Annotated in this window: 50 protein-coding genes and 2 pseudogenes (1 of these 52 cut by a window edge); 23 read left to right on the top strand and 29 right to left on the bottom strand. The window is 73.7% G+C overall.

Going from position 1 to position 56,098, the window contains the following annotated elements:
* Positions 1–66: 66 nt before the first annotated feature.
* Positions 67–252: a PspC domain-containing protein gene (locus tag ACFQ6N_RS22795; RefSeq protein ID WP_030241583.1), complete on the bottom strand. Its 186-nt coding sequence runs from the start codon at positions 250–252 to the stop codon at positions 67–69.
* Positions 253–625: 373 nt separating this feature from the next.
* Between ACFQ6N_RS22795 and ACFQ6N_RS22800 the strand changes: the two genes are divergently transcribed.
* A complete protein-coding gene (locus tag ACFQ6N_RS22800) occupies positions 626–1,996 on the top strand; it encodes a hypothetical protein (RefSeq protein WP_380651878.1) in 1,371 nt (456 codons plus the stop codon).
* A 97-nt stretch (positions 1,997–2,093) separates the two neighbouring features.
* Here the strand turns inward: ACFQ6N_RS22800 and ACFQ6N_RS22805 are convergent, their stop codons facing one another.
* Positions 2,094–2,570, bottom strand: coding sequence for a hypothetical protein (locus ACFQ6N_RS22805; RefSeq protein WP_380651881.1), 477 nt, complete (start codon positions 2,568–2,570; stop codon positions 2,094–2,096).
* Between the two features lie 145 nt (positions 2,571–2,715).
* On the opposite strand from ACFQ6N_RS22805, the pseudogene ACFQ6N_RS22810 reads away from it, so the two are divergent.
* A pseudogene (locus tag ACFQ6N_RS22810) lies at positions 2,716–3,389 on the top strand (PhzF family phenazine biosynthesis protein).
* Here the strand turns inward: ACFQ6N_RS22810 and ACFQ6N_RS22815 are convergent.
* The 4 genes from ACFQ6N_RS22815 to ACFQ6N_RS22830 all read right to left on the bottom strand — a co-directional run bounded on the left by ACFQ6N_RS22815 (position 3,359) and on the right by ACFQ6N_RS22830 (position 6,704).
* Positions 3,359–3,964 (bottom strand): VanZ family protein, encoded by a 606-nt coding sequence (locus ACFQ6N_RS22815; RefSeq protein WP_380651884.1) that lies wholly within the window; start codon positions 3,962–3,964, stop codon positions 3,359–3,361. The pseudogene ACFQ6N_RS22810 and the gene ACFQ6N_RS22815 overlap by 31 nt on opposite strands.
* A gap of 107 nt (positions 3,965–4,071) precedes the next feature.
* Complete coding sequence (locus tag ACFQ6N_RS22820) at positions 4,072–4,422, bottom strand: hypothetical protein (RefSeq protein WP_380651887.1); 351 nt, start codon at positions 4,420–4,422, stop codon at positions 4,072–4,074.
* Entirely contained in the window at positions 4,419–5,966 is a 1,548-nt protein-coding gene (locus ACFQ6N_RS22825) for an ATP-binding protein (RefSeq protein ID WP_380651891.1), read from the bottom strand. The genes ACFQ6N_RS22820 and ACFQ6N_RS22825 overlap by 4 nt, the downstream gene beginning before the upstream one ends.
* Positions 5,967–6,026: 60 nt before the next feature.
* Complete coding sequence (locus ACFQ6N_RS22830) at positions 6,027–6,704, bottom strand: response regulator transcription factor (protein ID WP_049654100.1); 678 nt, start codon at positions 6,702–6,704, stop codon at positions 6,027–6,029.
* 270 nt (positions 6,705–6,974) lie between these two features.
* Between ACFQ6N_RS22830 and ACFQ6N_RS22835 the strand changes: the two genes are divergently transcribed.
* Complete coding sequence (locus ACFQ6N_RS22835; protein ID WP_380651894.1) at positions 6,975–7,961, top strand: SigE family RNA polymerase sigma factor; 987 nt, start codon at positions 6,975–6,977, stop codon at positions 7,959–7,961.
* Between the two features lie 244 nt (positions 7,962–8,205).
* Here the strand turns inward: ACFQ6N_RS22835 and ACFQ6N_RS22840 are convergent, their stop codons facing one another.
* The 4 genes from ACFQ6N_RS22840 to deoC all read right to left on the bottom strand — a co-directional run bounded on the left by ACFQ6N_RS22840 (position 8,206) and on the right by deoC (position 12,482).
* Positions 8,206–8,844: an ATP-binding protein gene (locus ACFQ6N_RS22840; RefSeq protein ID WP_380651897.1), complete on the bottom strand. Its 639-nt coding sequence runs from the start codon at positions 8,842–8,844 to the stop codon at positions 8,206–8,208.
* Between the two features lie 254 nt (positions 8,845–9,098).
* Complete coding sequence (locus tag ACFQ6N_RS22845; protein WP_380651900.1) at positions 9,099–10,001, bottom strand: aldehyde dehydrogenase family protein; 903 nt, start codon at positions 9,999–10,001, stop codon at positions 9,099–9,101.
* Complete coding sequence (locus ACFQ6N_RS22850; RefSeq protein WP_380651902.1) at positions 9,994–11,490, bottom strand: aldehyde dehydrogenase family protein; 1,497 nt, start codon at positions 11,488–11,490, stop codon at positions 9,994–9,996. The genes ACFQ6N_RS22845 and ACFQ6N_RS22850 overlap by 8 nt, the downstream gene beginning before the upstream one ends.
* A 5-nt stretch (positions 11,491–11,495) precedes the next feature.
* On the bottom strand, positions 11,496–12,482 hold the full coding sequence (gene deoC, locus ACFQ6N_RS22855) for a deoxyribose-phosphate aldolase (protein WP_380651905.1): 987 nt from the start codon (positions 12,480–12,482) through the stop codon (positions 11,496–11,498).
* Between the two features lie 106 nt (positions 12,483–12,588).
* On the opposite strand from deoC, the gene ACFQ6N_RS22860 reads away from it, so the two are divergent.
* Positions 12,589–13,269, top strand: a complete 681-nt coding sequence (locus ACFQ6N_RS22860; protein WP_380651908.1) for a PH domain-containing protein — start codon at positions 12,589–12,591, stop codon at positions 13,267–13,269.
* Positions 13,270–13,378: 109 nt separating this feature from the next.
* Here the strand turns inward: ACFQ6N_RS22860 and ACFQ6N_RS22865 are convergent, their stop codons facing one another.
* From ACFQ6N_RS22865 to ACFQ6N_RS22890, 6 genes are all read right to left on the bottom strand, one after another.
* Positions 13,379–15,097, bottom strand: a complete 1,719-nt coding sequence (locus ACFQ6N_RS22865) for a phospho-sugar mutase (protein WP_380651911.1) — start codon at positions 15,095–15,097, stop codon at positions 13,379–13,381.
* A 178-nt stretch (positions 15,098–15,275) separates the two neighbouring features.
* On the bottom strand, positions 15,276–16,097 hold the full coding sequence (locus ACFQ6N_RS22870) for a purine-nucleoside phosphorylase (protein ID WP_380651914.1): 822 nt from the start codon (positions 16,095–16,097) through the stop codon (positions 15,276–15,278).
* A 144-nt stretch (positions 16,098–16,241) separates the two neighbouring features.
* Entirely contained in the window at positions 16,242–17,321 is a 1,080-nt protein-coding gene (locus ACFQ6N_RS22875) for a C40 family peptidase (RefSeq protein WP_380651917.1), read from the bottom strand.
* Between the two features lie 16 nt (positions 17,322–17,337).
* Positions 17,338–17,820 (bottom strand): poly-gamma-glutamate biosynthesis protein PgsC/CapC, encoded by a 483-nt coding sequence (locus ACFQ6N_RS22880; RefSeq protein WP_380651920.1) that lies wholly within the window; start codon positions 17,818–17,820, stop codon positions 17,338–17,340.
* Positions 17,817–19,241, bottom strand: coding sequence for a poly-gamma-glutamate synthase PgsB (gene pgsB, locus ACFQ6N_RS22885; protein WP_380651923.1), 1,425 nt, complete (start codon positions 19,239–19,241; stop codon positions 17,817–17,819). The genes ACFQ6N_RS22880 and pgsB overlap by 4 nt, the downstream gene beginning before the upstream one ends.
* Positions 19,242–19,263: 22 nt before the next feature.
* Positions 19,264–21,501: a HAMP domain-containing protein gene (locus ACFQ6N_RS22890; RefSeq protein ID WP_380651926.1), complete on the bottom strand. Its 2,238-nt coding sequence runs from the start codon at positions 21,499–21,501 to the stop codon at positions 19,264–19,266.
* Between the two features lie 229 nt (positions 21,502–21,730).
* Here ACFQ6N_RS22890 and ACFQ6N_RS22895 point away from each other — a divergent pair, with 229 nt between their 5' ends.
* Positions 21,731–22,693 carry a hypothetical protein gene (locus tag ACFQ6N_RS22895; protein ID WP_380651929.1) on the top strand — a complete coding sequence of 321 codons (963 nt, stop codon included), beginning with the start codon at positions 21,731–21,733 and terminating at the stop codon, positions 22,691–22,693.
* Between the two features lie 34 nt (positions 22,694–22,727).
* Here ACFQ6N_RS22895 and ACFQ6N_RS22900 read toward each other — a convergent pair whose 3' ends face one another.
* Entirely contained in the window at positions 22,728–23,165 is a 438-nt protein-coding gene (locus tag ACFQ6N_RS22900) for a gamma-glutamylcyclotransferase (RefSeq protein WP_380651933.1), read from the bottom strand.
* 98 nt (positions 23,166–23,263) lie between these two features.
* Here ACFQ6N_RS22900 and ACFQ6N_RS22905 point away from each other — a divergent pair, with 98 nt between their 5' ends.
* Positions 23,264–24,718 (top strand): NAD(P)H-quinone dehydrogenase, encoded by a 1,455-nt coding sequence (locus tag ACFQ6N_RS22905; protein ID WP_380651936.1) that lies wholly within the window; start codon positions 23,264–23,266, stop codon positions 24,716–24,718.
* A gap of 236 nt (positions 24,719–24,954) precedes the next feature.
* Positions 24,955–25,920, top strand: coding sequence for a DeoR/GlpR family DNA-binding transcription regulator (locus ACFQ6N_RS22910; protein ID WP_380652078.1), 966 nt, complete (start codon positions 24,955–24,957; stop codon positions 25,918–25,920).
* A gap of 153 nt (positions 25,921–26,073) precedes the next feature.
* Here ACFQ6N_RS22910 and ACFQ6N_RS22915 read toward each other — a convergent pair whose 3' ends face one another.
* The 6 genes from ACFQ6N_RS22915 to ACFQ6N_RS22940 form a co-directional block, all read right to left on the bottom strand.
* Positions 26,074–27,849, bottom strand: a complete 1,776-nt coding sequence (locus ACFQ6N_RS22915; RefSeq protein ID WP_380651939.1) for an acetyl/propionyl/methylcrotonyl-CoA carboxylase subunit alpha — start codon at positions 27,847–27,849, stop codon at positions 26,074–26,076.
* A gap of 236 nt (positions 27,850–28,085) precedes the next feature.
* A complete protein-coding gene (locus tag ACFQ6N_RS22920; protein WP_380651942.1) occupies positions 28,086–28,820 on the bottom strand; it encodes a hypothetical protein in 735 nt (244 codons plus the stop codon).
* 64 nt (positions 28,821–28,884) lie between these two features.
* Positions 28,885–29,487: a nucleoside triphosphate pyrophosphatase gene (locus ACFQ6N_RS22925; protein WP_380651945.1), complete on the bottom strand. Its 603-nt coding sequence runs from the start codon at positions 29,485–29,487 to the stop codon at positions 28,885–28,887.
* Between the two features lie 34 nt (positions 29,488–29,521).
* Positions 29,522–29,662 (bottom strand): morphogenic membrane protein MmpB, encoded by a 141-nt coding sequence (mmpB, locus tag ACFQ6N_RS22930; RefSeq protein WP_380651948.1) that lies wholly within the window; start codon positions 29,660–29,662, stop codon positions 29,522–29,524.
* 304 nt (positions 29,663–29,966) lie between these two features.
* Positions 29,967–30,188, bottom strand: coding sequence for an acyl-CoA carboxylase subunit epsilon (locus tag ACFQ6N_RS22935; protein WP_380651951.1), 222 nt, complete (start codon positions 30,186–30,188; stop codon positions 29,967–29,969).
* A 29-nt stretch (positions 30,189–30,217) separates the two neighbouring features.
* Entirely contained in the window at positions 30,218–31,807 is a 1,590-nt protein-coding gene (locus ACFQ6N_RS22940) for an acyl-CoA carboxylase subunit beta (protein WP_380651954.1), read from the bottom strand.
* 243 nt (positions 31,808–32,050) lie between these two features.
* Between ACFQ6N_RS22940 and ACFQ6N_RS22945 the strand changes: the two genes are divergently transcribed.
* The 4 genes and pseudogenes from ACFQ6N_RS22945 to ACFQ6N_RS22960 all read left to right on the top strand — a co-directional run bounded on the left by ACFQ6N_RS22945 (position 32,051) and on the right by ACFQ6N_RS22960 (position 36,834).
* Positions 32,051–32,944: a biotin--[acetyl-CoA-carboxylase] ligase gene (locus tag ACFQ6N_RS22945; protein ID WP_380651957.1), complete on the top strand. Its 894-nt coding sequence runs from the start codon at positions 32,051–32,053 to the stop codon at positions 32,942–32,944.
* A gap of 173 nt (positions 32,945–33,117) precedes the next feature.
* Entirely contained in the window at positions 33,118–34,242 is a 1,125-nt protein-coding gene (locus ACFQ6N_RS22950) for an adenylate/guanylate cyclase domain-containing protein (protein ID WP_380651960.1), read from the top strand.
* Between the two features lie 302 nt (positions 34,243–34,544).
* Positions 34,545–35,702: pseudogene (locus ACFQ6N_RS22955) on the top strand (diguanylate cyclase domain-containing protein); the annotation flags it as partial.
* Between the two features lie 694 nt (positions 35,703–36,396).
* Positions 36,397–36,834, top strand: coding sequence for a hypothetical protein (locus tag ACFQ6N_RS22960; protein WP_380651963.1), 438 nt, complete (start codon positions 36,397–36,399; stop codon positions 36,832–36,834).
* A gap of 9 nt (positions 36,835–36,843) precedes the next feature.
* Here the strand turns inward: ACFQ6N_RS22960 and ACFQ6N_RS22965 are convergent, their stop codons facing one another.
* On the bottom strand, positions 36,844–37,452 hold the full coding sequence (locus tag ACFQ6N_RS22965; protein ID WP_380651966.1) for a TetR/AcrR family transcriptional regulator: 609 nt from the start codon (positions 37,450–37,452) through the stop codon (positions 36,844–36,846).
* Positions 37,453–37,578: 126 nt separating this feature from the next.
* Between ACFQ6N_RS22965 and ACFQ6N_RS22970 the strand changes: the two genes are divergently transcribed.
* Entirely contained in the window at positions 37,579–38,748 is a 1,170-nt protein-coding gene (locus tag ACFQ6N_RS22970) for a macrolide family glycosyltransferase (protein ID WP_380652080.1), read from the top strand.
* 148 nt (positions 38,749–38,896) lie between these two features.
* The gene (hutH, locus tag ACFQ6N_RS22975; protein WP_380651969.1) at positions 38,897–40,474 is read left to right on the top strand and encodes a histidine ammonia-lyase; all 1,578 of its coding nucleotides are present in this window, start codon (positions 38,897–38,899) and stop codon (positions 40,472–40,474) included.
* Between the two features lie 37 nt (positions 40,475–40,511).
* Here hutH and ACFQ6N_RS22980 read toward each other — a convergent pair whose 3' ends face one another.
* The gene (locus ACFQ6N_RS22980) at positions 40,512–40,952 is read right to left on the bottom strand and encodes a hypothetical protein (protein ID WP_380651972.1); all 441 of its coding nucleotides are present in this window, start codon (positions 40,950–40,952) and stop codon (positions 40,512–40,514) included.
* 241 nt (positions 40,953–41,193) lie between these two features.
* Here ACFQ6N_RS22980 and ACFQ6N_RS22985 point away from each other — a divergent pair, with 241 nt between their 5' ends.
* Both ACFQ6N_RS22985 and ACFQ6N_RS22990 read left to right on the top strand, forming a co-directional pair.
* Positions 41,194–42,063, top strand: coding sequence for a MurR/RpiR family transcriptional regulator (locus ACFQ6N_RS22985; protein WP_380651975.1), 870 nt, complete (start codon positions 41,194–41,196; stop codon positions 42,061–42,063).
* A gap of 92 nt (positions 42,064–42,155) precedes the next feature.
* The gene (locus ACFQ6N_RS22990; RefSeq protein WP_380651978.1) at positions 42,156–42,476 is read left to right on the top strand and encodes a hypothetical protein; all 321 of its coding nucleotides are present in this window, start codon (positions 42,156–42,158) and stop codon (positions 42,474–42,476) included.
* Positions 42,477–42,482: 6 nt separating this feature from the next.
* Here the strand turns inward: ACFQ6N_RS22990 and ACFQ6N_RS22995 are convergent, their stop codons facing one another.
* Entirely contained in the window at positions 42,483–43,016 is a 534-nt protein-coding gene (locus ACFQ6N_RS22995) for a Uma2 family endonuclease (RefSeq protein ID WP_380651981.1), read from the bottom strand.
* Between the two features lie 188 nt (positions 43,017–43,204).
* On the opposite strand from ACFQ6N_RS22995, the gene hutU reads away from it, so the two are divergent.
* The 4 genes from hutU to hutI all read left to right on the top strand — a co-directional run bounded on the left by hutU (position 43,205) and on the right by hutI (position 48,751).
* Positions 43,205–44,908 (top strand): urocanate hydratase, encoded by a 1,704-nt coding sequence (gene hutU, locus ACFQ6N_RS23000; protein ID WP_380651984.1) that lies wholly within the window; start codon positions 43,205–43,207, stop codon positions 44,906–44,908.
* 85 nt (positions 44,909–44,993) lie between these two features.
* Positions 44,994–46,175, top strand: a complete 1,182-nt coding sequence (locus ACFQ6N_RS23005) for an allantoate amidohydrolase (protein ID WP_380652082.1) — start codon at positions 44,994–44,996, stop codon at positions 46,173–46,175.
* Entirely contained in the window at positions 46,172–47,524 is a 1,353-nt protein-coding gene (locus tag ACFQ6N_RS23010) for a formimidoylglutamate deiminase (RefSeq protein WP_380652085.1), read from the top strand. The genes ACFQ6N_RS23005 and ACFQ6N_RS23010 overlap by 4 nt, the downstream gene beginning before the upstream one ends.
* Before the next feature lie 51 nt (positions 47,525–47,575).
* Positions 47,576–48,751: an imidazolonepropionase gene (gene hutI, locus ACFQ6N_RS23015; protein ID WP_380651987.1), complete on the top strand. Its 1,176-nt coding sequence runs from the start codon at positions 47,576–47,578 to the stop codon at positions 48,749–48,751.
* 93 nt (positions 48,752–48,844) lie between these two features.
* On the opposite strand, the gene ACFQ6N_RS23020 is transcribed toward hutI, so the two are convergent.
* Positions 48,845–50,368 (bottom strand): peptide MFS transporter, encoded by a 1,524-nt coding sequence (locus tag ACFQ6N_RS23020; RefSeq protein WP_380651990.1) that lies wholly within the window; start codon positions 50,366–50,368, stop codon positions 48,845–48,847.
* 329 nt (positions 50,369–50,697) lie between these two features.
* Between ACFQ6N_RS23020 and ACFQ6N_RS23025 the strand changes: the two genes are divergently transcribed.
* Positions 50,698–51,372 carry a response regulator transcription factor gene (locus ACFQ6N_RS23025; protein ID WP_030290974.1) on the top strand — a complete coding sequence of 225 codons (675 nt, stop codon included), beginning with the start codon at positions 50,698–50,700 and terminating at the stop codon, positions 51,370–51,372.
* Between the two features lie 63 nt (positions 51,373–51,435).
* On the top strand, positions 51,436–52,683 hold the full coding sequence (locus ACFQ6N_RS23030) for an ATP-binding protein (RefSeq protein ID WP_380651993.1): 1,248 nt from the start codon (positions 51,436–51,438) through the stop codon (positions 52,681–52,683).
* Between the two features lie 55 nt (positions 52,684–52,738).
* Here the strand turns inward: ACFQ6N_RS23030 and ACFQ6N_RS23035 are convergent, their stop codons facing one another.
* Complete coding sequence (locus tag ACFQ6N_RS23035) at positions 52,739–53,434, bottom strand: ester cyclase (protein WP_380651996.1); 696 nt, start codon at positions 53,432–53,434, stop codon at positions 52,739–52,741.
* Positions 53,435–53,620: 186 nt separating this feature from the next.
* The gene (locus tag ACFQ6N_RS23040; protein WP_380651999.1) at positions 53,621–54,139 is read right to left on the bottom strand and encodes a GtrA family protein; all 519 of its coding nucleotides are present in this window, start codon (positions 54,137–54,139) and stop codon (positions 53,621–53,623) included.
* Between the two features lie 300 nt (positions 54,140–54,439).
* Between ACFQ6N_RS23040 and ACFQ6N_RS23045 the strand changes: the two genes are divergently transcribed.
* Together ACFQ6N_RS23045 and purE are read left to right on the top strand one after the other, a co-directional pair.
* On the top strand, positions 54,440–55,579 hold the full coding sequence (locus tag ACFQ6N_RS23045) for a 5-(carboxyamino)imidazole ribonucleotide synthase (protein WP_380652088.1): 1,140 nt from the start codon (positions 54,440–54,442) through the stop codon (positions 55,577–55,579).
* Positions 55,576–56,098 carry the 5' portion of a 5-(carboxyamino)imidazole ribonucleotide mutase gene (purE, locus tag ACFQ6N_RS23050; RefSeq protein ID WP_380652002.1) on the top strand. The gene runs 56 nt beyond the window's last position, so 523 of the gene's 579 nt are visible here — the first part of the coding sequence; its start codon is at positions 55,576–55,578; its stop codon lies off the right edge, out of view. Before ACFQ6N_RS23045 ends, purE begins: the two co-directional genes overlap by 4 nt.

Raw genomic sequence — 56,098 nt, forward strand, 5'->3', positions numbered from 1 at the left:
GCCCCCGGTGATCCCGGGGAGGGCGGCCCGTCGCCGTGCGCGCCGACCGCTCGCGGCGCCGACCGCTCACGGCTCCTGGGGGAGCAGCACCCAGAGCGCGAGGTACAGCAGGAACTGCGGGCCGGGCAGCAGACAGGAGAGCAGGAAGATCAGCCGGACCGTCCACGGGGTCAGGCCGAAGCGGTCGGCGATCCCGGCGCAGACGCCGGCGATGACGCGGTTGTGGCGAGGGCGGGCAAGACGCGCGCTCATGGTGTACTCCCCTGATCTGGTCCGCACGGCGGCGGCCCGGTCCGGCCGGTCCGGCGGGCATATCTCCATACTCCGCCGCCGCCGGCCCGATGACCTCCGCCCGGCAGGTGATTCACCACCCCGCCGAGTCACCGGCGAGGTGTAGCCGGACGTCGGGGTCGCCCTCAGGGTGACCCTGAGGACTTTGGTCATTGCCGTCCGGTACGGAGGCCGGTACCACCCGGCGCGGAGGCGCGGAAAGCGCTCGGTATGATGCCGACGTCGCTGTTGGTCGGGGGGCGGAACACCGGCATTCATTCGCCATGAATTGGTCTCTCACGCAAGCGATTTCACGTTCTGTTGGGTTCTGTCCGAATTCTCTCGTGAGGTTGAATTGCGCATCAGGCATCGCAGGTTCCTGGCCGCCGCCGCGGCTGTCACGCTCGCCTCCGGCCTGGCCGTCACGGCGGCCCCGGCGGCCTTCGCCGCTCCGGGTTCCGTCACGGTCGCCCAGGGTGCCCAGTCGGCGCCGGCCACCGTCACCTTCGGCGGCCTGCCCGGTACCGTCAAGGCGGGCAGCGCGCCGGTGGAGTTCACGGCGACGCTCAAGAACGCCGCCGACCACCCGCTGGACGTCCTGTCCTCCACCTTCGTCATCGGGGACACCGGGACGGGCACCAAGCAGGGCCAGTTCAAGCTGGAGTACCAGCTGCCCGGCGCCACCCAGTGGCAGGACGCCAAGGCGAACACCGCGAACACCGGCGGCCTCTGGGAGGTCGCCCCGCCCGCCGCGCCGCACCTGGCGCCGGGCGCCGAGCTGGTCTACCGGCTGCGGCTCACCGTCACCGCCGAGGCCCCGGCCGGCCGGGTGACGCCGGGCTTCAACACCAACGTCTCCGACCCGGGCCTGCCGCCGGAGCAGCGCGTCTCCCAGGCGATGAGCGGATACCCGGACCTGGTCATCACCCCGGCGGTCGCTCCGACCACCCCGGCGCCCACCCCCGCCGCCACGGCCGGGGTCAGGATCGACGGGGCGCCCGCCGTCTTCACGGCGGGCGGCGAGCCGAAGCCGTTCAAGCTGGTCTTCACCAACAGCAGCGGCAAGGACCTGCGGGTCATACCGGCGGTCGTGTTCCAGGTGGAGACCGAACTCCCCTTCGAGACGGTCACGTTCGAGTTCCAGGGGCCGGGCGGGAAGTGGCTGCCGGGCGGTCCGGGCGGAAACTCCGAGCACCCGGGCTGGCTCTACATGGACCTGCGGTCCGGCGACAAGAACTCCGACGTGATCACCCTGGCGAAGGGCGAGAGCCGCACCATCGACGTCCGGCTGTCCTTCACCAAGGACGCCCAGGCCCGTACCGGGTCCCTGGTGGCGTTGGCCGGCACCCTGCCCGGCAGCGGTGAGAGCGCGGCCGAGGCGTCCAGCCCGAAGGCCGGCTTCACGGTCGAGGCCGCGGGCGGATCCACCGCCACGCCGTCCCCCACGCCCTCGGCCACCACGGTGCCGACCGTGCCGCAGCCGTCCACGGCCCCGGTCGTCCCGGTCGCCGAGACCACGGCCGCCGCGCCGAGCCCGGCGGCGGTCGGCTCCCAGGTGGTCGCCGCCGCGGCCCCGGCCGTCCCGGACACCCGGCTGGCCTCCACCGGCGGCGGCTCCGGCGCGGAGCCGATGGCGATCACCGGGGCGGTCGCGATCGCCCTCGGCATCGGCACGGTGGTCGTGGCGCGGCGCCGCAACGCCGCCCAGGGCCGCGCCGGACGCTGACCCGGGGACCCCGGACAACGCCGGAAGGCCCGGCCGCCCCGCTGCTTTGAGTGGGGACGGCCGGGCCTTCCGGCGTTCGTACGGCGGTACGGCGCGATCAGCCCGCCGGGTGCTGCGGCGGCTGCGGCTGACCGGGCTGGGCCGCCGGCGCGGGCTGCGCGTACGGGTTGTCCGCCACCGGCTGCGGCGGGACACCCGGCTGGTACGGCGCGGCGGCCTGCGGCGCGACGGGCGCGCCCGCCTGCGGGGCGTTGGGGTCGAACGCGGCGGCCTGCGGGGCCGGCTGCTGCTTGGCGTTGCCGCGCTCGACGAGCGCCTTCACCGAGGAGGCGATCATCGCGACCGGCAGGATGAACGCCTGGAAGAAGATCCGGTAGCTGCCGCCCTCGAAGACGAACGCCAGGTAGTAGCCGTACCCCAGGAAGGCGAGGCCGGCCACGATGTTGAGGATCCGCATGCCGACCTTCAGGCCGCCGGCGACGGCCCCGAGGACCACCATGATGAGGCCGCTGAGCGCCAGCAGGACGACGTACCAGGAGAACAGCGGTTCGGCGCTGAAGTCGAGATTGTTCAAGGGGGGTTCCTGTGGGAGGAAGAAGAAAACGGCTGAACCGTTCGGGGACGAGAGCGCACAGTACTGGAGGCGGCTGACATCCGTCGTCGCCTTTTCATCACGGTGTCGTTGCGCCTCGCCGGAACGGCAATTGACGAGGTGGGAAATGACCGGACATGAGGTGTTGAGGGTCTTCTGCGGGCCCGACGGGCGGTACGGGAACGAACTCGGCGTCGTGCGCGACGGCGCCGCCGTGCCGGAGCGTGCGGACCGGCAGCGGATCGCGCGCGGGCTCGGCTTCAGCGAGACCGTGTTCGTCGACGACCCGGAGCGCGGGGAGATCGACATCTACGCCCCGTCGCTGCGCCTGCCCTTCGCCGGGCACCCGTGCGTGGGCGTCGCCTGGCTGCTCGGGGTGGACCGGCTGGTCACGGCCGCCGGGGTGGTGGGCGTACGGCGCGAGGGCGGGCTGACCCGGATCGAGGCCCGCCCGGAGTGGGCCCCGCCGCGGACGCTGCGGCAGTACGGTTCGGCGGCCGAGGTGGAGGCGCTGGAGGTGCCGCCGCCGGGGGAGTGGGTCTACGCCTGGGCCTGGCAGGACGAGGCGGCGGGCACCGTCCGGGCCCGGGCCTTCCCGGGGCGGGGTGACGGGATCGACGAGGACGAGGCGACCGGCGCGGCCGCCCTGCTGCTGGCCGCCCGGCTGGGCCGGAGCTGACCGTCACCCAGGGCCGGGGCTCGCAGCTGCTGGCCGGGCCCCGTCCGGGCGGGCTGGTGGAGGTCGGCGGCCGGGTGGTGCGGGGGCCGGCTCAGCGGACGGGCGGCGTCGGCTCCGCGTAGGCGCGCGGCCGGGGGGCGGCGACGGCCGCGACCTGGGTGACGGCGGTCACCGGCGGTGCGGCCAGGACGGCCACCCGGGGCGCCCGCGGCCGCCGGTCCCGCAGCAGGTGCCGCAGGCCGGGGACGAGGGCGAGGTGGGTGGCGGCCACGCCGATCACGGCGAACAGGATGTGGTCGACGTTGAGGACGTGCCCGGGGGTCCAGGAGGAGAGGAACTCCAGCCCGGTCGCCAGCAGCGCGGAGGCGCCGGTGGTGCGCAGGAAGGACGGCAGCCAGGGGGCCCGGAGGCGTCCGCCGGCCAGTGGCAGGAGGACGCCGAGCGGGGCCAGCAGCAGCAGCTCGCCGACGACCTGCCAGGCGGTGGAGGAGCGGAGCGAGGCCAGCGGGGTCAGGTTGGCGTCGTACACCCAGGCCACCGGCAGCGGTCTCAGTACCAGCCAGAGGACGAGTGTGAGGTGGCAGGCCAGGCCTGCCAGGCCGCTCTGTCGGAGGGGACGGTGGACGGCCGGCGCCGGCCCGTTCTCGGTCCGCGCGCCGGGACGCTCGTCGCGTGTCCTGGTGCCATCTCGCTGCACGGGGGGAAGGACGTGAGCCGGTGGCGCGACGGTTCCACGCCGGGCGTGAACATTCCAGGACGCGCCCCCGGCCCTCCCCGCTGCCCGGCTGGACCCGAATGAGAGGCCTAACGGCACGGGGCGGCCGTCGGCACCGCGCTGAACACGTTGTCCGGCGGCGGGCTGCCCGGCGCCACCGGGGTGGGCGACGGGCTCGGGCTCGCGGTGCCCTTGGCGGCGCCGCGGGCCGTGGTCACGGACGGCGCGGGGCCGGGCGGGGTGACCAGCGCGGTCGGTATGTGCTGGGTGGTCGGGCAGGCCGTCCGGCTGGCCGGGGCGCCGGCGTCGACCGGCACGGCGGTCGGCCGGATGCCGCAGCCGGATCCCAGCGCGAGCAGGAGCAGCACGCCGGCGGTGCGGCGAAGCGAGGTGCGGCGCGGGGTGGTGCGGCGCGGGGCGGTGGGGGTGGGGGCGGTCACGTGGCGTCCTTGTCCTGTGCGGCGTCGCCGGCGGGGCCGCCCAGGGCCTCGCCCGCGGACGGCGGAGGCGGTGGGGCCACCGGCAGTGTCAGGGTGAACACCGCGCCGACCTCCCCGTTCGCCGCCGTGATCGTCCCCCCGTGTATCTGTGCGTTGGCCATCGCGATCGACAGGCCCAGGCCGCTGCCCTCGGAGCGGGCCCGTCCCCGGTCCGCCTTGTAGAAGCGGTCGAAGACGTGCGGCAGCACGTCCTCCGGGATGCCCGGGCCGCTGTCGGAGACCTCGACCACGACCGAGCCCTCGGTCTGCCGGACCCGGACCCGTACCGGCGAGCCGCCGTGCTTGAGCGCGTTGCCGATCAGGTTGGCGAAGACCACGTCGAGCCGGCGCGGGTCGACCACGGCCAGGATGCCGCGCGGGGCGTCCAGCTCGACCGCGTCGTACCAGGCCCGCCCGTCGATGCAGGACATGATCAGGTCGGCGATGTCCACCTCGTCGGCGACCAGCCTGGCCGTGCCGGCGTCGAAGCGGGTCACCTCCATCAGGTTCTCCACCAGGTCCGACAGCCGCCGGGTCTCGCTGACCACGAGCCGTACGGCCGGCTCGATCATCGGGTCCAGCGACTCGGCCTCGTCCTCCAGGATGTCGGTGACGGCGGTCATCGCGGTCAGCGGGGTGCGCAGTTCGTGCGACATGTCGGCGACGAACCGCCGGCTCTGCGCCTCGCGCGCGCTCAGCTCCTCGACCTGCTCGTGCAGCGACTCCGCGGCCCGGTTGAACGTCCTCGCCAGGTCGGCGAGTTCGTCCGAGCCCTCGACTTCGAGCCGGGTGTCCAGGTGCCCCTGGCCGAGCCGTCGGGCCGCCTCGCCGAGCCGCTTGACCGGCCGCAGCACGGTGGCCGAGGCGGCCTGGGCGAGCAGCGCCGAGCCGATCAGCGCCAGCAGGGTGGCGATGGCCAGCGACCAGCCCAGGGTGTTGAGGTCGGCCCGCTCGTTCTCCAGCGACTTGAACATGTACGCCGTCGGGCCGTTCGGCACCACCTTGGTGCCGCCGATCAGGAACGGCCGGCCCTCCAGGTTCTGCCGCTGCCAGTACAGGTGGTACGGGTACGGGTTGTTCTCGGTGACCTCGCGCGGCTTGGCGACGGTGGACTGCAGCGCGGCGGGGACGTCGGCCAGTGTGTAGCGCGCGGGGTCGGAGGAGGCCGCGGGGCACTCCGGGTGCGCCGGGTCGACCACGACCACGTCGTAACTCAGGCCGGAGCTGGCCACGTTGGACGCCAGCGTGGCGAGCTCCGGGCAGCTGGCGTTCAGCGGCAGCTCGGAGACGTTGCGGCTGAGCGAGACCCGGAAGTCGTTCAGCGCGGTGTCCTGGGCGCGCTTGAGCACCGCGTCGCGGTTCAGCCAGTACGCGATGCCGGAGGCGGAGACCGCGGCGAGCAGCGCGACCGCGGCGAACACCGCGATCAGCCGCACCCGCAGGGAGCGCAGGGAACGCCACCGGATCGCCGGGAAGCGCCGGGCAGTCGTCTGATGGTCAGTCACAGGAGCCTGTCGTGGTGCGGGAGTTCAGGATTCGGAAGGGCCCGGGGCCGGGCCGGCGGGTCAGGCCGGCGGGTCCAGCCGGTAGCCCACCCCGCGCACGGTGCGGATCAGTGTCGGCGCGGACGGCACGTCCTCGACCTTGGCCCGCAGCCGCTGCACGCAGGCGTCCACCAGCCGCGAGTCGCCGAGGTAGTCGTGCTCCCAGACCAGCCGCAGCAGCTGCTGGCGGGAGAGCGCCTGCCCGGGGCGGCGGCTGAGTTCCAGCAGCAGCCGCAGCTCGGTCGGGGTGAGCTGGAGGTCGAGTCCGTCCTTGGTGACGGTCATCGCGGCCCGGTCGATCACCACGGTGCCGTAGGCGGAGGAGTCCGAACTCTCCCGTTCGCCCCGGCGCAGCACCGCCCGGATCCGGGCGTCGAGGACCCGCGGCTGCACCGGTTTCACGACGTAGTCGTCCGCGCCGGACTCCAGGCCGACCACCACGTCGATGTCGTCCGAGCGGGCGGTCAGCAGGATGATCGGCAGCTGGTCGGTGCGGCGGATCCGGCGGCACACCTCGAAGCCGTCGATGCCGGGCAGCATCACGTCCAGGACGATCAGGTCGGGCCGCTGCTCCTTGAAGAGCCTCAGACCGTCCTCGCCGGAGGCGGCGGTGGCCACGCGGTGGCCCTGGCGGGTGAGAGCGAGTTCGAGGCCGGTCCGGATGGCGTCGTCGTCCTCGATCAGTAGGAGGAAAGGCACGGCCCCATTTTGGCCCACCCGCAGCCCCGAATCACCCCCCGGATCGCTCACCTGCCGTACGGGAACCGGAAGGACCGCCACCGGCGTCCGGTACGGAGGGAGGCGGACCGGGACGAAAGCCCCCCGCCTGTGACACCCCTGTGACAGTCGGGGGACAGCGCCATCACAACCGGCGGGCAGGATTTTCCATGTCGCCGCAGGACAGCGGGCCGCAGAGGCCGGCTGGAGGGCGGCTACCGGAACCGCTCGTACCGACCCAGGGGGCGCACGATGAACGCCACGCTTCAGACCCGGACCAACCCGGCTGTCCGGACCGCGCGTTCGTCAGCGACCACCCACCGGACCAGGTACGAGGTCAGGACCGACGAGAGCTCCGGTGCCGTGACCGTGCGGGGGTGCGCGCACAGCACCGGTGGAAACCCTGTGGCCCGCCGGGTGAGCGGCGGCGCCAGGAGCGGGGAGCTGTACGGGATCGGCCGGCTGGGGAGTTCGGCCGACTCCGGCACCACCCTCACGCTGCGGGGGATCCTCCCCGTCCGCGTCGAGGGCAAGGACACCCCGGCGGGGAGCCGGGGCACCGGGGGGAACAGCGGTCTGCGGACGTTCGGCTCGGGGGAGCCGTCCGGTCGCGAGGCCGCCGGTGCGACGCTGCTGCGGCTGAACCCCGCCGCGGCCCGCACCACCGAGGCCGGGCAGGGAGGCGCGCAGGGGGAGCACTCGGCCGTCGCGGAGGACCACATCACGGAGTTCACCGCGTACGTTCGCGAGCGCCGCGCCTCCCTGTACGCCACGGCCTACCACCTGACCGGTGACCGCTACGAGGCCGAGGACCTGCTGCAGAGCGCGCTCTTCAGCACCTACCGGGCTTGGGGCCGGATCACCGACAAGGCCGCGGTCGGGGGCTACCTCCGCCGCACCATGACCAACCTGCACATCTCCGCCTGGCGGCGCCGCAAGGTCAACGAGTACCCGACCGAGGAGCTGCCGGAGACGGCCGGCGACACCGACGCGATGGGCGGCACCGAGCTGCGCGCCGTGCTCTGGCAGGCGCTGGCGAAGCTGCCGGAGAACCAGCGGACCATGCTGGTGCTGCGGTACTACGAGGGCAAGACCGACCCGGAGATCGCCGGCGTGCTGGGGATCAGCGTCGGCACGGTCAAGAGCAGCATCTGGCGCGCCCTGCGCCGGCTGCGCGAGGACGAGCACCTGAACAAGTCGGGCGACACCGCCCGGGCGTTCGGCGAGCTGGTCGCGTAGCGCGGCGGGCGGGCGAAGGACTCCCGTCGGGGGACGGGAAGCGGACGGCCACGGTCCGGGGGCAGCGGCTCGGGGGAGCGTGCCCGTGGGGGAGCCGAGGATCGTTCGGGAAGGCGACGGGCCCGGTGCGGGGGAGACGCACCGGGCCCGTCGTTCTGCTGTCCGCTCGTTCTGCCGTCCGTTCGTTCTGCCGCGCACTCGTGCCGCCGTCCGGGCCCGGGCCCTCGCGGCCGGGCGACCGGCCTCAGACCGCGGAGAGCTCCGTCGGTCGGGCCGTCGCGCGGATCCGCCGCTCGGCCTCCGGCCCGGCGCACGCGTACGAGCCGAGCGCCACCTGCCGTCCGACGATGGACCGCTCGGCCCGCATCAGCCGCAGCCCCCGGCGCAGCAGCACCGGCAGCGACTTGCGGCCCTCCCGGACGTCCCGGCGCAGCCGGCGCCAGGCCGTGGTGAGCGCGCCGTTGCGCAGGCACAGGGCGTCGCCCAGCACTCCCTCGGCGGCGCACTCGGCGGTGATCTCGGCGGCGAAGATGCCCTCCGCGATGAACGCGACGGCGCCGCCCAGGTCCAGCGGGCGGGTGTCGACCCTGCCGTTGTCCGGGATCGAGTACACCGGGACGTCCGTGCGGCCGTGCTCGTGCAGGGCGCGGATGGCGGCGACGGCCTGGTCGCGGTGCCAGGAGAGCGGGGAGTCCCAGTCGACGGCGCCGTCCGGCAGCCGCGGCAGGGTGGGGTCGTCCCCGTCCTTGTAGAAGTCGTCGAGCTGGAGCACCGGCAGGCCGCTGCGCTCGGCGAGTGAGGACTTCCCCGACCCGGAGGGTCCGGAGAGCAGGATCACCCGGGCATGCCCGGTCGGTTCGGGGTTCATGGGGGAGTCACTCACGGGACACCAGTCTGACGCATCCGGGCCCGTTGCCGAAACCGGTCGGACCGGACCTTCTCGCGGACTTTCCGCCGGGGCCGCGCGGCGGCGACGGAGACGGCGAGGGGAAGCGGCGGGACGGGGAGGGGCGGAACGCGACGGACCCGCGCCAGGGGGGAGAGGCGCGGGTCCGTCCAATGACCGTCCGGGCCCTGGGGGGGGGTGAGGGCACTGGGGACGGCCAGCTTGTGGGGTTGTGCCCGGAGGCGGGGCGGTCAGATACCCATCGGGTGCCAGACCGTCTTCGTCTCCAGGAACGAGAGTAGCCGGTCCGTACCGGGAGCATTGGTCCAGTCCTGGGCGAACGGGTCCAGCTCCGGACGGACCACCCTCTTCAGGGTATCCGCGGCGGCGGCTTCCAGCGCCTGCGGCGCGCCGGGACCGTCCTCGGCGATCGCCCCGGTGAGGTCGAGCGCGTTGACGTCCTGGTGCGAGGCCAGGGTGGGGGCGATGTCGGCGGTCCGGCCCGAGAGGATGTTGACCACGCCGCCGGGGACGTCCGAGGTGGCGAGCACCTCGCCCAGGGACAGCGCGGGCAGCGGGGCGTCCGCGGCCGCGGCGACCACGACGGTGTTGCCGGTGGCGATCGCCGGGGCGATCACCGAGACCAGGCCGAGCAGCGAGTGCCCGTAGCCGGCCTGCGGGGCGACGATCCCGACCACGCCGGTCGGCTCCGGGGTCGACAGGTTGAAGTACGGGCCGGCGACGGGGTTGGCGCCGCCCGCGATCTGGGCGACCTTGTCGGTCCAGCCCGCGTACCAGACCCAGCGGTCGATCGCCGCGTCGACCAGCGCGGCGGCCTTCTTCGGGCCGATGCCCTCGGAGAGCGACACCTCGGCGGCGAACTGCTCGCGCCGGCCCTGCAGCATCTCGGCCACCCGGTACAGCACCTGGCCGCGGTTGTACGCGGTGGTGCCGGCCCAGCCCTTGACCGCCGCGCGGGCGGCCAGGACGGCGTCCCGGGCGTCCTTGCGGGTGCCCAGCGGGGCGTTGGCGAGCCACTCGCCCTTCGAGTCGGTCACCTCGTACACCCGTCCGCTCTCGGAGCGCGGGAACTTCCCGCCGACGTACAGCTTGTAGGTCTTGAGGACGTCAAGACGCGTGGCGACATCAGACATCTCGGGCCTCGACATTCAGGTAGGGCTCCAGACCGTGGCGGCCACCCTCGCGGCCGTAACCCGACTCCTTGTAGCCGCCGAACGGCGAGGTCGGGTCGAACTTGTTGAAGGTGTTGGCCCAGACCACGCCGGCCTTGAGCCGGTTCGCGGTCCAGAGGATGCGCGAGCCCTTCTCCGTCCAGATGCCGGCGGAGAGGCCGAAGGGGGTGTTGTTGGCCTTCGCGACCGCCTCCTCCGGGGTGCGGAAGGTCAGCACGGACAGCACCGGGCCGAAGATCTCCTCCTGGGCGATCCGGTGGGCCTGGCTGACGCCGGTGAACAGGGTCGGCCTGAACCAGAAGCCGGTGCCGGGCAGTTCGCACTCCGGGGACCAGCGGTCAGCGCCCTCGGCCTCGCCGGCGTCGGTCAGCTCGGTGATCCGGGCCAGCTGCGCGGCCGAGTTGATGGCGCCGATGTCGGTGTTCTTGTCCAGCGGGTCGCCGACCCGCAGGGTGCCCATCCGGCGCTTCAGGGCGTCCAGCAGCTCGTCGTGGACGGACTCCTGGACGAGCAGGCGCGAGCCCGCGCAGCAGACGTGGCCCTGGTTGAAGAAGATGCCGTTGACGATGCCCTCGACGGCCTGGTCGATCGGGGCGTCGTCGAAGACGATGTTGGCGGCCTTGCCGCCCAGCTCCAGCGACAGCTTCTTGCGGGTGCCGGCCAGCTGCCTGGCGATCGACCGGCCGACCGGGGTGGAGCCGGTGAAGGCGACCTTGTTGACGTCCGGGTGCGCGGTCAGCGCGGCGCCGGTGCGGCCGTCGCCGGTGACGATGTTGACGACGCCCTTCGGCAGACCGGCCTGGCGGCAGATCTCGGCGAAGCGCAGCGCGGTCAGCGGGGTGGTCTCGGCCGGCTTCAGGACGACGGTGTTCCCGGTCGCCAGCGCGGGCGCGATCTTCCAGGCCAGCATCATCAGCGGGAAGTTCCACGGGATGACCTGGCCGGCCACGCCGAGCGGGCGCGGGTTGGCGCCGAAGCCCGCGTAGTCCAGCTTGTCCGCCCAGCCGGCGTAGTAGAAGAACCACGCGGCGACGGTCGGGATGTCGAAGTCGCGGGTCTCGCGGATCGGCTTGCCGTTGTCGATCGACTCCAGCACGGCCAGTTCGCGGCCGCGCTCCTGGATGATCCGGGCGATCCGGAACAGGTACTTGGCGCGCTCGCTGCCGGGCAGTGCCGACCAGTCGGCGAAGGCCTTGCGGGCGGCGGCGACCGCGCGGTCGACGTCCTCGTCGGTGCCCTGGGCGACCTCGGCGAGCACCTGCTCGGTGGCCGGGTTGACCGTCTTCAGGGACTCGCTGCCGGAGGAGTCGACGAACTCGCCGCCGATGAAGTGGCCGTAGGAGCCGGCGATGTCGCCCGCGGCGGCGGGGGACTCGGGGGCCGGGGCGTACGTGAAGAGGCCTCCGGCGGGCTTGGCCGCGGGCTCCTCGATGTTCTTCTTCTTGGCCATGGTGATCAGTCCACCGTCACGTAGTCGGGGCCGGAGTAGCGGCCGGTGGCCAGCTTCTGGCGCTGCATCAGCAGGTCGTTGAGCAGGCTGGAGGCGCCGAAGCGGAACCAGTGCGGGGACAGCCAGTCGTCGCCGAGGGTCTCGTTGACCATCACCAGGTACTTCATGGCGTCCTTGGTGGTCTTGATGCCACCGGCCGGCTTCACGCCGATCTGGACGCCGGTGGCCGCGCGGAAGTCGCGGACCGCCTCCAGCATCAGCAGGGTGACCGGCGGGGTCGCGTTGACGGTGACCTTGCCGGTGGAGGTCTTGATGAAGTCGGCGCCGGCCAGCATCGCCAGCCAGGAGACCCGGCGGACGTTGTCGTAGGTCTGCAGCTCGCCGGTCTCGAAGATCACCTTGAGGTGGGCGGAGCTGCTGTCGGGGCGCTTGCACGCCTCCTTGACGGCGACGATCTCGTTGAAGACGTCGAGGTAGCGGCCGGACAGGAAGGCGCCGCGGTCGATCACCATGTCGATCTCGTCGGCGCCCGCGGCCACCGCGTCGGCGGTGTCGGCGAGCTTGACCGGGAGGGCGGCGCGGCCGGCCGGGAAGGCGGTGGCCACCGAGGCGACCTGGATGTCGGTGCCCTTCAGGGCGTCCTTCGCGGTGGCGACCATGTCCGGGTAGACACAGATGGCGGCGACGCGGGGGGCGGTCGGGTCGGTCGGGTCGGGGTTCCTGCCCTTGGTGCACAGCGCGCGCACCTTGCCGACCGTGTCCGCGCCCTCCAGCGTGGTCAGGTCGATCATCGAGATCGCCAGGTCGATGGCATAGGCCTTCGCCGTGGTCTTGATCGAGCGGGTACCGAGGGTGGCGGCACGCGCCTCCAGGCCGACCTGGTCGACGCCGGGCAGGCCGTGCAGAAAGCGGCGGAGCGAGGCCTCGGACGCCGCAACGTCCTGAAGGCCGCTGCCCGCAACGCCGAGGGCATTGGCTGCAACAGTGGACATAGTCACCAGACCAGCATATCTACGCGCGTAGTCGTCCGCCAGAGCGGCGGCCTTTCGTGGCCGGACCGAGACCTCAGGGTGAAAGGCATGGGGCAGAATCGACGCCATGACCGATTCCGACGGCAAGCCCCACCCGGGCCCGGCCGCCCCCGACGGGGACCCCGAGTACGCGGACCGCGTGTACCGCTCCGTCCCCGGTGTCATCTCCGGCGTGCTCCTGCTCGCCGTCGCCGCCTGGCTGATCGGCGACGCGGCGGTGACCGGCTCCGGGAAGACCCCGTACGTCGCGCTCGCGGCGGTGCCGGTGTTCGCCTTCCCCGTGATCGCCTACACGCTGCGCCCGGTGGTGCGGGCCTCCGCCGCCCGGCTGGTGGTGCGCAACCCGTGGCGGACCGTCGTCGCGCCGTGGGCCTCGGTGGAGGCGCTGCGCGCCGGGTACTCGGTCGAACTGCTCGCGGGCGGCAAGAAGTACCAGGTGTGGGCCGTCCCGGTGTCGCTGCGCCAGCGCAAGCGGGCGAACCGCGCCCGCAGCCGCGGCAACGCCGAGCACGCCTCCCGGACCGGGCTCGGGCTGGGCCTCGCGGCCCGCACCAACCCGGTCGTCGAGGGCTCGTCCGACCCGACCCGCGCCTGGTCCGATCAGGTCACCGATGTCCTCCAGGAGATGGCCGAGCGCAACGCCGGCCGCCCCGGGGCGGTCGGGCCGGTCGAGGTGCGCTGGTGCTGGTGGGTGATCGCCCCGACCCTGGTCGGCCTGGCCGCGCTGGTCGCCGTCATCGCGGCCTGAGGCCGCCGCCCGTACCCCGGGAGCCCGTCGCGGGTGCCCGGTCCGTCCCTCTCCACCCGCCCGTACGCGAAGGGGCCCGCCGGTGACCGGCGGGCCCCTTCGCGGTGCGTCAGATGCCGGCGGCCGCGGCCAGGTCCTGCTTGACGGCGGCCAGCAGGTCGGCGGCGCGGGCCCGGGTGGCGGCGAGGTCGGCGGCGGTGGCGACCGGGAGGACGACCTCCAGGTAGCACTTGAGCTTGGGCTCGGTGCCGGAGGGGCGGACCACGATCCGGGCCGAGCGGACGGCCTCGCCGGCCAGGTAGTAGCGCAGGCCGTCGGTGGGCGGCAGCTCGGCCGAGCCGGCCGCGAGGTCGTCGGCGCGGGTGACCTTCAGGCCGGCCAGGACGGTCGGGGGCCGCTCGCGCAGCCGGCGCATGGCGTCGGCGATCAGCGAGAGGTCCTGGACCCGGACGGAGAGCTGGTCGGTGGCGTGCAGGCCGTGCTCCAGCGCCAGGTCGTCCAGCAGGTCCGACAGGGTGCGGCCGGACTTCTTGAGGGTGGCGGCCAGCTCGGCGACCAGCAGGGCGGCGGTGACGCCGTCCTTGTCCCGGACGCCCTGCGGGTCGACGCAGTAGCCGAGCGCCTCCTCGTAGCCGTAGCGCAGGTCCTCGGCGCGGGAGATCCACTTGAAGCCGGTCAGCGTCTCGGCGTAGCCCAGGCCCGCCGCCTCGGCGATCCGGCCGAGCAGGGTGGCGGAGACGATGGTGGTGGCGAAGGTGCCCTCGGCCTTCTTGGCGACCAGTGCCGAGCCCAGCAGCGCGCCGACCTCGTCGCCGCGCAGCATCCGCCAGCCGGAGGTGCCGTTGCCGCTGCCGGCCGCGTTGCCGTTGACCGGGACGGCCACCGCGCAGCGGTCGGCGTCCGGGTCGTTGGCGATCACGATGTCCGGGCCGACCGAGGCGGCGGTGCGGAAGGCGAGGTCCATCGCCCCCGGCTCCTCCGGGTTGGGGAACGCCACGGTCGGGAAGTCCGGGTCGGGCTCGGCCTGCTCGGCGACGACGGTGGGCGCGGGGAAGCCGGCCCGGCGGAAGGCGGCGACCAGGGTGTCGCGGCCGACGCCGTGCATCGGGGTGTAGACGACGTCCAGGTCGCGCGGGCTGTGCGGGTCCATGATGGACACGGCGCGGGCCAGGTACGCCTCGATCACGTCCTCGCCGAGCACCTCCCAGCCCTCCTCGGCGCGCGGGACGTCGTCCAGCGAGCCGATGGCGTCGATCTCGGCGGCGATCCCGGCGTCGGCCGGCGGGACGATCTGCGAGCCGTCGCCCAGGTAGACCTTGTAGCCGTTGTCCTGCGGCGGGTTGTGGCTGGCCGTGACGGTGACGCCGGCGGCGGCGCCCAGGTGGCGGACGGCGAAGGCGAGCACCGGGGTGGGCAGCGGGCGCGGCAGCAGCGCGGCGCGCAGGCCGGCGCCGACCACCACGGCGGCGGTGTCGCGGGCGAAGTCGTACGACTTGTGGCGGGCGTCGTAGCCGATGACGACCAGGTCGCCGAGGCCCTGCCGCTTGACGTACGCGACCAGGCCGGCGGCGGCCCGGATCACCACGGCGCGGTTCATCCGCATCGGGCCGGCGCCGAGTTCGCCGCGCAGGCCGGCGGTGCCGAACTGGAGGCGGTCGGAGAACCGCTCGGCCAGCTCCGACCAGGCGGTCTTGCTGTCCGACTCGGCGTCCGGGCCCTCGGCCAGGGCGAGCAGGGCGGCGAGCTCCTCGCGGGTCTGCGGGTCGGGGTCCTCGGCCAGCCAGGTCCGGGCCCGGGCGAGGAGGTCGGTGGTGGGTGCCTGCGTCATGGCTGCCAGCTCCATCGGGAAGTGCGTCGGTGTGTCGGCCGGAGGGTCTGCCGGTCGGCCGGGGTTCCGCAAGGAAAAGGAAGGGGTGCACATGCGGACGGGGCCCGCGGGACGGTGTGATCAGCGGATCACGCCGCCCCGTGGGCCCCGTCACTCATGATTCTGCGCCCGACGGGCGTCAGATCCGCTCAAGGACCTTCGCCAGGAGCTCGCCCATCCGCTCGGCGGAGGCCTTGCCGGCCTCCAGCACCTCTGCGTGGTTGAGCGGCTCGCCGGTCATGCCGGCGGCCAGGTTGGTGACCAGGGAGATGCCGAGCACCTCGGCGCCGGCCTCACGGGCGGCGATGGCCTCCAGGGTGGTGGACATGCCGACCAGCTCGCCGCCGATCACCCGGGCCATGTTGACCTCGGCCGGGGTCTCGTAGTGCGGGCCGCGGAACTGGACGTAGACGGCCTCGTCCAGGGACGGGTCGACCTCGCGGCAGAGCGCGCGCAGGCGCTTGGAGTAGAGGTCGGTGAGGTCGACGAAGTTGGCGCCGACGATCGGGGAGTCCGCGGTCAGGTTGATGTGGTCGCTGATCAGGACCGGCTGGCCGGGGGTCCAGCCCTGGCGCAGGCCGCCACAGCCGTTGGTCAGCACGATGATGCCGCAGCCGGCCGCGGCGGCGGTGCGCACGCCGTGGACGACGGTGGCCACGCCGTGGCCCTCGTAGTAGTGGTTGCGGCCGAGGAAGATCAGGGCGCGCTTGTCGCCGATCTTCACGGAGCGGATCGTGCCGGCGTGGCCGGCGACGGCGGGGGCGGGGAAGCCCGGGAGCTCGGTGACCGGGAACTCGGCCACGGTCTCGCCCAGGGCCTCGGCGGCCGGCACCCAGCCGGAGCCCATCACCAGGGCGACGTCGTGGCGCTCGGCACCGGTCAGCTCGCGCAGGCGCTCGGCGGCGGCCTGGGCGGCGGCGTAGGGGTCGGCGGAGAGGACCGACTGAGGAGTTGCGTTCACGGGTCCGAGGATAGACGGGAATCGACTACGCGCGTAGAAAATCCGTCGCGCCATGCCGGATCGTTACCCGGTTGACCCGAAAACACAGCTCGATGGCGCTTTCCGGGTGACGGGTCCGTGGCTTCCCACAGTCGCGTCCGCCGCTCACAGCCGCTTCGCGCTGCGCAGCCCCTTGGCGTACATGCCGTTGTCGTCGAGCCGCGCCGTGCCGCCCTTGTCGCCGAAGGTCGGGCCGTCCGCCTCCTCCCGGCTGGAGATGTACCGGGGATGGCCGTCGGTGTCCAGCCCCAGGTAGATGCCGGTGTGGTCGAGCCGGGCGCCGGTGCGGGCGTCGATCTCGAAGAACACCAGGTCACCGGGTTGCAGCGGGTCGATCGAGGCCGGGCGCAGCGTGGTGTCCGAGCCGGGGGCGGTGGTCAGCGGGATGACCGGGACGCCGGGGCCGACCCGGGCCAGGCCGTTCGCGGTGCGCGGCAGCCCGGGGCCGGCCGCGTCCTTGGAGAGCAGCGGGTAGCCGGAGCGGTAGCCGTACACCATCCGGACGTAGCCCGAGCAGTCGAAGGCGCCGTAGCGGGTCTTGTCGGGCTGCCGGGTCACCTTGTCGGCGAACGTGTAGGGCACGCCGAGGTAGTCGAAGAAGTCGGTCTGCTCCAGCCGTTCGTCGTTGCCGGGCGAGCCCTTCGGGTTGAGCGGGCCGAAGGAGGCGTCGCCCTTGAAGCGCACGCCCTTGGCGTCCTTCTCGGCCGGTGCCCCGGCGACGTACTGGGCGGCCGCTGCCAGGACGTCGTCGGCGGTGGAGCCGAGCGACTGCTGGAACCAGGTGCGGAACCAGCCCTCCTGCTCGGCGCCCGGCTTCCACGGCTGCGGCATCAGCCGCACCCAGGTGTCGGTCACCACGGTGGCGGTGGTGGTGCCCGGCTCGGCGAAGGTGCGGCTGGGGCCGGCCAGCACGGCGGTGCGGGCGCCGTCGGTCAGGGTGGCGGCCACGCCGCCGCGGGTGTCGCGGACCACCGTGCGGTCCGGGCCGGTCAGCCGTTCGTAGCGGTAGCGGTCGGGCGAGGCGGTGTCGGCCGGCCCCGGCGCGGGGGCGGTGATCAGCGGCGCGCCGCTGCCGGCCGCCGGCTGCCGGTCGCGGTCCCGCAACTGGACGGTGAGGTAGCCGCCGGCGGCCAGCAGGGTGACGGCGAGGCCGCCGCTGAGCAGGGAGTTGCGGGTGACTGGCATGGGGTTCCCGTCGGGATCAGGTGCCGGGCAGGGCGCCGAGCAGGACCCCGGCGGTGAGGACGACGTAGTTGGCGAGCGTCACCGTGCTGGTGGCCATCAGGGTGGCCGCCCGGGGCTGGCGGACCAGCTGGTAGGCGATCAGGCCGGGGACGATGAAGCCCAGCGTCTGGTTCGCGTACAGGGTCGGCAGCTCGCGCTGCAGGACCAGCATCACGGTGGCCTGGAGCAGCACGCCGGTCAGCACCACGGCGGCGAACAGCCGCTTGCCGTAGAGGATCACCAGCTTCTGGACCACCCGGGTGGCGAGGTAGGTCAGCGCCGTCACGCCGATCACGATGGCCACCCGCCGGAGGTCCTCGACCAGGGTGAGGGCCAGCCAGCCGGGGGTGATCATGCCGCCGGGGGAGAGGTTGGTGGTCAGGTAGCAGACCAGGGAGAAGACCAGGCCGAGGGCGATGCCGATGGCGGCGATCTCGGGGGTGAGATCGGTGGGGATCACTGCTGGTCTCCGTAGGGGGCGGCGGTGCGGTGGTCGGGGCGGTACCAGGGGTCGGGGACCGGTCCGGGGTGGTGGGCGGGGTCGGCGTACGGGTCCCGGGGGGCGTACGGATCGGCGTACGGTTCGGGGCCGGTGTACGGCTCGGGGTCGGCGTAGGGCGCGGGGTCGGCGTACGGCTCCGGGTAGAGCGGTTCGGGCTCGTGGTACGCGTACTCCGGTACCCCCGGCGCGTCCGGGCCCTCGTCGGCGTCGAGCCGGGCCAGCTCCTCCAGGAACAGCTCGCCCTGGCCGTGGATGTTGCCGACGGCCACCAGCGAGGAGTCGGGCCCCAGTTCGGCCAGCAGCTCGGCGGTGAGCCGGGCCGGGTCGCGCTTGTCGCCGCCGAGGTCGACCACGCGGCCCGACCAGTCGGCCGGGATGCCGTCGCGGGCGCTCCTGGTGGGGTGGCCGATCAGGAAGACCGTCTCCGGGTCGAGGTCGGGGACGATCTGGCCCATCTGGCCGTTGCGTTCGACCCGGTCCGGGCGGCAGTTGACCACCACGCTGAGCGGGCGGTGGATCGCGCCGAGGTCCTCCAGCTGGCGGACGTTCATCAGCGTGGACTCGGGGTCGTTGGCGGCGAAGACGTTGGCGAAGCGCAGCCGCTTGCCGTCCGCGGTGCGGTAGCGCTCGACCGACAGCACGCCCGGGTCCGGCGGGGCGGCCCACATGCCCAGCAGGGCGGTCCGCCGCTCCACGCCGAGGAGTTCGGCGACGGCGAGGGCGATCGCCACGTTCTCCTTGAAGGTGAACCAGCCGAACCCGCGCAGTTCCTCGTCGGTGACCGACTCCGGGTCGACCACGATCAGCCGGCAGTCCCGCCTGGCCGCCTCCTCGCGCAGGATGTCCACGCGGTCCTGCTCGGCGGTGACGCACACCCCGCCGACCGGCATCGAGCGCGACAGCGAGCGGGCGACGTCGTCCAGGGTCGGGCCCATCTCGGCCAGGTGGTCCTCGCGGACGTTGCACAGCACGCCGATGGTGGAGCGGATCAGCTTGGTCTGGTTGACCTCCTGGAGGGCCGGCATGACGGCCATGCACTCGATCACCAGGGCGTCCGGCCGGTAGGTGGCGGCACGGCGGACGATGCCGATCTGCTCCACCACGTTGGCGATGCCGAACTTGCGGTAGACCGGCTCCTCGGTGGCGTCCGGGTGGATGAACCGGGCCGCGGTGCCGGTGGTCTTGGCGACCGTCACCAGCCCGCCGCCGCGCAGCGCGCCCGCGCACAGCCGGGTGATCGAGCTCTTGCCGCGGATGCCGTTGACCAGCACGCGGGTCGGGATCTGCTCCAGTGCGGTGAAGTGCCGGCGCTGCTCGATGATGCCGGCCACCAGCAGCACGGCGCAGCACACCAGCAGCACGACGTAGAGGAAGAGCAACGGAAGGTCCTTCGGGCGGGGCTCAGCGGGCGGTTGCGGGGGTGCGGCGGTCGGCGCGACCGGCCTGGTCGGCGCGCACCAGTTCCTGGCGGATCAGCTCCAGGCTGCGGGCGATGGCGCCGACCTCGTCGTGGTGGACGGGGTAGAGCACGGTGCGGCGGTCGCCGGCGGCCAGTGCCTCGGCGCTCGCGGCGAGCCGGCGCAGCGGCAGGCCGACGGCGATGTACAGCCAGCCGAGGCAGAGCGCGGCGGCGGCCAGGCCGAGCATGCCCGCCAGGACCGCGCGCCGGTCGGCCCGGTTCTGGTCGAGGTGCAGCCAGGCCACGGGGTGGGCGGTGACCACGGACCAGCCGAGCTTGGCGACGCTGCCGTTGCCGCCGAGCGGCGCGGCGGCGAGCAGCGCCGGGTCGCCGCCGTCGCGGAGCACGTCGGCGGCCGCGTCCTTCCCGGCGGCGGCGAGGACCTTGCGGGCGCGGCCGTCCGGCAGCTCGCCGAAGGAGCTGTAGCCCTCGTTGGCGGCGAGCACCCGCTGGCGGCCGTCGACCAGCCACACCCGGCCGAGGCCGGGGCGGACCAGCAGTCCGCCGAGGAAGTCGGTCTTGAACTCGCCGACCAGGACCGGCCCCTTGGGCTCGGCGGCGCCCTCCGTCTCGGCGTCGGGCGGGGCGGCGGAGAGGGTGGCGCGGGCGGCGATCCGGGGCTCCTTGCCGGAGCTGTTGAGCAGCAGTACGCCGCTGGGGCCGAGCGCCTCCGGGCCGGTGCGGTGCGGGGGCTCGCCGGCCCGGGCGAGGACCGTGCCGTCGGCGCCGAGGACGTAGAGCGCCCGGTAGCGGTCGTGCTCGGCGAGGGTGGTGCGCAGCAGGTTCTCGGCCTTGCCGACGGAGGCCTCGGTGAGTGCGGGGGCGAGCGAACGCAGGTCGGCGTAGCCCTCGTTGAGCGCCTGGCGGATCCGGTCGGCGGCGGTGTCGGTGCGGTCGCGCTGGCCGGCCACGACCTGGGTGGGCACCCGTACGGTCGGGTCGTTGCCGCCGAGGAACAGCAGCGGGCCGGACCAGCCGAGCACCAGGACGGCGCAGAGCGCGAGCGGCAGCGCGGTGCCGGGGCGGCGCCCGCGGCCGGGGGCGGCGGCGGCGGGCGGGCGGGTCGGGTCGAGGAGTTGGAGCCGCAGCTCCTCCAGGGCGCGGGCGATCCGGCCGGCCTCGCCGCGCCCCGGTCCGCGCTTCGGGCCCCGCACCGGTTGTTCCGGGCGCTCGCCGCGGGTGAGCCGGCGGGACTCCAGGAACAGGGCGAGCAGCGGGCGCTGGAGGCTGCGGATCAGGTACCAGGCGAGCAGCAGGGCGAGGAGGAGCAGGGCGCCGGCGGCGGCCAGGCCGAGCAGGGGGTGGCGCAGGCTGCCGGGCTTGCCGTCGACGGTGCTGGTGGAGACCACGGTCAGGCCGAGCGGGGCGGCCTGGTCGGGTCCGCCGGCGGCGACGGCGGCCCAGCCGGCGACCCGGCGCACGCCCTTGTCGTCGGGGGTGCCGGCCAGGCTGCCGGAGGCCGTCCCGCCGGGGACGGGGCGCTGCCGGGCGGCGCGCTCGCGGGCGGTGGCGACCAGCTCGCGGTCGCCCCCGGCGGCGAGGGCGGCGCCGGTGGTGTCCAGGACGGCGCCGGTGCCGTCGAGGACCTGGATGGTCTGTTCCTTGCGGGTGGCGATGCCGGGCAGCCGCAGGTTGTCGGAGGCGACCAGCAGGGCGCGGCCGTCGTTCCTGGTGGCGACCAGCGCGAAGGTGAGCAGCCGGGTGCCGGCGGCGGAGGGCACCAGGACGGGCGCGGGCGCGGTGTCGGTGACCCGGGTGAGGTCCAGGCCGGCCAGCGGGACGGTCTCGCCGCGGGCGGCCAGCAGCCGGCCGGTGTCGGGGCGGACCACCACCGTGCCGCGCCACTTGTGGTACGCCTGGCCGAGCGCGGTCAGCACGGCGGCGGGCTCGGCGGGCGCGCCCTCGTAGCGGGCGGCGGCCCGGCGCAGGTCGGTGGCGCTCTCGTGCAGTCCGGCGCGCAGCGAGGCGGCGGTGTCCTCGGCGGCGTACTGGTGGGACTCGCGGACGGCCTGCGGGGTGTCGTCGACGCGCAGTCCGCCGACGGCCAGGGCGGTGATCGCGGCGACCGCGAGCAGCAGGACCAGCAGCAGGGCGATGGGCGGGCGGATCCCGCCGAGCAGCGGCATGTCGGCCCGGCGGCGGTAGCGGTGCTGCCGCGGCGGGGTGGGTGCCGTGCTCACGGGGGGCCTCGTTCTCCTCCGGGCGCTTCGGCGGGCCGGCTCCGGGAGGCCGGCCGCCGGCCTTCCCGGTCAAGCGTTGATCAAGAAATGGTCAAGCCGAAACAGCGTACGAAGAGGTTTCGCAAAAGTTGTCACATATTGATTGCCCTTTGGTGTCGGTTGGGTGGAGATGCCTACGGCACCGGCGTGGATCATGGTCACGGCCGGGGGCACGGTAGGTTCGACCGCCATGGAGACTCGGGGTTCACGACGCTCGCTGCTGCTGCCGGTGGCGGCGCTGCTGGTGCTGGCGGCACTGGCGGGGGCGCTGACCCTGGCGGCGCGCGGCCGGGCCGAGCGGCCGTCGGCGGCCCGCCCGACCCCGTCGGGACCGGCCCCGGTGGACCTGGCGGCCCGGGTGGACGGGTTCACCGCCGACTTCGCGCCCGGCGGCCCGTACACCGCGCCGGACGCGGCGCAGCGCCGGGCGGTGGCCGACGGCGTGCTCGGCGCGCTGGACGGACAGGCCGAGCAGGCGGGCCGCGCGCTGGCCCGGGCCGGCTACCGGCTCACCGAGTTCACCGAGGCCGCTACCGGGCGCCGGGTGGCGGAGATCGCCGACGGACCGGCGGCGGACGGTCGCGGCTGGGGCCGGGTCTACCTGGACCTCTCGGCCCGGCCGGCCTGGTCCGTGCAGGTGCCCCACCCGGTGTCGGACGCCCGGACGGAGGCGCTCGGCGTGGAGCTGTTCCGGGCCGCGCCGGGCGGTGTGCTGGTGCTCGCCGGGGCGCACCGCCGGGCCGGGGCGGACGGCTCCTCGGACGTCGCGCACCGCTCCGACACCGTCTTCGCCGCCGTGGTCGAGGCGCTCACCGGGCGCGGACTGCCCGGCATCCAGGTGCACGGCTTCGACGAGGGCAGCCTGCCCGGGCAGGACGCGGTGGTCTCCGCCGGCGCCGGCCAGGCCGGGCCGGCGGCCGAGTCTACCGCCGCCGGGCTGGGCCGGGCCGGCTACACGGTCTGCCGGGCCTGGCGGGAGAAGTGCGGGCAGTTGGAGGGCACCACCAACGTCGAGGGCCGGGTCGCGGCCGGCGCCGGGGTGCCGTGGCTGCACGTCGAACTGGGCAACGGGCTGCGCACCGAGCCGGACCGGCGCGCGGCGGTGGCCGGGGTGCTGGCGGACACCGCGCGCGGCTGGGCGGCCCGGCCCTGAGGCCGGTCGCCCCGGCCCCGGCCCGGTGCGGGGGTCAGCAGGGGCGGCGGCGCAGGTCCATGACGTAGTCGTGCGGGGCGCCGGCACTCTCGGCGGCGTCGGCGACCAGGCCGAGGTAGCGGGCCGCGGGCAGGCCGCCCTCGTAGTCGTTGAGCACGTACGTCCAGACCGGGATGGAGCCGTCCAGGGTCTGGGCGCGCAGCTTGATCTTGCGGTAGATGCCGAGCTGGACGCCCTCCCAGCGGTCCAGGCCCTCCTCGTCCATCGGCGCGACGTCGTACAGCGAGACGAAGACCTGGTCCTTCTCGTCCTCGACGACGGTGGCCAGCGAGCCCTCCCAGCCGAGCTGTTCACCGCCGAAGGTGAGCCGCCAGCCGTCCAGCCACCCCGTGCCGCGCAGCGGGGAGTGCGGGGCTCGGCGGGTCATCTGCCGGGCATCGAGGTTGGTGGCATACGCGGCGTAAAGGGGCATGGGGGCCAGGGTAGCCCGGGCGGCGGGCGGTCAGGGGCGACCGGGCATTCGCACCGAGCCCCGACCCCGGCGTGGCGGCGCTTCCGGCGTGCGGGACAATGGGGAACGTGACTCGGATCGTGATCATCGGTGGCGGACCCGGCGGCTACGAGGCGGCCCTGGTCGCCGCACAGCTCGGCGCGGAGGTGACCGTCGTCGACCGCGACGGTCTGGGCGGATCGGCGGTGCTCACGGACTGCGTTCCGTCGAAGACCCTGATCGCGACCGCGGAGGTGATGACCACCTTCGACAGCTCGTACGAGGAACTGGGCATCCTCGTCGCGGACGACACTCCGCCGAACGAGCAGGCGGCCCGGGTGATCGGCGTGGACCTGGGCAAGGTGAACCGCCGTGTGAAGCGGCTGGCCATCGCGCAGTCCCACGACATCACCCAGTCCGTCACCCGGGCCGGCGTCACCGTGCTGCGCGGCCGCGGCCGGCTCGGCACCGGCGGGCAGGCCGCCGACGGCTCCCGCGAGGTCCTGGTGGACGCGCCCGACGGCACCGTGCACGCGCTGCGCGCCGACGCGGTGCTGATCGCCACCGGCGCCCACCCGCGCGAGCTGCCGGACGCCCAGCCGGACGGCGAGCGGATCCTGACCTGGACCCAGGTGTACGACCTGGAGGAGCTGCCCCGCGAGCTGATCGTGGTCGGCTCCGGCGTGACCGGCGCCGAGTTCGCCGGCGCGTACCAGGCGGTCGGCTCCAAGGTCACCCTGGTCTCCAGCCGCGACCGGGTGCTGCCGGGCGAGGACCCGGACGCCGCCGAGGTGCTGGAGGACGTCTTCCGCCGCCGCGGCATGAACGTGATGGGCCGTTCGCGCGCCGAGAGCGTCAAGCGGATCGGCGACCGGGTCGAGGTGACCCTGGCCGACGGCAAGGTGATCGAGGGCACGCACTGCCTGATGGCGGTCGGCTCGATCCCCAACACCTCCGACATGGGTCTGGAGGAGGCCGGGATCAAGCTCAACGACTGGGGCCAGATCCAGGTCGACCGGGTCTCCCGCACCACCGCCCCCGGCGTGTACGCGGCCGGCGACTGCACCGGCGTCTTCATGCTCGCCTCGGTGGCGGCCATGCAGGGCCGGATCGCGATGTACCACGCGCTCGGCGACGCGGTGCAGCCGCTGAACCTCAAGACCGTGGCCTCCAACGTCTTCACCGACCCGGAGATCGCCACCGTCGGCTACACCGCGGCCGACGTGGAGTGCGGCAAGATGGACGCCGTCGTGGTCAAGCTCCCGCTGCGGGGCAACCCGCGGGCGAAGATGCAGGGCATCCGGGACGGCTTCGTGAAGCTGTTCTGTCGTCCCGGCACCGGCATCGTGGTCGGCGGCGTGGTCGTCGCCCCGCGCGCCAGCGAGCTGATCCACCCGATCTCGCTCGCGGTGGACGCGAATCTGACGGTCGAACAGGTGGCCAGCGCCTTCACCGTCTACCCGTCCGTCTCCGGCTCGACCGCCGAGGCCGCCCGGCAGCTGCACATCCGCAAGCGGGCCGACGGCGAATCCTGAGCGTCCGGCGCACAGTTGAGGGCGGCTGCCGATCGGCGGCCGCCCTTCGCGCATGATCGCCCGTCACTCGGACGGCGGGCGCAGTTCCGGGCTATTGACGGCGCGTATTGTACGGTCACGCGCCGCTCGTGCGTGAGCAATTCCCGCTACCAGCTGCAAACGCCTGAAAGCAGACGGTCACGCAGGTTACCGTCGGTTCTGTGTTTGCTGCAGAACGTCGCCAGTTGATCCTCGAAATGGTGCGCGCCAACGGAGCCGTCTCGCTCCGGGAGTTGGCCCGCGTCGTCCAGACCTCCGAAGTGACCGTGCGCCGGGACGTGCGGGCTCTGGAGGCAGAAGGGCTCCTCGACCGCCGCCACGGCGGCGCGGTGCTCCCCGGCGGCTTCAGCCGCGAACCCGGTTACCCGCAGAAGACCCACCTGTCCGCGGCGGAGAAGAGCGCCATCGCGGACCTCGCCGCCGGACTGGTGGAGGAGGGCGACGCGGTGGTGGTCGGCGCCGGCACCACCACCCAGGAGCTGGCCCGCCGGCTGGCCCGGGTGCCCGGTCTGACGGTGGTCACCAACTCGCTGCTGGTCGCCCAGGCGCTGGCGCACGCCAACCGGGTCGAGGTGGTGATGACCGGCGGCACCCTGCGCGGCTCCAACTACGCCCTGGTGGGCAGCGGCGCCGAACAGTCGCTGCAGGGGCTGCGGGTCACCAAGGCCTTCATCTCCGGCAGCGGGCTGAGCGCCGAGCGCGGACTGTCGACCGCGAACATGCTGTCCGCGAGCGTGGACCGGGCACTGGTGCAGTCGGCCGCCGAGGTCATCGTCCTCGCCGACCACACCAAGCTCGGCACGGACAGCATGTTCCCGACCGTCGCCACCGAGACGATCACCCGCCTGGTCACCGACGAGCAGGCCACCGCGGACGACGCCACCGCCCGGGAGCTGGACGCGATCGCCGACTGCGGGGTCCAGATCGACCTGGCGCCGATCGGGGCGGCCCCGAGCGGCGACGCCCCGGTGCACGGAACCGGCAGCGGGCCGGTCCACCAGACCCAGCCCGGCCCGATGGCCCGCCGCGCCGGCCCGCCCCCCGGCGGCGCCCCGCTGCCCGGCCAGCGCCGCCCCGGGGCCCACGGCGGGCCGGGCGGCCCGGCCGGGCACGGCGGGATGCCGGCCCGGCTGGCCGAGCTGGGACTGCCGCGCGGGCGCTGAACGGGCACCGGACGGGCACCTACGGCTGCTGGACGGCCGTAGGGCGCCCCGCCCGGAACGCCGACCGGCCCGCACACCCCGAGGGGCGTACGGGCCGGTCGGCGGCCGCCGGAGCGGCCGGGCCCTTCGAGCGGGCCCGGTCGTCGGACCGGGTCAGTCCTTGATCTCGCAGAGCGCGGCGCCGCTGCTGACGCTCGCGCCCACCTCGGCCTTGAGGCCGGAGACGGTGCCCGCCTTGTGGGCGTTCAGCGGCTGCTCCATCTTCATCGCCTCCAGGACCACGATCAGCTCGCCCTCGGCGACGACCTGGCCCTCCTCCACGGCGACCTTGACGATGGTGCCCTGCATCGGCGAGGCCAGGGTGTCGCCGCTGACGGCCGAACCGGCCTTCTTGGCGCCCACCCGGCGCTTGGCCTTGGCCGCGCCCGTGGCCCCGGCCGCAGGGGCGCTCGCGACGCCCAGCGAGGACGGCAGCGAGACCTCGATCCGCTTGCCGCCGACCTCGACGACCACGGTCTCCCGGCCCTCGGCCTCCTCGCCGTCACCGGCCGCGCCGGCGAACGGCGGGATGGTGTTGTCGAACTCGGTCTCGATCCAGCGGGTGAAGATCGTGAACGGGCCGTCGTTGCCGTGCACCTCGGGCGCGAACGCCGGGTCGGTGACGACCGCCTGGTGGAACGGGATGGCGGTGGCCATGCCCTCCACCTTGAACTCGGTCAGCGCGCGGCGGGCCCGCTCCAGGGCCTGCTTGCGGTCGCGGCCGGTGACGACCAGCTTGGCCAGCAGCGAGTCCCAGGCCGGGCCGATGACCGAGCCGCTCTCCACGCCGGAGTCCAGCCGCACGCCCGGGCCGGACGGCGGGGCGAACAGCGTCACGGTGCCGGGCGCGGGCAGGAAGTTGCGGCCCGGGTCCTCGCCGTTGATGCGGAACTCGAAGGAGTGGCCGCGCACCTCGGGGTCGCCGTAGCCGAGCTCCTCGCCGTCGGCGATCCGGAACATCTCGCGGACCAGGTCGAGGCCGGTGACCTCCTCGGTGACCGGGTGCTCCACCTGGAGGCGGGTGTTGACCTCCAGGAAGGAGATCGTGCCGTCCAGCGCGACCAGGAACTCGCAGGTCCCGGCGCCCTCGTAGCCGGCCTCCTTCAGGATGGCCTTGGACGCCCGGTACAGCTCGGCGTTCTGCTCGGGGGTCAGGAACGGCGCGGGCGCCTCCTCGACCAGCTTCTGGTGCCGGCGCTGCAGCGAGCAGTCACGGGTGGAGACGACCACCACGTTGCCGTGCTTGTCGGCGAGGCACTGGGTCTCCACGTGGCGCGGATTGTCCAGGTAGCGCTCGACGAAGCACTCGCCGCGACCGAAGGCGGCGACCGCCTCGCGCACCGCGGACTCGTACAGCTCCGGGATCTCCTCCAGGGTGCGGGCGACCTTGAGGCCGCGCCCGCCACCGCCGAAGGCGGCCTTGATGGCGACCGGCAGGCCGTGCTCCCGGGCGAAGACGACGACCTCGTCGGCGCCCGAGACCGGGTCCGGCGTACCGGCGACCAGCGGGGCACCGGCGCGCTGCGCCACGTGCCGGGCGGTCACCTTGTCGCCGAGGTCGCGGATGGCCTGCGGGGGCGGGCCGATCCAGATCAGACCCGCGTCGAGGACGGCCTGGGCGAAGTCGGCGTTCTCCGACAGGAACCCGTAGCCGGGGTGGACGGCGTCCGCGCCGGAGTCGGCGGCCGCCTTCAGGACCTTGGCGATGTCCAGGTAGCTGGTGGCGGGCGTGTCACCACCCAGCGCGTAAGCCTCGTCGGCCGCGCGGACGTGCAGCGCATCCCGGTCCGGCTCGGCGTAGACGGCGACGCTGGCGATACCGGCGTCCGAGCAGGCCCGGGCGACGCGGACGGCGATTTCCCCGCGGTTGGCGATGAGCACCTTGCGCACTGTGGCTCCCTTCTTGAACCTCGTTGAGTTTATGGATTCCTGGGCAGTACCGGCGAGTAGCCCCCGGTTGTGAACTATCCCACACGCTCGGTGATGGATTCCGCGGCCCCGGAACCGGCCCGTACGGCGACTCCGCAGGTCGTGCCGGGTGGGGTCGAGGCCGTGGGTGCCACGGGCGGTGACGGATCGGCGGCGTGGCGGGACGGTGGCATGGGCCACACTCTCGCGCGGACCGCTCAAGCGGCGCCGGAGTTCGCGGTGGGCCGCCGCAGCGCCTCGGCCGTCACGTCGGCCGCCAGCTCCACCATGTCCGGCCCGTACGCCTCCGGGTTGACCACCCGCAGGACCAGCGCGAAGGTGCCGTTGCGGCCGTGCGCCCGGGCGAGTTCGCGGTGGTGGGCGACCAGGTAGCGCACCCCGGCCTGGTTGGCGGTGCCGGTCTGGCCGGAGACCAGGAACACCGGGCGGCCGTCGTCCGGGGTGGCGATCCGGGCCAGCAGGGTGTGCGCCTGGTCCCGGTCGGCGGTGTAGTCGCGGTCGCCGACCACGAGGACGTTGCTCCCCGGTCCGGGGCCGGAGGTGATCAGCACCCCCGGCAGGCCCCAGGCCAGGTGGGCGGCCATCCGCTCGTTGCTGACCGGACCGCCGAGGCACAGCTCGGTCTTGGCGCCCAGGCCGCGCTGCGCGGCGTCGTGCGCGACCAGTTCGGGCCGTGCCCCGCACTCCTCGACCAGCCCGGCCAGCCACATCAGCGCGTAGGCGTCCCGGCGGGTCACGGTGTGGGCGTGCGAGCCGGTGCCGACGCTGCGCGGCACCACGATCAGGCACTCGCTGTCGGCCGGCAGCCCGAAGAACTCCCGCACCCGCTCGACCCGGCGGCGCCGCCGCAGGGCCTGGGCGAGCCACCCCAGGCCGGCGCTGATGGCACTGGCCACCAGGCCGAGCACCACGTTGAGCACGCTGTCGGTCATGGCCGCGATCCCTCCCCGTTCGGACGGCGGCCAGCTTAGAGCGGGAACAGTCCGATCCGGCAGGTCAGTTGGCCCACAGATCGACGATGCGGACGTCCAGGTCGGCGAGCAGGCGGCGCAGCAGCGGCAGGGAGAGGCCGATGACGTTCCCCGGGTCGCCGTCGATGCCGTCGACGAACGGCGCCGAGCGGCCGTCCAGGGTGAACGCCCCGGCCACGTGCAGCGGTTCGCCGGAGGCCACGTACGCGGCGATCTCCTCGTCGTCCGGGGTGCCGAAGCGGACGGTGGTGGAGGCGGCGGCCGAGGACTGCCGGCCGGTCACGGTGTCGATCACGCAGTGGCCGGTGCGCAGCACCCCGGCCCGGCCGCGCATCGACTGCCAGCGGGCCAGCGCCTCGGTGGCGTCGGCCGGCTTGCCGAGCGCCTGCCCGTCCAGCTCCAGGACGGAGTCGCAGCCGATCACCAGCTCGCCGCCGGTGAGTTCGGCGGCGACGGCCTTCGCCTTGGCCTCGGCCAGCACGAGCGCCAGCTCGGCGGGGGTGGCGGCGCTGATCGCGTCCTCGTCGACGCCGCTGACCACCACGCGCGGGTCGAGGCCCGCCTGGCGCAGCAGTCCGAGGCGGGCGGGGGAGGCGGAGGCGAGGACGAGGGAGCGCTGGTCGGTCATGCCCACCAGCGTAGGGGGTGGCGGTGTCCGCCGTTCAGGTGAAAGCGCGGGAGACCATGATCAGGACGGAGCCCACCAGCAGCAGGACGGCGAGCACCCGGCCGGCCCGCTGCATCCGCTCCTGCATCCGACGGGCCTCGGGCGAGGGCTCGTCGCGGGGATCTGACCAGAGCACCCGTCCAGAGTGCGCCGTGGCCGGGGGCGGGCGCCTGAGTATCCGTACTCAGGTTTCGGGCAATCCGGGCGCCGGAACCGCGAACCGGCCCCGGCCGCCCCCGCCCCCGCCTCGCGCCCGCCCCGCCCCGAGCCGAAGGGGCGCGCCGGTGCCGAAAGGGTGGGCCCCTCCTGTCCGAGGGCGGGCAAGGAGGGCAAGCGAGGGAGCGAGATGGGGGTCCCCCCGGCCGGAGGCTGGGGGAGAGCGAGGGAGCGCCGACCGTCGGCACCGGGCCAGAGCGCCCCGGAGGCGAGCGGCGCGAGTCTCAGCGCGCCCAGCCTGAGGTCCGCCAGGCGTGCGCACCAGGGTGGACGGCGGGGCGGAGCAGGCGGGAGCGGTCGTTCCAGGGGGAGGCCGGGCCGGCGCCGGACCGGCGCGCCGCCTCGGCGGCGGCCTGTGCGGCGGCGGCCCGGGCCTGGACCACCGCCAGGACGGTGGCCAGCTCCTCGGGGGTCGGCTGCCCGTGCAGCACGTGGATCGGGGACATGGCTGGTTCTCTCCCGACAGGGGTGGGGCCTACAGGGGGATGTTGCCGTGCTTCTTCGGCGGCAGCACCTCGCGCTTGCCGCGCAGCGCCCGCAGGCCCCGGACGATGTGCCGGCGGGTGTCGCTCGGCGCGATGACCGCGTCGACGTAGCCGCGCTCGGCCGCCAGGTACGGGTTCAGCAGGGTGTCCTCGTACGAGGCGATCAGCTCGGCCCGCTTCTCCTCGGCCTGGCCGGCCGCCTCGGCCTCGGCGATCTCCCGGCGGTGCAGGATGTTGACCGCGCCCTGCGCGCCCATGACGGCGATCTGGGCGGTCGGCCAGGCCAGGTTGAGGTCCGCGCCCAGGTGCTTGGAGCCCATGACGTCGTACGCGCCGCCGAAGGCCTTGCGGGTGATCACGGTGATCAGCGGGACGGTGGCCTCGGCGTAGGCGTAGATCAGCTTGGCGCCGCGCCGGATGATGCCGTCCCACTCCTGCTCGGTGCCGGGCAGGAAGCCGGGCACGTCCACGAAGGTCAGCACCGGGATGTTGAAGGAGTCGCAGGTCCGGATGAAGCGGGCGGCCTTCTCGCTGGCGTTGATGTCCAGGCAGCCGGCCAGGTCCATCGGCTGGTTGCCGACGATGCCCACCGACTGGCCCTCGACCCGCCCGAAGCCGGTGATGATGTTGCCGGCGTACAGCGGCTGGGTCTCCAGGAACTCGCCGTCGTCGACGATGTGCTCGATCACCCGGCGCATGTCGTACGGCTGGTTCGCCGAGTCCGGCACGATGGTGTCGAGTTCGAGGTCCTCGTCGCTCACCGTGAGGTCGGCCTGCTCCGGGTAGGAGGGCGGGTCGCTCAGGTTGTTGGAGGGCAGGTACGAGAGCAGGCTCTTGACGTACTCGACGGCCTCCTTCTCGTCCGCGGCCAGGTAGTGCGCGTTGCCGGACTTGGTGTTGTGGGTGCGGGCGCCGCCCAGCTCCTCCATGCCGACGTCCTCGCCGGTGACGGTCTTGATCACGTCCGGTCCGGTGATGAACATGTGCGAGGTCCGGTCCGCCATGACCACGAAGTCGGTGATCGCGGGGGAGTAGACCGCGCCGCCCGCGCAGGGGCCCATGATCAGCGAGATCTGCGGGATCACGCCCGAGGCGTGCACGTTGCGGCGGAAGATCTCGCCGTACAGGCCGAGCGAGACCACGCCCTCCTGGATCCGGGCGCCGCCGGAGTCGTTGATGCCGATGACCGGGCAGCCGGTCTTCAGCGCGAAGTCCATCACCTTGACGATCTTCTCGCCGAAGACCTCGCCGAGGGAGCCGCCGAAGACGGTGAAGTCCTGGGCGAAGACCGCGACCTGACGGCCGTCGACGGTGCCGTAGCCGGTCACCACGCCGTCGCCGTAGGGGCGGTTCCGCTCCTGGCCGAAGTTGGTCGAGCGGTGCCGGGCGAACTCGTCGAACTCCACGAAGGAGTCCTCGTCCAGCAGCTCGACGACCCGCTCGCGGGCGGTCAGCTTGCCCTTGGCGTGCTGCTTCTCCACCGCCTTGGCGGAGCCGGAGTGCACCGCCTCGTCCAGCCTGCGCCGCAGGTCGGCGAGCTTGCCGGCGGTGGTGTGGGGGTCGTACGGCGCCTCGGTCATCCGGTGGCTCTCCCTGATCCATGGCCGCGACCTGTTCGAGTGCGCGCGGACCGGGTGGTGGGGCCCGCGCAGAAGGGCAGGGCGGCGCTGCGAACTACCGCTGGGTAGCGTAGCCAGCGCGGAGGGCGATCCGGCACGTCCTGGCGTTATGGCCATCGACACAGTGTGTTGCCGCGCGTTCTGGGGGACGATGGGGCGGCCTAGGCCGCGCCCCGGGGGCGTCGGCTGGCTAGGGTCTACCCCATGAGCGCACCCGACACCCCTCGCCGCAGCGGACTGCGCGGCTTCGGCCACAGCGGACCGTCGCCCTGGACCGACCTGGACCGTCCGCCGCTCGACGAGGGGGCGCTGCGCCACGACCTGATCGTCCCGGGCGGGCTCTGGACCTCCCTGGACGTCGTCGCCGAGACCGGCTCCACCAACAGTGACCTCGCCGACCGGGCCCGGGCCGGAGCGGCCCAGGGCGCGGTGCTGGTGGCCGAGTCGCAGAGCGCCGCGCGCGGCCGGATGGACCGGCAGTGGACCGCCCCGGCCCGGTCCGGGCTGTTCCTGTCCGTCCTGCTGCGCCCCGAGGAGGTGCCGGTCGAGCGCTACGGCTGGCTGCCGGTCCTGGTCGGGGTGGCGGCGGCGGGCACGCTCGGCCGGATCGCCGAGGTCGAGGTCGGGCTGAAGTGGCCCAACGACCTCCAGGTGGCGATCGACGGTGCGGAGCGCAAGCTCGGCGGCATCCTCACCGAGCTGTCCGGCGGCGCGGTGGTCGTCGGCCTCGGCCTGAACGTCTCGCTGCGGGAGCCGGAGCTGCCCGTCCCCACCGCCGCCTCGCTGGCGCTGGCCGGGGCCGCCACCACCGACCGGGGCACCCTGCTGCGGGCCCTGCTGCGCGATTTCGCCGACCTGTACCGCACCTGGACGGCCGCCGCCGGCGACCCGCACGCGAGCGACCTGCTGCGCGCCTACGTGGACCGCTGCACGACGCTCGGGCGCCGGGTGAAGGTCCACCTGCCCGGCGGCGACGAACTGGTCGGCGAGGCGGTGGCGGTGGACGGCGACGGCCGGCTGGTGGTCCGCACCGCCGACGGCGCACGCCGGGCGGTCGGCGCGGGCGACGTCGTCCACGTACGCCCCGAACCCCGCTGAACGGCAGGCTTCACTTCTCCTTGACCCGGGCGGATGCCCCGGATCCGGGGATTCCGTGCGAACATTCCACCTGGCAAAGGTGTGAGGCGCGCCACTGCCCGCCCGGGTGGCGGACGGCGTGCCCGGACAGGTAGGACACGAGGCGAGTGCGGCGACCGCACGGGGACGGACCGGTGGCAGAGGACGGCAGCAGCGGCGCGACGCCGGGTACCCACGACCCCACGGTCGCGCTCGAACTGGAACGCCTGATCCTCGACGCGCCACGCCGTTACACCCCGTACCAGGCCGCGCGCGCCGCCGACGTCCCGATGGAGCTGGCCACCCGCTTCTGGCGCGCCATGGGCTTCCCCGACATCGGCCAGTCCCGCGCCCTCACCGACGGCGACGTCATCGCGCTGCGGCGGCTGGCCGGACTGGTCGAGTCCGGGCTGCTCAGCGAGTCGATGGCGATCCAGGTCGCCCGCTCCACCGGCCAGACCACGGCCCGGCTGGCCGGCTGGCAGATGGACACCTTCCTGGAGAACCTCACCCAGGCCGTCGAGCCCGGGCTGACCCGCGCCGACGTCGCCTACCCGCTGGTCGAGCTGCTGCTGCCGGAGCTGGAGCAGTTCCTGGTGTACGTCTGGCGGCGCCAGCTGGCCGCCGTCACCGGCCGGGTGGTGCAGGCCGCCGAGGACAACGAGATCACCAGCGGGCGGCTCGCCGTCGGCTTCGCCGACCTGGTCGGGTTCACCCGGCTGTCCCGGCGGCTGGAGGAGGAGGAGCTCGGCGAGCTCGTCGAGACCTTCGAGAACACCTGCTCCGACCTGATCGTCGGCCAGGGCGGCCGGGTGATCAAGACCCTCGGCGACGAGATCCTCTACGTCTCCGAGGACCCGGCGACCGCCGCCGAGATCGCGCTCAGCCTGGTCGAGGCCCTGGCCGGGGACGACAGCATCCCGCCGCTGCGGGTCGGCATGGCCTTCGGCACGGTCACCTCGCGGATGGGCGACGTCTTCGGCACCACCGTGAACCTGGCCAGCCGGCTCACCTCGATCGCGCCCAAGGACGCGGTGCTGATCGACGGCGAGTTCGCCGCCGCGCTGGAGGCGAACGGCAGTGTCGCCCCGGCCGACTCGGAGGGGCCGGGCCTGGCCGAGGCGCTGTCGGCCGCCGCCGGGATGCCCGCCTCCGGGCTGCCGATGCCGGCGCCGGACGCGGGGGCGCGGTTCCACCTCCAGCCGATGTGGCGGCGGCCGGTGCGGGGGCTCGGACTGGTCGAGCCGTGGCTGCTCAGCCGGCGGCTGAAGGCGGAGTAGCGCGGCGGCGCCCGCCGCGGGCGGGGCCTTCGGGTGCCGAACGGTTGAAACCCGTACGGTCCGGCGTGCGTCCCTCCGGGCAAACGGGGCATAACCGAATGAAACCGCCATAGTCTTGGTGCAAGCGGCCGGTCGGGTGTGACCGGCCGACGGGGGTCTGGCAGGCCCGAGCACGGGAGCGAGGCGAGCCGGTGAGCAGTGAGGCGATCATGACGGACCGCGGCCGCGGCCGCGGTGGCTCGCGGCACGCCGACCCGCTGCCCGACCTGAGACTCCGGTCCGTGGTCGAGCTGGCCCAGGACATGGCCGGCGCGCTCACCCCCCTGGACGCGGTCCGCGCCGCCGCCGCCCGGGCCACCGAGGCACTCGGCGCCACCATGGCCGCCGTCTCGGTCTGGGACCGCGAGTCCGGCCGGCTGCGGGTCCTGGTCAACCACGGCGACCTCGCCCCCGGCGAGGAGGAGCTGCCCGAGGACGAGTCGTACCCCGTCGCGGACTTCCCCGAGATCGTCACGTACCTGGAGGAGCGCTGGACCACCGGGCGGCTGCCGCGCGCCTGGCTGCAGAGCGCTGAGAACAGCGAACCGCACGCCGGGCACGCGCACCCGACCGCCGGCGCGTACTGCCAGGAGCGCGCCGCGGCGCTGCGCCGGCGCGGACGGGCCTGCTGCGTGGTCGCCCCGATCGTGCTGCACGGGCAGGCCTGGGGCGAGCTGTACCTCGCCCGGTCGGTCGGGATGCCCGAGTTCACCGAGGCCGACGCCGACTACGCGACCCTGCTCGCCGCCCAGGTCTCGGCCGGGCTCGCCCAGACCGAGCGCCTCGCCGACCTGCGCAGGCTCGCCTTCTCCGACCCGCTCACCGGCCTCGCCAACCGGCGCGCGGTCGACGCCCGGCTGGAGAGCGCCCTGGAGGCGCACAACCGCGACAACACCGTGGTCTCGCTGGTCGTCTGCGACGTCAACGGGCTCAAGCGGGTCAACGACCAGCTCGGCCACGAGATGGGCGACCGGCTGCTCGAACGGTTCGCCCACCAGCTCTCGCTGGCCGCCGCCAAGCTCCCCGGCAGCCTCGCCGCCCGGCTCGGCGGCGACGAGTTCTGCCTGCTGGCGGAGGGGCAGAAGGCCGACGAGGTGGTCGCCGTCGCCGAGGAGCTGTGCGCCCGGGCCCTCGCGCTCTCCGAGGGCGAGGGCGTGGCCTGCGGCGTCGCCTCCACCGGCGACTCGATCGGTCCCGTCACCACCCCCGACCGGCTCTTCCGGCTCGCCGACGCCGCCCAGTACCGGGCCAAGGCGGCCCGCGCCGCCCACCCCGTGGTCGCCGGGCGCAGCCACGGCCCCGGGTTCTCCCCCGACCCCACCGTGCTGCTCGCCGACGCCGCCGACCCCCACCACCGGGCGGACGGGCGGCGCGGACCGAACGGCCGGGCCGGGGCGGGCGACCGGCGGCGGTTCCGCGGCGCCGCCCACAGCGCCGACCCGGGCCAGCTGCTCACCGCGGTCCTCTCCGCCCTCGACCGGGCCGCCGCCGCCCGGTCCGTCCACCCGGCCGACACCCTCGGCAAGCTCGTGGTCGTCGCCGAGACCTCCGCCCGGCTGCTCGACACCGTCGGCTGGTGGGTCTCCTACGTCCCGCCCGGCTCCCACCTGATGCGCACCGCCCGGCACGCCGTCTACCGGATGACCAGCGGCCCCAGCAGCACCCGCGCGGAGACCCAGCGGGCCCAGATCGAGGCCCCCGACGCGGTCTTCGACCTGCGCCACTACCCGATGACCCGGCGCGCCGTCCGCGGCGGAGCCTTCGCCCTGCGGGCCGGCGCGGCCGGCAACGACCCGGCGGAGGAGGCCATGCTCGTCGTCTCGGGCTACCGCGGCATGGTCGCGGCCGGCGGGCAGAACCCGGCCGGCGGCTGGCTGGTCGAGCTCTTCGCCGACGACGCGACCCTGCCGCTGGGCCAGGCCGCCTGCGCCATGCGCGCCCTGGTCGCGGTGGCCCTGTCGGGGGCGGCTTCGCCACCGGTGGTGTGAGCCGGTGGTCCGTCCGGACGGGCGGCCCCCGGGCGGGGCCGTCGTGTCCCGGTTCGGTGACCGGCGGGTCGCGGCTGGGTCGCGGTCGTGGACGCGGGGTGCCGCGGGCGCGGCGGGCGGTGGGACAGTGGGGCCGGTCGAGCGGGTGGAGCGGGTGGAACGGGGGCGGGTCGTGGGCGGACGGGCGGTGGGTGCGGTGGTGGCCGCGGTGCTGGTGCTCGGCGGCGGGGTGGCCGTGGCCGCTCCGGCGTCGGCGGCCTCGGCGGTGCCGGCGGTGCGGACGGCCGGGACGGTGCGGTCGGGCCCCGAGCGGCCCGGTCCGGTGCGGCCCGGTCCGGAACGGGTGCCGCGGGCGCGGGGCGAGGCCGGGGCGCACCGGATCACCCGGGTCGCCGGGCTGGCGTCGAAGTCGAAGTCGAGGTCGAAGGTGGCGAAGAAGGCGCGGCACGGCCTGTTCCACTGGCTGTTCGGCGGCTTCCTCGGGTGGGTGGCCATGACCCTGGTGGTCGGCCTGCTGGCCACCGTCCTGGCCGTCCTCTGGGTCAGGCGGCAGAAGGCCGGGTAGCGCCCGCCGTCAGGCCCGGTCCGCGGGCGGGTCCAGGGTGCGCATCACGGCGTCGACCAGGCGGTCGGCGTGGGCGTGGGTGAGCGGGCCGAGCCGGTACTGCCACCGGTAGTGCAGCGGGCCGTAGAAGAGTTCGACGGCCAGGTCGAGGTCGGCGTCGGGGGCGATCCGGCCGGCCTCGCGGGCGCTGCGCAGGCGGTCGCGGGTGACCTCCAGCAGCGGGTCCAGCAGGCGGGTGCGGTACTCGGCGTACAGCGCGGGGTCGTTGAGGATCTCGGCGCAGAGGGCGCGGTAGGTGCGGTCGGCGGCCGGGTCGGAGAGCTCGTCGGAGGAGGCGCGCAGGACGGTCCTGAGGTCGGCGGCGAGGTCGCCGGTGTCGGGGAGGGCCAGGCTGCCGTCGTGCTTCCCGGCGTCGAGGAAGGCGTCGAAGACGACGGCCCCCTTGGAGGGCCACCACCGGTAGATGGTCTGCTTGCCGACTCCGGCGCGGGCGGCGATCGCCTCGACGGTGAGCCGGCCGTAGCCGAGTTCGGTGACGAGTTCGGCGGCGGCGGTGAGGACGGCGGTGCGCGAGCGCTCGCTGCGGCGGGCGGGGTCCGGGGCCGTTTTCGATGTCATGCGGAAAATTCTATGCGGAATGACGAGACGAGACGTATTGTCTCTCCATGAGACGTCACGAGACGGGACGTCTCGTCTCAATCGCTGTCCCCGGAGGTGCCCGTGAACCGCCCTGCCCACATCCTGATGGTCTCCGTCCCCGCCCATGGCCACGTCAACCCGAGCCTCGCCGTGATCGCCGAGCTGGTCGCCCGGGGCCACCGGGTCAGCTACGTCAACGACGCCTCCTTCCGGGGCACCGTCGAGGCCACCGGCGCCGCCTTCGTCCCGTACCCGACGAAGCTGCCGCTCGCCGACGACCCGGACGGCTGGGCGGCGGACCCGGTGGGGATCCAGGAGCTGTTCCTGGACGACGCGCTGGCGATGTGGCCGGTCCTGCTGGAGGCCTTCGCCGACGACCGGCCGGACCTGGTGCTCTGCGACATCGCGGGCTTCGCCGGCCGGGCGCTCGGCGAGCGGCTCGGGGTGCCGGTCGTGCAGCTGTCGCCCGCCTTCGTCGGCTGGGAGGGCATCGAGCAGGACCTCGCGGAGGTGTTCGACGCGGTCCGCGCCGGGCCGGGCGGAGCCGAGCACTACCGCCGGTTCGCCGACTGGCTGGCCGAAGCCGGTGCCGTGCAGCGCGACGTGGACGCCTTCAAGGGCCGCCCGGAGCGCGCGCTCGCCCTGATCCCGCGCGCCCTGCAGCCCAACGCCGACCGGGTCGACGAGCGGCGGATCAGCTTCGTCGGGCCCTGCTTCGGCGACCGCGCCCACCAGGGGGAGTGGCGGCGCCCGGCCGGCGCCGGAAAGGTGCTGCTGGTCTCGCTGGGCTCGGCGTTCACCCACCAGCCGGCGTTCTACCGGGCCTGCGTCCGGGCCTTCGGCGACCTCCCGGGCTGGCACACGGTGCTGCAGATCGGCGCGCACACCGACCCGGCCGAGCTCGGCGAGGTGCCGGACACGGTCGAGGTGCACCGGTGGGTGCCGCAGCTGTCGGTACTCGCCCAGGCGGACGCGTTCGTCACCCACGCGGGTATGGGAGGCTCCGCCGAGGGGCTGTTCCACGCGGTGCCGATGATCGCGGTGCCGCAGGCCGCCGACCAGTTCGCCAACGCGGACGCGCTGGTGGGCCTCGGCGTGGCCCGCCGGCTGGACACCGACTCGGCCACCCCGGAGGCGCTGCGCGCCGCCCTGCTGGAGCTGGTCGGCGACCCGGCGGTGGCCGGGCGGCTGCGGGAGCTGTCCGCCGCCGCGCGGGCCGAGGGCGGCACCGCCCGGGCGGCCGACCTGGTCGAGGCGGAGCTCGGGCGGTCGTGAGGCCGTGACGGCGCGGCGGTGGTCCTGACGTGGGGCGCGGGGCGGGGGCGGGCCCCGGTGTGCGGCGAGGATCCGGGCGGCGGAGAATCCGGATGGCGAACACCTGTTGTCATATCTTCATTCACCTGATGTGATGGTGTATATGGATATGCACAGTGCTGTGGCCCCCGACGCTCCGCTGGTCCTGGTCGGCAAGGCCGACGTCAGCGCCGAGGACGTGCTGGCCGTCGCCCGGGGCAACGCCCGGGTCGAGATCGGTCCCGACGCGCTCGCCGAGATGGCGGCCGCCCGCGCGCGGATCGACGCCCTCGCGGCCGAGCCGCGCCCCGTCTACGGCGTGTCGACCGGCTTCGGCGCGCTCGCCGTCCGGCACATCAGCCCCGAGCTGCGCGCCCAGCTCCAGCGGTCGCTGGTGCGCTCGCACGCCGCCGGCATGGGACCGGCCGTCGAGCGCGAGGTGGTCCGCGCGCTGGTCTTCCTGCGGATGAAGACGCTGGCCTCCGGCCGCACCGGCGTCCGTCCGCTGGTCGCGCAGACCATGGCCGCCCTGCTCAACGCGGGCATCACCCCGGTCGTCCGCGAATTCGGCTCGCTCGGCTGCTCCGGCGACCTCGCGCCGCTCTCGCACTGCGCGCTCGTCCTCATGGGCGAGGGCACCGCGACCGGCCCGGACGGCATCGAGAAGCCCGCCGCCGAACTGCTCGCCGCCGCCGGGATCGAGCCCGTCGAGCTGCTGGAGAAGGAGGGCCTGGCCCTCATCAACGGCACCGACGGCATGCTCGGCATGCTGGTGATGGCCATCGCCGACCTCCAGCGGCTGTTCACCACCGCCGACATCACCGCCGCGATGACCCTGGAGGCACTGCTCGGCAGCGACAAGGTGCTCGCCCCCGAGCTGCACGCCCCGATCCGCCCGCACCCGGGCCAGGCGCTGAGCGCCGCCAACATGCTCGCCGTCCTCCAGGACTCCGGCCTCACCGGCCACCACCAGGACGACGCGCCGCGGGTCCAGGACGCGTACTCGATCCGCTGCGCCCCGCAGGTCGCCGGCGCCGGCCGGGACACCCTGACCCACGCCCAGCTGGTCGCCTCCCGCGAGCTGGCCGCCTCGGTGGACAACCCGGTGGTCCTGCCGGACGGCCGGGTCGAGTCCAACGGCAACTTCCACGGCGCCCCCGTCGCGTACGTCCTGGACTTCCTCGCCATCGCCGCCGCCGACCTCGGCTCGATCTCCGAGCGCCGCACCGACCGGCTGCTCGACAAGGCCCGCTCGCACGGCCTGCCGGCCTTCCTGGCCGACGACCCGGGCGTGGACTCCGGCCTGATGATCGCCCAGTACACCCAGGCGGCGCTGGTCAGTGAGAACAAGCGGCTCGCCGTCCCGGCCTCGGTCGACTCCATCCCGTCCTCCGCGATGCAGGAGGACCACGTGTCGATGGGCTGGTCGGCCGCGCGCAAGCTGCGCCAGGCCGTCGACAACCTCGGCCGGATCCTGGCCGTCGAACTCACCGCCGCCGCCCGCGCGCTGGAGATCCGTCAGCAGGCCGACTCGGCCGGCCGGATCGCCCCGGCCACCGCGGCGGCGATGGCCGCCGCCCGCGAAGCCGGGGTCGGCGGCGCCGGCCGCGACCGCTTCCTCTCGCCGGACCTGGAGGCCGCCGCCGCGCTGGTCGCCTCCGGTGACCTGGTGCGGGCCGTCGAGCAGGTCACCGGCCCGCTGGCCTGACGGTCACTGCGGCCCCGCGCCGCGGGGCGGCCGGGACTCAGTCCCAGTCGCCCCGCGGCCGGCGCTCCTCGCGGTCGCGGTCGTCGCGGCCGCGGCGCTCGCCGAACGCGGCGGCGAAGTTGACCCCGACGATGCCCGCCCAGCAGATCAGCAGACCGGCGAAGCCGCCGTGCGTGGGATCGGCGGCGATCGCGGTCAACGGGATGCCGAAGACCAGCGAGGCCACCGCCAGCCCGGTGCCGGGGCGCTTGCCGTTCCAGCCCTGGCGGCGCGAGCGGTGGTGGCGGTCGCGGTACGGGTGCGACTCGTCGTCGTCCAAGCGCCGGGCCACGGAGCGTTCGACCCGCGCGTCCAGGCGGGCGTCGAGACGCTTCATGAAGGAGTCGACGAGCTCGTCCTCGTACTCCTTGCCGAGCTCCTTGCGGGCCTGGAGGGTGGCGTCGAGGTCGCGCCGCAGATCGTCCTGGCGAGTGTCCATGGGGTACAGCCTGGCCCCGGCGCGGCGCCCGGTCCATCCGTTCGCGGGGGAAACCGGGCAGGCTCAGGGAGAAATCAGGGTTACCCCGAGCCGGACCGGGTCCGCGGACCCGGTCCCGTCCCGTTCCGTCCGACCCTCGGGACGTCCCACCGGGCGTCCCGCCGTACGAGACGTCTTTGCCAGGCGCGGCGCGCTGCTGCACAGTCGTCGTCCGAACCGCTCGCATCCGGAGGTACCGCTGATGACCGCCACCGACGAGACCGGCAGCGTAGGCCCCTCCGCCCGACTGCTCCAGCTGTTCGAGGGGCACCGGCTGACGCCGACCCAGCGCCGGATCGCGCACTCGCTGGTGCGGCATGCCACCGAGGCGCCGTTCCTGTCCAGCGTGGAGGTCGCCGAACTCGCCGGCGTCAGCCAGCCGTCCGTCACCCGCTTCGCGGTCGCGCTCGGCTACGACGGCTACCCGGCGCTGCGCAAGCAGCTCCGCGAACTCGGCGGAGGAGAGCCCACCGCGCCCGAGACCCCGGACGACGCGGTCCGCAACGAGCACCAGCAGGCCGTACTCGCCGAGATCGCCCACCTGCGCCACCTCGCCGAACTCCTCGCCGACCCGGAACCGATCACCCGGGCCGCCCGACTGCTCGCGGCCTCCCGCCCGCTGCCGGTGCTCGGCCTGCGGGCCGCCTCGGCGCAGGCCCGCGGCTTCGCCTACTTCGCCGCCAAGGTCCACCCCGACATCCGGCTGCTGGACGAGGGCGGCAGCATGCTCGCCGACCGGCTGGAACAGGCCGCCGCGGCCGGGGCGACCGCGCTGCTCTGCTTCGCGCTGCCGCGCTACCCGCGCGAGCTGATGGACGCGCTGGCGGTGGCCCGCGACTGCAGGCTGACGGTGCTCACCGTCGCCGACAGCGCCTTCGCGCCGGTCGCCAAGCTGTCCGACCTGATGCTGCCGGCCGCCGTCGGCACCGGACTGGTCTTCGACACCGCGTGCGCGCCGATGATGCTCGGCCGGGTGCTGCTCCAGAGCATGTGCGACGAACTCCCGGGAGCGGAAGCCCGGTTGGAGGCGATCGAGCAGTCGGCGACGGCGCGCGGCCTCTTCCTGGAGTAACCGCGGCCGGCCGGGAGAGCCGCGGTTCGCGGCGGCCGCGGGGGAGTAGCCGTCACGAACCCGGGCATCCCCTCCTACAGGGGGTGCCGCCCATGCGCGTGATCCACGAGATGAAGTTCGTCGCCCGCCTGTCCTCGGGTGCCGACGAATGGTCCTGCCCCGCCTGCGGACGCCGCGTCACCCTGCGGCGCCTGCCCGAACCCGAACTGACCGTCCTCGACCCGGGTGACGACTCCGCCGTCCACGTCGGCGTCATCGAACCCGACGCCCGGGCCGCCGAGGCCGCCGAGAAGTACGGCCTGGGCCCCGTCCAGAACATCCCCCGCCCGCCGTCCCCGCCCGCCCCGGACGCCGACGACCGCCGCTGGCTCGCCGAGATCGGCATCGACTGGGACGGCGGCGCGGCGGCCTGAAGGTGCTCAGCGCCGGGGCGCGTAGATCGGCAGTTCGGTGGTCCGGAGCTCGGTGGGCAGCGGGGCGGTGAGCGGAATTGGCTCGCCGTACTTGCCGTGCAGCACGCCCTGGTACTCGCCGTCGCGCGGATGCGTGTAGAGCGTCCAGGTGCCGTCGCGCGGGTCGGCGGCGACCAGCACGGCCACACCCGCGATGGCGTACCACTCGGTCTTGGCGGCGATGCCGCTGATCCGCTCGGAGCTGGAGATCACCTCCAGGGCGAAGGCGACGTCACGCGGGTCTGCCAGCCATTCGTCGTCGTCGCCCCAGTCCTTCGGGAAGACGACCAAGTCGGGGGTCGCGTAGTCGTCGTCGTCATCGGGCATGAAGATCGACGAGTTCTCGTAGACGCGAAGATCGCCGGGCAGCTTCGGGATGAGCTGGTCTCGTAGGACCTGCACGGTGCCCGCGTGCTTGCCGCGAGGAGTCGGGGACGCCACCAGGGTTCCTCCGATGATCTGGACGCGAAGTCCTGTGCGCTGCTCGATCTCCTCCGCCACATCCCGGAGTCTGCCCGGTCGCACGGTGATGGCCGTCATCGTGCCCTCCGCTCCCTGGTACTGGGCCGAGTGGCTGGTGTTCGCCGGGTTCAGGCTGGCGCGCCAAGTCGGCCGGTGCCGGGGCTGATCGGATGGTTCCGGGGTCTGGTCGAAAGTGGCTTGTTTAGTTATATTCAATCGAACCGAACATGAATGAATCCATCCGCAGGAAGGCCGGGACTATGGCGCAGCAGCAGGCGAGCGGACCGCGCGAGGTGCGCGCGGCGCGCGGCACGGGTCTGACGACGCAGGGGTGGCAGCAGGAGGCCGCCCTGCGGATGCTGATGAACAACCTCGACCCCGAGGTGGCCGAGCACCCCTCGAAGCTGGTCGTGTACGGCGGCACCGGCAAGGCCGCGCGGGACTGGCGCTCCTTCGACGCCATGGTGCGGACGCTGCAGGGCCTGAAGCAGGACGAGACCATGCTGGTCCAGTCCGGCCGCCCGGTCGGCGTGATGCAGACCCACGAGTGGGCGCCGCGCGTACTGATCGCCAACTCCAACCTCGTCGGCGACTGGGCGAACTGGGAGGAGTTCCGCCGGCTGGAGAGCCTCGGGCTCACCATGTACGGCCAGATGACCGCCGGCTCCTGGATCTACATCGGCACCCAGGGCATCCTCCAGGGCACCTACGAGACCTTCGCCGCCGTCGCCAACAAGCGGTTCGCCGGTTCGCTGGAGGGCACCATCACCCTCACCGCCGGCCTCGGCGGGATGGGCGGCGCCCAGCCGCTGGCCGTCACCATGAACGGCGGCGTGGCGATCTGTATCGACTGCGACCCGTCCCGGATCGCCCGCCGGATCGAGCACCGCTACCTGGATGTCGAGGCCAAGGACCTCGGCCACGCGCTGGAGCTGGCCACCGCCGCCCGCGACCGGAAGCAGCCGCTCTCCATCGGCCTGCTGGGCAACGCCGCCGAGCTCTTCCCGCAGCTGCTCGCGATGGACGCGCCGATCGACATCGTCACCGACCAGACCAGCGCCCACGACCCGCTCAGCTACCTGCCGGTCGGCGTCGCCTTCGACGACATGGCGGACTACGCGGCCGCCAAGCCGGCCGAGTTCACCGAGCGGTCGCGCGAGTCGATGGCCCGGCACGTCGAGGCGATGGTCGGCTTCCTGGACCGCGGCGCCGAGGTCTTCGACTACGGCAACTCGATCCGCGGCGAGGCCCAGCTGGCCGGCTACGACCGCGCGTTCGCCTTCCCCGGCTTCGTCCCGGCGTACATCCGCCCGCTGTTCTGCGAGGGCAAGGGCCCGTTCCGCTGGGCGGCCCTGTCCGGCGACCCGCAGGACATCCACAAGACCGACAAGGCCGTCCTCGACCTCTTCCCGGAGAACGAGTCGCTGGCCCGCTGGATCAAGCTGGCCCAGGAGAAGGTGCACTTCCAGGGCCTGCCCGCGCGCATCTGCTGGCTCGGCTACGGCGAGCGCGACAAGGCCGGCGAGCGCTTCAACGACATGGTCGCCTCGGGCGAGCTGTCCGCGCCGATCGTGATCGGCCGCGACCACCTGGACTGCGGCTCGGTCGCCTCCCCGTACCGGGAGACCGAGGCGATGCTGGACGGCTCCGACGCGATCGCCGACTGGCCGCTGCTCAACGCCATGGTCAACGTCGCCTCCGGTGCCTCCTGGGTCTCCATCCACCACGGCGGCGGCGTCGGCATCGGCCGCTCGATCCACGCCGGCCAGGTCACCGTCGCCGACGGCACCGCGCTGGCCGGGGAGAAGATCCGCCGGGTGCTCACCAACGACCCGGGCATGGGCGTCATCCGGCACGTGGACGCCGGCTACGACCGGGCCACCGAGGTCGCCGACGAGCGCGGGGTCCGTGTCCCGATGGGCGAGCTGTGAGCGCGCCGACCGGTCGACGGGGCGACTCGCGGAACGCGGGCGCCGGGTGCGGCGAGGCCGTCGCGTGACCGCTTCGTTCGAACAGATGTGGGCGGAGCTGCTCCCGGTGGGCCGCTCCGCCTCCTCCGGCGGCTACCGCCGCTTCGCCTGGAACTCCGCCGACGCCGAGTGCCGCGCCTGGTTCGAGCAGCAGGCCCGCGACCGCGGCCTGGCGTACGAGCTGGACCGCAACGGCAACCAGTGGGCCTGGCTGGGCGACCCGCGGGCCGGCGGGGCCGTCGTCACCGGCTCGCACCTGGACTCCGTCCCGGACGGCGGCGCCTTCGACGGCCCGCTCGGGGTGGTCTCCTCCTTCGCGGCGCTGGACGAACTCCGGGCGCGGGGTGCCGGGTTCAGCCGCCCGCTGGCGATCGTCAACTTCGGTGACGAGGAGGGCGCCCGGTTCGGCGTGGCCTGCATCGGCTCCCGGCTGACCGCCGGGGTGCTCTCCCGCGAGGCCGCGTACGAGCTGCGCGACGCGGACGGCGTCCGGCTGCCCGACGCGATGGAGCGGGCCGGCTACGACCCGACCGCGATCGGCGCGGACGACGACCGGCTGTCGAGGATCGGCGCCTTCGTCGAACTCCACGTCGAGCAGGGCCGCTACCTCGACGAGGGGCAGCCGGTCGGCGTGGCCGGGGCGATCTGGCCGCACGGCCGCTGGCGGTTCGACTTCCACGGCGAGGCCAACCACGCCGGCACCACCCGGATCGAGGACCGCCGCGACCCGATGCTGACGTACGCCAACACCGTGCTCGCCGCCCGCAAGAAGGCGCGGCAGTCGGGGGCCCTGGCCACCTTCGGCAAGGTCGCGGTCGAGCCCAACGGCACCAACGCGATCGCCTCGCTGGTGCGCGGCTGGCTGGACTCCCGGGCGGCCGACGAGCGCACCCTGACCGCGCTGGTCGCCGAGATCGAGCAGGCCGCCGCCGAGCGCGGCGAGCGCGACGGCGTCCGGGTCGAGCTGACCCGCGAGTCCTACACCCCGGTGGTGGAGTTCGACGGCCCGCTGCGCGACCGGCTCGCCAAGCGCCTGGACGCCCCGGTGCTGCCCACCGGCGCGGGACACGACGCCGGGATCCTGGCGTCCGCGATCCCGACCGCCATGCTGTTCGTGCGCAACCCCAGCGGCGTCTCGCACTCCCCGGCCGAGCACGCCGAGGTGGCCGACTGCCTGGCCGGGGTCACCGCCCTCGCCGACGTACTGGAGGACTTGGCGTGCCATTGACCGCAGTGAGCTACTGGGCGCAGTACGCGTGGCTGCCGCACCCCAACGGGCCGGTGGTCGAGCAGGACGTGCTGATCGCCACCGGCCCCGGCGGCCTGGTCACCTCGGTGACGCCGGACAGCGGGCCCTGCCCGCCCGGCGCCGTCCGCCTCGACGGGCTGCTGCTGCCCGGCCAGGCCAACGCCCACTCGCACGCCTTCCACCGGGCGCTGCGCGGGCACGTGCAGGTCGGCTCCGGCACCTTCTGGACCTGGCGCGACACCATGTACCGGTTCGCCGGCGCGCTCGACCCGGACGGCTACCTGGAGCTCGCCACCGCCGTCTACGCCGAGATGGCGCTGGCCGGGATCACCGCCGTCGGCGAGTTCCACTACCTGCACCACGCGCCGGGCGGCGTCCGCTACGCCGACCCGAACGCGATGGGCGAGGCGCTGATCGAGGCCGCCGCCCGGGCCGGCATCCGGATCACCCTGCTGGACACCTGCTACCTGTCCGCCGGCTTCGGCGCCGAGCCGACCAAGCCGCAGCAGCGGTTCAGCGACGGCGACGCGCAGGCCTGGGCCGAGCGGGCGGGCGCGCTCAAGCCGCGCGAGCACGCCCGGATCGGCGCCGCCATCCACTCCGTCCGGGCCGTCCCGGCCGAACAGCTGGGCACCGTCGCGCAGTGGGCGGCGGAGCGCGGGGCGCCGCTGCACGTCCACCTGTCCGAGCAGACCGCCGAGAACGAGGCCTGCCTCGCCGCGCACGGCGTCACCCCGACCCGGCTGCTCGCCGACCACGGCGCGCTCGGCCCGCGCACCTCGGCCGTGCACGCCACGCACCTCACCGACGAGGACGTCAAGCTCCTCACCGGCACCTCCACCACCGTCTGCATGTGCCCCACCACCGAGCGGGACCTCGCGGACGGCATCGGCCCGGCCCGCCGGCTCGCCTCGGCGGGCAGCCCGATCACCCTGGGCAGCGACAGCCACGCGGTCGTCGACCCGTTCGAGGAGGCCCGCGCGCTGGAGCTGGACGAGCGGCTGCGCACCCGGACCCGCGGGCACTGGACGGCCAACGCGCTGCTGCGGGCCGGCACCGAGGACGGGCACGCCTCGCTCGGCTGGCCGGAGGCCGGGCGGGTCGAGGCCGGGGCGCTCGCCGACTTCACGGTGATCGCGCTGGACTCGGTCCGGACGGCGGGCCCGCCGCCGCGGCTCGGCGCCGAGATCGCGGTCTTCGCGGCCTCGGCGGCGGACGTGCGGCACGTGGTGGTCGGCGGCCGGCACGTGGTCCGGGACGGCGTGCACCAGCTGGTGGCCGACGTGCCGGGCGCCCTGCGGTCCGCCATCCGCGCGCTGGACTACTGAGCACACCCGACCCTTGAACCCCTTGTCCACCCTCCTCCGGAAGGCCTTGTCTTGAGCACCAGGACCACCTTGATCACGGGCATCGGCAGCCTGGTCACCAACGACCCCGGTCAGGGCGCCGGTCCGCTGGGACTGCTGACCGACGCGGCCGTGGTGGTGGAGGGCGCCACCGTCGCCTGGGTCGGCCCGGCCGCGCAGGCCCCGGCCGCGGACGAGCGCTTCGACGCCGGGGGCCGGGCCGCGCTGCCCGGCTTCGTCGACTCGCACGCCCACCTGGTGTTCGCGGGCGACCGCACCGCCGAGTTCAACGCCCGGATGTCCGGGCAGGCGTACACGGCGGGCGGGATCCGCACCACGGTGGCGGCCACCCGGGCGGCGAGCGACGCCGAGCTGGACGCCAACCTGGCCCGGTTCGTCCGGGAGGCGGTGCGCCAGGGCACCACCACCGTCGAGTGCAAGTCCGGCTACGGCCTGACGGTCGAGGACGAGGCCCGGGCGCTGCGGATCGCCGCGCGGCACACCCCGGAGACCACCTACCTGGGGGCGCACGTGGTGGCCCCCGAGTACGCCGAGGACCCGGCCGGGTACGTCGACCTGGTCACCGGCGAGATGCTGGACGCCTGCGCTCCGCACGCCCGCTGGGTGGACGTGTTCTGCGAGAAGGGCGCCTTCGACGGCGACCAGGCGCGGGCGGTCCTGACCGCCGGCATCGAGCGCGGCCTCACCCCCCGGGTGCACGCCAACCAGCTCTCGTACGGGCCCGGCGTGCAGCTCGCGGTCGAGCTGGGGGCCGCCTCGGCGGACCACTGCACCCACCTGACGGACGAGGACGTGGCGGCGCTGGCCGGCTCGGCGACGGTCGCGACGCTGCTGCCGGGGGCGGAGTTCTCCACCCGGGCCGAGTACCCGAGCGGGCGCCGGCTGCTGGACGCGGGCGCGGTGGTGGCGCTGTCCACCGACTGCAACCCGGGCTCCAGCTTCACCAGCTCGATGGCGTTCTGCATCGCGGTCGCGGTGCGGGAGATGGGCATGACGCCGGACGAGGCGGTCCGGGCGGCCACCCTGGGCGGCGCCCAGGCGCTGCGGCGCAGCGACGTCGGCGTGGTCGCCCCCGGGGCCCGGGCCGACCTGCTGCTGCTGGACGCGCCCTCGCACGTCCACCTGGCCTACCGGCCGGGCGTGCCGCTGACGGCGGCGGTCTGGCGCGCGGGCGTGCGCGAGGTGTGAGCCGGACCGCCGACGGGCGGGAAAACGGCCGGGGCCGCCGCGGATCTCAGGAATCCACGGCGGCCCCGGAGTCGTGAGCCGGTCGTCAGGGGGTCAGCGGACGTCGCCCATGAGGGCCTGGACCCGCTTGCGGTAGGTGTAGACCGCGAAGCCCGCGAGGACCGCGAGCGCGGCCTGGGTCGCGATGATCCCGGTGCCGTCGAGGTTGACGCCGGCCAGCGAGAGCAGGCTGGTGGTGCAGTCACCGGCGGTGACGGCGAGGAACCAGACGCCCATCATCTGGGAGGCGTACTTCCGGGGCGCCATCTTGGTGGTGACCGAGAGGCCGACCGGGGAGAGGCACAGCTCGCCGATGGTCTGGATCAGGTAGATCGAGACCAGCCACATCGGGGAGACGGTGGTGCCGCCGTCCGCCATGTTCATCGGGACGATGAAGATGAAGAACGAGGCGCCGATCAGGGCCAGGCCGATCGAGAACTTCACGATCGTGTTCGGCTCCTTGTCCCGGCGGGACAGCCACAGCCACAGGAAGGCGAAGAGCGGCGCGAGCGCCATCACGAACAGCGGGTTCAGCGACTGGTACCAGGTGGCCGAGAAGCCGAAGCCGAACAGGTTGTCGGCGGTCTTCTTGTCCGCGAACAGGGAGAGGGTCGACCCGCCCTGGTCGTAGATCATCCAGAAGATGGCGGCGGCGGCGAAGAACCAGATGTACGCGGACATCTTGGACTGCTCGCCGGGGCTGAGGTCCTTGTCGCGCTTGATCCGGACCAGCACGGCGACCGGGATGAGCAGACCGGCGACGGTCAGCGGGACCAGGGCCCAGTTCAGCGTGTAGACGCCCATCGCGACGATGGCGGCGTAGAAGGCGGCGACGGCCAGGACCGTCACGCCGGCCTTCACCAGCAGGCTCTTGCGCTCCGCGGGCATCAGCGGGTTCGGGACCTCGCTGCTCCGCGGGTCCAGGTGGCGGCTGCCGAGCAGGAACTGCACCAGGCCGAAGGCCATGCCGACCGCGGCCAGGCCGAAGCCCAGGTGCCAGTTGTACTCCTTGCCGATCGTTCCGATGATGAACGGAGCGACGAAGGCGCCGAGGTTGATGCTCATGTAGAAGACGGTGAAGCCACCGTCGCGGCGCGGGTCGTCGGGGCCGTTGTACAGGTGGCCGACCATCGTGGAGATGTTGGCCTTCAGCAGCCCGGAGCCGAGCGCGACCAGGAGCAGGCCGAGGAAGAACGCGGCCTGGCCCGGGACGGCCAGCGCGATGTGGCCGCTCATGATCACGAACCCGGCGATCGCCACCGTCTTGCGGGCGCCCCAGACCCGGTCGCCGAACCAGCCGCCGGGGTAGGCCATGAGGTAGACCATCGAGACGTAGACGGAGTAGACCGCCGTCGCCAGCGCCGCCGACTTGGCGAGGCCGCCGCCCTGGCTGCCGACGGCAGCGTCGGCGCCACCGGAGACCAGGTAGTAGATGAGCAGGGCGCGCATGCCGTAGTAGGAGAAGCGCTCCCACATCTCGGTCATGAACAGCGTGGCAAGCCCTCGGGGGTGGCCGAGGAAGGTCTTGCCGCTGCGAGGGGCCGACGCGAGGTCGGCGTCCCGGGTGGTAGACGCCATGAGTCGTGGTTCCTTGCCTGACAGCGTCCGCCTAGGGGGGTGGCGGCGGACGTGGACGAAACCACTCTACGTGGCGACATTTGGCTCTATCAGATGACAAAAACCACAGATGAGGTAGAGGAATGGCAAAGTGATCAGCAGATCTTACCGATTGATCCATGGCAAATAGGCTTGTCTTCCTTCGGAATCAAGATCCGGAAGGGGATTCTTCGCCGAACGGACGGCCTGTCACGCCCCGTTGGGCTCAGCGGGATGCTTGTATAACGATCACGCTCTGTGAACTACCTCACAGGGCGTACGGGCATACCCCGGCGGACTACCATCACCACATGACCTGTGTGCTGCTTGCCGAGGATGATCCGGCGATCTCCGAACCGCTCGCCCGGGCCCTGCGACGCGAGGGCTATGAGGTGCTCGTCCGCGAGGACGGTCCCACCGCGCTGGCCGCCGGCCTCACCGAGGAGGTCGACCTCGTCGTCCTGGACCTCGGTCTGCCCGAGATGGACGGCCTGGAGGTCTGCCGCCGGCTGCGCGCCGACGGCAAGAGCTGCCCCGTCCTGGTGCTCACCGCCCGCGCGGACGAGGTGGACACCGTGGTCGGCCTGGACGCCGGCGCCGACGACTACGTCACCAAGCCCTTCCGCCTGGCCGAACTGCTCGCCCGCGTCCGGGCCCTGCTCCGGCGCGGCAACGTCGACCAGCTCACCACCGGCGCGCACGGGGTGAAGATCGACATCGAGTCCCACCGCGCCTGGCTCGGCGAGGAGGAGCTCACCCTCTCCGCCAAGGAGTTCGAGCTGCTGCGCGTCCTGGTCCGGGACGCCGGCCGGGTGGTCACCCGCGAGGAGATCATGCGCCAGGTCTGGGACACCACCTGGTGGACCTCCACCAAGACCCTGGACATGCACATCTCCTGGCTCCGCAAGAAGCTCGGCGACGACGCGGCCAACCCGCGCTACATCGCCACCGTGCGCGGCGTGGGCTTCCGGTTCGAGAAGAATTAGCCCCGTACGGGGATCGCGGCCGGACGGCGGCCGATGCAACGGAACACCTCGGGGAGCGGCAGCGTGAAACGCCGGATGATCAACTCGCTGCTGGGCGTCGTCCTGGTGGTGGTCGTGGTGTTCTGCGTGCCGCTCGCCCTGGTGGAGAAGCGCACCATCGTCAACTCGGCCCAGGACCGGGTCGACGCCGCCGCCGTCCGGGTGCTCGCCCTGGTCGAGAGCCGGATCGCGGCGGGCGAGCCGGTCACCACGGGGAGGGCGTTCGAGAGCCAGGTCACCGAAGGCAGCTACGTCGAGGTGCAGGTGCCAGGCCAGCAGGTGGTCTCGGCCGGTGAGCGCCCGGCCGGCGACCACCTGCTGAAGGCGGTCGAACGCGGCAACAGCGGCGAGACCGTGACCGTCGAGCAGTCCCGCGAGGACGTCGACCACGAGATCGCCAACAACCTGCTGCTGCTCGGCGTGGTCGCCCTGCTCGCGGTCCAGGCCGCCGTGGCCCTCGCGGTCTGGCAGGCCAAACGGCTCGCCCGGCCGCTCACCGACCTCGCCGAGACCGCCGAGCGGCTCGGCTCCGGCGACCCCCGCCCGCGCGACCGCCGCTACGGGGTGCCCGAGCTCGACCGGGTCGCCGAGGTGCTGGACACCAGCGCCGAGCGGATCGCCCGGATGCTCACCGCCGAGCGCCGGCTCGCCGCCGACGCCTCGCACCAGCTCCGCACCCCGCTCACCGCGCTCTCCATGCGGCTGGAGGAGATCACCGCCGTCGCCGAGGACCCGGAGACGGTCAAGGAGGAGGCGGCCATCGCCCTCCAGCAGGTCGAGCGGCTCACCGACGTCGTCCAGCGGCTCCTCACCACCCAGCGCGACCCGCGCAGCCCCACCGCGGTCGCCTTCGACCTGGACGAGGTCATCAAGCAGCAGGTCGAGGAGTGGGGCCCGACCCTGCGCGAACAGGGCCGGGTGCTGTCCCTGGAGGGCCTGCACGGGATCACCGCCGTGGGCACCCCCGGGACGGTCGCCCAGGTGCTGGCCACCCTGATCGAGAACTCCCTGATGCACGGCGCCGGGACGATCACCCTGCGGGTCCGGCCGTCCGGCACCTCGGTGGTGGTCGAGGTGCAGGACCAGGGCGCCGGAGTGCCGCCGGACCTCGGCAACCGGGTGTTCGAGCGCGCGGTCAGCGGCCGCAACTCCACCGGCATCGGCCTCGCGGTCGCCCGCGACCTCGCGGAGGCGGACGGCGGGCGGCTCGAACTGCTCTCGCTGAAGCCTGCCGTGTTCGCGCTCTTCCTCGGGCGCAGCCACGAGGACTGAGGCCTCGCGGCGCGGGCCCTTCGCCGTCGGCGTTCAGGCCCCGCGCCGTCGGCGTTCAGGCGCCGGGCGCCACGCCGAGCCGGCGCATCAGGTCCAGCACGTCCCACTGCCACCAGCCCTCGCAGATCTTCCCGTCCTCGAAGCGGAACGTGGTCGTGCCGTGGCCGACCACCGACCGGCCGGTGTTCGGCACGCCCATGAAGTCGGCCTTCTGGGTGGCGTGCCAGGTCCACCGGGTGGCGACCTCGCCGCCCTCGGCGATCTGGCTCTCGGTGACGAAGTCGAAGTCGAAGGCGGCCAGGTAGCCGCCGCAGCGCTCCCGGAACGCCGGGATGCCGACCGTGTCGCCCTCGCTGCCGTAGTCGTGGTCGCGGTAGCCGGCGGCCATGCAGGCGTCGATGACGCCGAGGTCCCCGTGGGACAGTCCGTCCAGGACCCGGCTCGCGGTGGCCTTGTCGAACCGGGAGTCGCGGACGACGTCCAGGTCGGTGAAGGTCGGCGGCGCGTCGCAGAGCGCCACCATCTCGCGGAAGATCCGGTCGGTCTCGGGCAGTCCGGAGTTGCGCATCGCCTCCTCGTAGGAGGGGAACTCCACGATCTCCACCACGTGCTTGGTGTCGGCGCGGTCGGTGCCGACCACCGCGTGGGCGGCGGTCCGCCTGCCCTCGGTCGCCTCGACCCAGGCGTCCATCAGCCGGTTGAGGTCGTCGAGCCTGTCGGTCTTGCAGTCGATGATCTGGACGAACGCCATGGCGAACCTCCTGGCCCCCTTCGACCATGATCGTCCGCCGGCCGTGCTCGCCCTCGGTCACCACTGTCCTCCGGTGGCGGCGGGGACGGCAAGCCCCGGCGGCCGGGGACCGGCCTGCCGGGGCTCGCGGTGCTGCGGGGGCTGCTCGGCCCGTTTCGCCTGCTCGGCCCGTTCGGGCTGCTCGGCCTACTCGGCCTTGGCGAACCGGGTCCGCTCGGCGGCCAGCATCAGCTCGGCCTGGGCGGCCAGCTCGCGGCCCCCGGCGGCGTCCGCCGTCTGCTGGGCGGGCAGCTCGACCGGCTCCGGCACGGCCTTGAAGACCCAGGTGCGGTACGAGACGAAGCGGAACACGGTGGCCACCGCGAGGCCGATCACCTTGGCGCCCAGCTGCTCGTAGTGCGAGTCCAGCTTGAGGACGTAGACCGAGAAGCCCAGCACGCCGGTCTCGATCAGCATGCCGATGCCGCTGTAGACCAGGAAGAGCGTGATCTCCCGCTTGCGGGAGGCGGCGTCGCGGTCCCGGTACAGCCAGTAGCGGTAGCCCAGGTAGTTGGTCGCGATCGCGATCAGGGTCGCGGCGATGTTGGAGCGCAGCGAGGCCAGGTGCAGGCCGTTGATGCAGACCCAGAAGACGGCGAAGTTGACCACCACGCCGCTCAGGCCGACGATGCCGAACTTCACGACTTCGCCCGTGATCCCACGCATCTTCTGCGCGAGTGGGGTTTTCGAAGCTTCGGTCGTCGCCATACCGGACTGCCTCCATGTGCCTGCGGGACGAAAGGGCTGGACGTGGCGGCGCAGCCGCCCCTTGAGCCCTGCGTGCACGCACATGATCAGACCGCGTAGACCAGGACCTAGCCGTCCAGGCTACCTGCTTCCGCCGAACGGCTGAGCCGCTTGACTCCTGGGTTGATGTCTACGCGCGTCCGCCGTCGAGCGCCCACCAGCGGCTCCATCGCCCCCGACCGGCCCGGATATCCTGGCCAGGTGACTTCCCCGGGCAATGTGAATTTTCCAGTGGTGGGCATGATCGGCGGCGGGCAGTTGGCCCGTATGGCACACCAGGCGGGCATCCCGCTCGGGGTCAGGTTCAAACTCCTCGCCGACACGCCCCAGGACTCCGCCGCACAGGTGGTCTCCGACGTCGTCCTCGGTGACTACCGGGACCTCGACACCCTCCGCGCCTTCGCGGCCGGCTGCGACGTGGTCACCTTCGACCACGAGCACGTTCCGACCGAGCACCTGCGGGCCCTGGAGGCCGACGGCATCGCCGTCCGCCCCGGCCCGGACGCGCTGGTCAACGCCCAGGACAAGGGCGTCATGCGGGCCAAGCTGGACTCCATCGGCGTGCCCTGCCCCCGGCACCGGATCGTCGCCGACCCGGCCGACGTCACCGCGTTCGCCGAGGAGGGCGACGGCTACCCCGTCGTGCTGAAGACCGTCCGCGGCGGCTACGACGGCAAGGGCGTCTGGGTCGTCGACGACGAGCAGGAGGCGCAGGCCCCGTTCCTGGCCGGCGTCCCGGTGCTGGCCGAGGAGAAGGTCGACTTCGTCCGCGAGCTGGCCGCCAACGTGGTCCGCTCGCCCAGCGGCCAGGCCGTCGCCTACCCGGTGGTGGAGAGCGTCCAGGAGAACGGCGTCTGCGCCGAGGTCACCGCCCCCGCGCCGGACCTCGACCCCGCCCTGTCCGACGAGGCCCAGCAGCTCGCCCTGCGGATCGCCGGCGACCTCGGCATCACCGGCCACCTCGCCGTCGAACTGTTCCAGACCAGGGACGGCCGGATCCTCGTCAACGAGCTCGCCATGCGCCCGCACAACTCCGGGCACTGGACCCAGGACGGCGCGGTCACCTCGCAGTTCGAGAACCACCTGCGCGCCGTCCTCGACCTCCCGCTCGGCGACCCCCGGCCGCGCGCCAAGTGGACCGTCATGGTCAACGTGCTCGGCGGCGACTACCCGGACATGTACCACGCCTTCCTGCACTGCATGGCCCGCGACCCCGGCCTGCGGATCCACATGTACGGGAAGGACGTGAAGCCCGGCCGCAAGGTCGGCCACGTCAACGTCTTCGGGGACGACCTCGAAGACGTCCGCGAGCGCGCCCGCCACGCGGCCGCCTACCTGCGAGGAACGATCACCGAATGACCTCCGCCCACCCGTCGCCCGGCCACCACCCCTACTCGGGCGCCGACGCGCACCCCTCCCCGGTCGTCGGCATCGTGATGGGCTCGGACTCGGACTGGCCGGTCATGGAGGCCGCCGCCCAGGCCCTCGACGAGTTCGAGATCCCGTACGAGGTGGACGTCGTCTCCGCCCACCGGATGCCGCGCGAGATGGTCGCCTACGGCGAGAACGCCCACCGCCGCGGACTGAAGGCGATCATCGCGGGCGCCGGCGGCGCGGCCCACCTGCCCGGCATGCTGGCCTCCGTCACCCCGCTGCCCGTCATCGGCGTCCCGGTGCCGCTGCGCTACCTGGACGGCATGGACAGCCTGCTGTCCATCGTCCAGATGCCGGCCGGCGTCCCGGTGGCGACCGTCTCGGTGGCCGGCGCGCGCAACGCGGGCCTGCTCGCGGTGCGGATGCTCGCCGCCTTCGACCCCGAACTCACCGAGCGGATGACCGAGTTCCAGGCCGAGCTGAACAACCAGGCCACCGAGAAGG

Origin of the sequence: Kitasatospora sp. NPDC056446, from assembly GCF_042796115.1 — a bacterium.
Classification (GTDB): domain Bacteria; phylum Actinomycetota; class Actinomycetes; order Streptomycetales; family Streptomycetaceae; genus Kitasatospora.

Excerpts from the sequence above, each read along its gene's own strand:
- ACFQ6N_RS22795 (WP_030241583.1), bottom strand. The coding sequence starts at position 252 with ATGAGCGCGCGTCTTGCCCGCCCTCGCCACAACCGCGTCATCGCCGGC.
- ACFQ6N_RS22835 (WP_380651894.1), top strand. The coding sequence starts at position 6,975 with ATGAACGCCACGCTTCAGACCCGGACCAACCCGGCTGTCCGGACCGCG.
- ACFQ6N_RS22845 (WP_380651900.1), bottom strand. The coding sequence starts at position 10,001 with ATGTCTGATGTCGCCACGCGTCTTGACGTCCTCAAGACCTACAAGCTG.
- ACFQ6N_RS22850 (WP_380651902.1), bottom strand. The coding sequence starts at position 11,490 with ATGGCCAAGAAGAAGAACATCGAGGAGCCCGCGGCCAAGCCCGCCGGA.
- deoC (WP_380651905.1), bottom strand. The coding sequence starts at position 12,482 with ATGTCCACTGTTGCAGCCAATGCCCTCGGCGTTGCGGGCAGCGGCCTT.
- ACFQ6N_RS22860 (WP_380651908.1), top strand. The coding sequence starts at position 12,589 with ATGACCGATTCCGACGGCAAGCCCCACCCGGGCCCGGCCGCCCCCGAC.
- ACFQ6N_RS22865 (WP_380651911.1), bottom strand. The coding sequence starts at position 15,097 with ATGACGCAGGCACCCACCACCGACCTCCTCGCCCGGGCCCGGACCTGG.
- ACFQ6N_RS22875 (WP_380651917.1), bottom strand. The coding sequence starts at position 17,321 with ATGCCAGTCACCCGCAACTCCCTGCTCAGCGGCGGCCTCGCCGTCACC.
- ACFQ6N_RS22895 (WP_380651929.1), top strand. The coding sequence starts at position 21,731 with ATGGAGACTCGGGGTTCACGACGCTCGCTGCTGCTGCCGGTGGCGGCG.
- ACFQ6N_RS22900 (WP_380651933.1), bottom strand. The coding sequence starts at position 23,165 with ATGCCCCTTTACGCCGCGTATGCCACCAACCTCGATGCCCGGCAGATG.
- ACFQ6N_RS22905 (WP_380651936.1), top strand. The coding sequence starts at position 23,264 with ATGGGGAACGTGACTCGGATCGTGATCATCGGTGGCGGACCCGGCGGC.
- ACFQ6N_RS22910 (WP_380652078.1), top strand. The coding sequence starts at position 24,955 with ATGGTGCGCGCCAACGGAGCCGTCTCGCTCCGGGAGTTGGCCCGCGTC.
- ACFQ6N_RS22920 (WP_380651942.1), bottom strand. The coding sequence starts at position 28,820 with ATGACCGACAGCGTGCTCAACGTGGTGCTCGGCCTGGTGGCCAGTGCC.
- ACFQ6N_RS22925 (WP_380651945.1), bottom strand. The coding sequence starts at position 29,487 with ATGACCGACCAGCGCTCCCTCGTCCTCGCCTCCGCCTCCCCCGCCCGC.
- ACFQ6N_RS22935 (WP_380651951.1), bottom strand. The coding sequence starts at position 30,188 with ATGTCCCCGATCCACGTGCTGCACGGGCAGCCGACCCCCGAGGAGCTG.
- ACFQ6N_RS22940 (WP_380651954.1), bottom strand. The coding sequence starts at position 31,807 with ATGACCGAGGCGCCGTACGACCCCCACACCACCGCCGGCAAGCTCGCC.
- ACFQ6N_RS22945 (WP_380651957.1), top strand. The coding sequence starts at position 32,051 with ATGAGCGCACCCGACACCCCTCGCCGCAGCGGACTGCGCGGCTTCGGC.
- ACFQ6N_RS22965 (WP_380651966.1), bottom strand. The coding sequence starts at position 37,452 with ATGACATCGAAAACGGCCCCGGACCCCGCCCGCCGCAGCGAGCGCTCG.
- ACFQ6N_RS22970 (WP_380652080.1), top strand. The coding sequence starts at position 37,579 with ATGGTCTCCGTCCCCGCCCATGGCCACGTCAACCCGAGCCTCGCCGTG.
- hutH (WP_380651969.1), top strand. The coding sequence starts at position 38,897 with ATGCACAGTGCTGTGGCCCCCGACGCTCCGCTGGTCCTGGTCGGCAAG.
- ACFQ6N_RS22980 (WP_380651972.1), bottom strand. The coding sequence starts at position 40,952 with ATGGACACTCGCCAGGACGATCTGCGGCGCGACCTCGACGCCACCCTC.
- ACFQ6N_RS22985 (WP_380651975.1), top strand. The coding sequence starts at position 41,194 with ATGACCGCCACCGACGAGACCGGCAGCGTAGGCCCCTCCGCCCGACTG.
- ACFQ6N_RS22990 (WP_380651978.1), top strand. The coding sequence starts at position 42,156 with ATGCGCGTGATCCACGAGATGAAGTTCGTCGCCCGCCTGTCCTCGGGT.
- hutU (WP_380651984.1), top strand. The coding sequence starts at position 43,205 with ATGAATGAATCCATCCGCAGGAAGGCCGGGACTATGGCGCAGCAGCAG.
- ACFQ6N_RS23005 (WP_380652082.1), top strand. The coding sequence starts at position 44,994 with ATGTGGGCGGAGCTGCTCCCGGTGGGCCGCTCCGCCTCCTCCGGCGGC.
- ACFQ6N_RS23020 (WP_380651990.1), bottom strand. The coding sequence starts at position 50,368 with ATGGCGTCTACCACCCGGGACGCCGACCTCGCGTCGGCCCCTCGCAGC.
- ACFQ6N_RS23025 (WP_030290974.1), top strand. The coding sequence starts at position 50,698 with ATGACCTGTGTGCTGCTTGCCGAGGATGATCCGGCGATCTCCGAACCG.
- ACFQ6N_RS23035 (WP_380651996.1), bottom strand. The coding sequence starts at position 53,434 with ATGGCGTTCGTCCAGATCATCGACTGCAAGACCGACAGGCTCGACGAC.
- ACFQ6N_RS23040 (WP_380651999.1), bottom strand. The coding sequence starts at position 54,139 with ATGCGTGGGATCACGGGCGAAGTCGTGAAGTTCGGCATCGTCGGCCTG.